The sequence below is a fragment of the Ruegeria sp. HKCCA5491 genome (assembly GCF_013034565.1).
Lineage (GTDB): Bacteria > Pseudomonadota > Alphaproteobacteria > Rhodobacterales > Rhodobacteraceae > Ruegeria.
This window is the reverse complement of the sequence record NZ_WQGG01000001.1, coordinates 1-57,671: the sequence shown is the minus strand read 5'-3', so window position 1 is coordinate 57,671 and position 57,671 is coordinate 1. Positions and strand designations below refer to the sequence as shown.

Annotated in this window: 55 protein-coding genes (1 of these 55 running past the window's edge); 38 read left to right on the top strand and 17 right to left on the bottom strand. The window is 54.8% G+C overall.

From position 1 onward, the window contains the following. The 4 genes in view from GOV88_RS00275 to GOV88_RS00260 are tightly spaced (at most 58 nt apart) and all read right to left on the bottom strand, a layout consistent with a single transcriptional unit that may run on beyond the window. On the bottom strand, nt 1-232 hold the 5' portion of the coding sequence (locus tag GOV88_RS00275; RefSeq protein ID WP_170383463.1) for an ABC transporter permease. It extends 641 nt beyond the left edge of the window; the window shows 232 of its 873 coding nt (coding positions 1-232); it begins with the start codon at nt 230-232; its stop codon lies beyond the left edge, outside the window. After that, entirely contained in the window at nt 229-1,038 is an 810-nt protein-coding gene (locus GOV88_RS00270) for an ABC transporter ATP-binding protein (RefSeq protein WP_171239185.1), read from the bottom strand. The genes GOV88_RS00275 and GOV88_RS00270 overlap by 4 nt, the downstream gene beginning before the upstream one ends. Beyond that, nucleotides 1,035-2,063: an ABC transporter substrate-binding protein gene (locus GOV88_RS00265; RefSeq protein ID WP_171239184.1), complete on the bottom strand. Its 1,029-nt coding sequence runs from the start codon at nt 2,061-2,063 to the stop codon at nt 1,035-1,037. The genes GOV88_RS00270 and GOV88_RS00265 overlap by 4 nt, the downstream gene beginning before the upstream one ends. 58 nt (nt 2,064-2,121) lie before the next feature. After that, nucleotides 2,122-3,036: a fumarylacetoacetate hydrolase family protein gene (locus GOV88_RS00260; protein ID WP_371808203.1), complete on the bottom strand. Its 915-nt coding sequence runs from the start codon at nt 3,034-3,036 to the stop codon at nt 2,122-2,124. A gap of 141 nt (nt 3,037-3,177) precedes the next feature. On the opposite strand from GOV88_RS00260, the gene GOV88_RS00255 reads away from it, so the two are divergent. From GOV88_RS00255 to GOV88_RS00240, 4 genes are all read left to right on the top strand, one after another. Continuing rightward, nucleotides 3,178-3,858, top strand: a complete 681-nt coding sequence (locus GOV88_RS00255; RefSeq protein WP_170611065.1) for a FadR/GntR family transcriptional regulator — start codon at nt 3,178-3,180, stop codon at nt 3,856-3,858. A gap of 194 nt (nt 3,859-4,052) precedes the next feature. Then, nucleotides 4,053-4,736, top strand: a complete 684-nt coding sequence (locus GOV88_RS00250) for a fumarylacetoacetate hydrolase family protein (RefSeq protein ID WP_171239183.1) — start codon at nt 4,053-4,055, stop codon at nt 4,734-4,736. Nucleotides 4,737-4,796: 60 nt separating this feature from the next. Then, nucleotides 4,797-6,332, top strand: a complete 1,536-nt coding sequence (locus tag GOV88_RS00245; protein ID WP_171239182.1) for an acyl--CoA ligase — start codon at nt 4,797-4,799, stop codon at nt 6,330-6,332. Between the two features lie 4 nt (nt 6,333-6,336). After that, nucleotides 6,337-7,314, top strand: coding sequence for a 2-dehydropantoate 2-reductase (locus GOV88_RS00240; RefSeq protein ID WP_171239181.1), 978 nt, complete (start codon nt 6,337-6,339; stop codon nt 7,312-7,314). A 499-nt stretch (nt 7,315-7,813) separates the two neighbouring features. On the opposite strand, the gene GOV88_RS00235 is transcribed toward GOV88_RS00240, so the two are convergent. Continuing rightward, nucleotides 7,814-8,488 (bottom strand): TetR family transcriptional regulator C-terminal domain-containing protein, encoded by a 675-nt coding sequence (locus GOV88_RS00235; protein ID WP_254449130.1) that lies wholly within the window; start codon nt 8,486-8,488, stop codon nt 7,814-7,816. Nucleotides 8,489-8,576: 88 nt separating this feature from the next. Between GOV88_RS00235 and GOV88_RS00230 the strand changes: the two genes are divergently transcribed. Genes GOV88_RS00230 through GOV88_RS00195 form a run of 8 tightly spaced genes read left to right on the top strand, consistent with a single transcriptional unit; the run spans nt 8,577 to nt 18,671 of the window. Beyond that, on the top strand, nt 8,577-9,446 hold the full coding sequence (locus GOV88_RS00230; RefSeq protein WP_170549885.1) for an ABC transporter permease: 870 nt from the start codon (nt 8,577-8,579) through the stop codon (nt 9,444-9,446). Beyond that, entirely contained in the window at nt 9,443-10,231 is a 789-nt protein-coding gene (locus GOV88_RS00225; RefSeq protein WP_170752062.1) for an ABC transporter permease, read from the top strand. The genes GOV88_RS00230 and GOV88_RS00225 overlap by 4 nt, the downstream gene beginning before the upstream one ends. After that, entirely contained in the window at nt 10,228-11,325 is a 1,098-nt protein-coding gene (locus tag GOV88_RS00220) for an ABC transporter ATP-binding protein (RefSeq protein WP_171239180.1), read from the top strand. Before GOV88_RS00225 ends, GOV88_RS00220 begins: the two co-directional genes overlap by 4 nt. 19 nt (nt 11,326-11,344) lie before the next feature. After that, entirely contained in the window at nt 11,345-12,406 is a 1,062-nt protein-coding gene (locus GOV88_RS00215; RefSeq protein WP_234899375.1) for an extracellular solute-binding protein, read from the top strand. 60 nt (nt 12,407-12,466) lie between these two features. Then, entirely contained in the window at nt 12,467-14,530 is a 2,064-nt protein-coding gene (locus GOV88_RS00210) for an FAD-dependent oxidoreductase (protein WP_171239179.1), read from the top strand. Beyond that, nucleotides 14,527-15,759 (top strand): aromatic ring-hydroxylating dioxygenase subunit alpha, encoded by a 1,233-nt coding sequence (locus GOV88_RS00205; RefSeq protein WP_171125941.1) that lies wholly within the window; start codon nt 14,527-14,529, stop codon nt 15,757-15,759. Before GOV88_RS00210 ends, GOV88_RS00205 begins: the two co-directional genes overlap by 4 nt. Then, nucleotides 15,752-17,314, top strand: a complete 1,563-nt coding sequence (locus tag GOV88_RS00200) for a trimethylamine methyltransferase family protein (protein WP_171239178.1) — start codon at nt 15,752-15,754, stop codon at nt 17,312-17,314. Before GOV88_RS00205 ends, GOV88_RS00200 begins: the two co-directional genes overlap by 8 nt. 52 nt (nt 17,315-17,366) lie before the next feature. Further along, on the top strand, nt 17,367-18,671 hold the full coding sequence (locus tag GOV88_RS00195; protein WP_234899391.1) for an aminotransferase class III-fold pyridoxal phosphate-dependent enzyme: 1,305 nt from the start codon (nt 17,367-17,369) through the stop codon (nt 18,669-18,671). 327 nt (nt 18,672-18,998) lie between these two features. On the opposite strand, the gene GOV88_RS00190 is transcribed toward GOV88_RS00195, so the two are convergent. The 4 genes from GOV88_RS00190 to GOV88_RS00175 form a co-directional block, all read right to left on the bottom strand. Further along, nucleotides 18,999-19,868 (bottom strand): ion transporter, encoded by an 870-nt coding sequence (locus GOV88_RS00190; protein ID WP_171239177.1) that lies wholly within the window; start codon nt 19,866-19,868, stop codon nt 18,999-19,001. Nucleotides 19,869-19,965: 97 nt separating this feature from the next. Next, nucleotides 19,966-21,156, bottom strand: a complete 1,191-nt coding sequence (locus GOV88_RS00185; RefSeq protein ID WP_171125976.1) for a low temperature requirement protein A — start codon at nt 21,154-21,156, stop codon at nt 19,966-19,968. 795 nt (nt 21,157-21,951) lie between these two features. Further along, complete coding sequence (locus GOV88_RS00180; protein ID WP_171124874.1) at nt 21,952-22,824, bottom strand: amidohydrolase; 873 nt, start codon at nt 22,822-22,824, stop codon at nt 21,952-21,954. Next, complete coding sequence (locus tag GOV88_RS00175) at nt 22,821-23,822, bottom strand: ester cyclase (RefSeq protein WP_371808186.1); 1,002 nt, start codon at nt 23,820-23,822, stop codon at nt 22,821-22,823. The genes GOV88_RS00180 and GOV88_RS00175 overlap by 4 nt, the downstream gene beginning before the upstream one ends. Before the next feature lie 163 nt (nt 23,823-23,985). Between GOV88_RS00175 and GOV88_RS00170 the strand changes: the two genes are divergently transcribed. The 15 genes from GOV88_RS00170 (at nt 23,986) to GOV88_RS00100 (ending at nt 38,456) form a co-directional block, all read left to right on the top strand. After that, on the top strand, nt 23,986-25,032 hold the full coding sequence (locus GOV88_RS00170; protein WP_171124870.1) for an ABC transporter ATP-binding protein: 1,047 nt from the start codon (nt 23,986-23,988) through the stop codon (nt 25,030-25,032). Between the two features lie 74 nt (nt 25,033-25,106). Beyond that, complete coding sequence (locus GOV88_RS00165) at nt 25,107-26,318, top strand: ABC transporter substrate-binding protein (protein WP_171124868.1); 1,212 nt, start codon at nt 25,107-25,109, stop codon at nt 26,316-26,318. A gap of 67 nt (nt 26,319-26,385) precedes the next feature. Beyond that, on the top strand, nt 26,386-27,408 hold the full coding sequence (locus GOV88_RS00160) for a carbohydrate ABC transporter permease (RefSeq protein WP_171239176.1): 1,023 nt from the start codon (nt 26,386-26,388) through the stop codon (nt 27,406-27,408). 1 nt (nt 27,409) lies between these two features. Then, on the top strand, nt 27,410-28,564 hold the full coding sequence (locus GOV88_RS00155; RefSeq protein WP_171239175.1) for a carbohydrate ABC transporter permease: 1,155 nt from the start codon (nt 27,410-27,412) through the stop codon (nt 28,562-28,564). A 127-nt stretch (nt 28,565-28,691) separates the two neighbouring features. Beyond that, nucleotides 28,692-29,222 carry an ester cyclase gene (locus GOV88_RS00150; protein ID WP_170566240.1) on the top strand — a complete coding sequence of 177 codons (531 nt, stop codon included), beginning with the start codon at nt 28,692-28,694 and terminating at the stop codon, nt 29,220-29,222. 10 nt (nt 29,223-29,232) lie between these two features. Then, nucleotides 29,233-30,564: a histidinol dehydrogenase gene (hisD, locus tag GOV88_RS00145; RefSeq protein WP_171124860.1), complete on the top strand. Its 1,332-nt coding sequence runs from the start codon at nt 29,233-29,235 to the stop codon at nt 30,562-30,564. Beyond that, the gene (locus tag GOV88_RS00140) at nt 30,561-31,616 is read left to right on the top strand and encodes an ester cyclase (RefSeq protein WP_171239174.1); all 1,056 of its coding nucleotides are present in this window, start codon (nt 30,561-30,563) and stop codon (nt 31,614-31,616) included. The genes hisD and GOV88_RS00140 overlap by 4 nt, the downstream gene beginning before the upstream one ends. Next, nucleotides 31,613-32,377 carry an SDR family NAD(P)-dependent oxidoreductase gene (locus tag GOV88_RS00135; RefSeq protein WP_171124856.1) on the top strand — a complete coding sequence of 255 codons (765 nt, stop codon included), beginning with the start codon at nt 31,613-31,615 and terminating at the stop codon, nt 32,375-32,377. Before GOV88_RS00140 ends, GOV88_RS00135 begins: the two co-directional genes overlap by 4 nt. Further along, the gene (locus GOV88_RS00130) at nt 32,377-33,420 is read left to right on the top strand and encodes a LacI family DNA-binding transcriptional regulator (protein WP_171239173.1); all 1,044 of its coding nucleotides are present in this window, start codon (nt 32,377-32,379) and stop codon (nt 33,418-33,420) included. The genes GOV88_RS00135 and GOV88_RS00130 overlap by 1 nt, the downstream gene beginning before the upstream one ends. Continuing rightward, nucleotides 33,417-34,406, top strand: a complete 990-nt coding sequence (locus GOV88_RS00125) for an ester cyclase (protein ID WP_171124854.1) — start codon at nt 33,417-33,419, stop codon at nt 34,404-34,406. Before GOV88_RS00130 ends, GOV88_RS00125 begins: the two co-directional genes overlap by 4 nt. Nucleotides 34,407-34,560: 154 nt before the next feature. After that, the gene (locus GOV88_RS00120; RefSeq protein ID WP_171124852.1) at nt 34,561-35,520 is read left to right on the top strand and encodes a cupin; all 960 of its coding nucleotides are present in this window, start codon (nt 34,561-34,563) and stop codon (nt 35,518-35,520) included. Then, complete coding sequence (locus tag GOV88_RS00115; protein WP_171239172.1) at nt 35,517-35,873, top strand: trans-aconitate 2-methyltransferase; 357 nt, start codon at nt 35,517-35,519, stop codon at nt 35,871-35,873. The genes GOV88_RS00120 and GOV88_RS00115 overlap by 4 nt, the downstream gene beginning before the upstream one ends. A 74-nt stretch (nt 35,874-35,947) precedes the next feature. Then, nucleotides 35,948-37,072, top strand: a complete 1,125-nt coding sequence (locus GOV88_RS00110; RefSeq protein ID WP_171124849.1) for a cobalamin-independent methionine synthase II family protein — start codon at nt 35,948-35,950, stop codon at nt 37,070-37,072. Further along, on the top strand, nt 37,069-37,764 hold the full coding sequence (locus tag GOV88_RS00105; RefSeq protein WP_171239171.1) for an alpha/beta fold hydrolase: 696 nt from the start codon (nt 37,069-37,071) through the stop codon (nt 37,762-37,764). Before GOV88_RS00110 ends, GOV88_RS00105 begins: the two co-directional genes overlap by 4 nt. Beyond that, nucleotides 37,761-38,456, top strand: coding sequence for an RraA family protein (locus tag GOV88_RS00100; protein WP_171124847.1), 696 nt, complete (start codon nt 37,761-37,763; stop codon nt 38,454-38,456). Before GOV88_RS00105 ends, GOV88_RS00100 begins: the two co-directional genes overlap by 4 nt. 248 nt (nt 38,457-38,704) lie before the next feature. Here GOV88_RS00100 and GOV88_RS20675 read toward each other — a convergent pair whose 3' ends face one another. From GOV88_RS20675 to GOV88_RS00085, 3 genes are all read right to left on the bottom strand, one after another. Beyond that, the gene (locus GOV88_RS20675) at nt 38,705-40,015 is read right to left on the bottom strand and encodes an adenylate/guanylate cyclase domain-containing protein (RefSeq protein WP_171239170.1); all 1,311 of its coding nucleotides are present in this window, start codon (nt 40,013-40,015) and stop codon (nt 38,705-38,707) included. A 138-nt stretch (nt 40,016-40,153) separates the two neighbouring features. Beyond that, nucleotides 40,154-41,230: a ribosome small subunit-dependent GTPase A gene (gene rsgA / locus GOV88_RS00090; RefSeq protein WP_171239169.1), complete on the bottom strand. Its 1,077-nt coding sequence runs from the start codon at nt 41,228-41,230 to the stop codon at nt 40,154-40,156. A 4-nt stretch (nt 41,231-41,234) separates the two neighbouring features. Then, nucleotides 41,235-41,705: a hypothetical protein gene (locus tag GOV88_RS00085; protein WP_171239168.1), complete on the bottom strand. Its 471-nt coding sequence runs from the start codon at nt 41,703-41,705 to the stop codon at nt 41,235-41,237. Nucleotides 41,706-41,809: 104 nt separating this feature from the next. Between GOV88_RS00085 and GOV88_RS00080 the strand changes: the two genes are divergently transcribed. The 3 genes from GOV88_RS00080 to GOV88_RS00070 all read left to right on the top strand — a co-directional run bounded on the left by GOV88_RS00080 (nt 41,810) and on the right by GOV88_RS00070 (nt 46,760). Continuing rightward, nucleotides 41,810-42,049 carry a hypothetical protein gene (locus GOV88_RS00080; protein WP_171124839.1) on the top strand — a complete coding sequence of 80 codons (240 nt, stop codon included), beginning with the start codon at nt 41,810-41,812 and terminating at the stop codon, nt 42,047-42,049. A gap of 506 nt (nt 42,050-42,555) precedes the next feature. Continuing rightward, nucleotides 42,556-45,162 carry a response regulator gene (locus GOV88_RS00075; RefSeq protein WP_171239167.1) on the top strand — a complete coding sequence of 869 codons (2,607 nt, stop codon included), beginning with the start codon at nt 42,556-42,558 and terminating at the stop codon, nt 45,160-45,162. Further along, complete coding sequence (locus tag GOV88_RS00070) at nt 45,159-46,760, top strand: adenylate/guanylate cyclase domain-containing protein (RefSeq protein WP_217354417.1); 1,602 nt, start codon at nt 45,159-45,161, stop codon at nt 46,758-46,760. The genes GOV88_RS00075 and GOV88_RS00070 overlap by 4 nt, the downstream gene beginning before the upstream one ends. A gap of 11 nt (nt 46,761-46,771) precedes the next feature. Here the strand turns inward: GOV88_RS00070 and GOV88_RS00065 are convergent, their stop codons facing one another. The 4 genes from GOV88_RS00065 to GOV88_RS00050 form a co-directional block, all read right to left on the bottom strand. Further along, nucleotides 46,772-47,140, bottom strand: coding sequence for a response regulator (locus tag GOV88_RS00065; protein WP_171239166.1), 369 nt, complete (start codon nt 47,138-47,140; stop codon nt 46,772-46,774). A 658-nt stretch (nt 47,141-47,798) separates the two neighbouring features. Further along, nucleotides 47,799-48,335: a hypothetical protein gene (locus GOV88_RS00060; protein ID WP_171239165.1), complete on the bottom strand. Its 537-nt coding sequence runs from the start codon at nt 48,333-48,335 to the stop codon at nt 47,799-47,801. Continuing rightward, nucleotides 48,319-49,089, bottom strand: a complete 771-nt coding sequence (locus tag GOV88_RS00055; RefSeq protein WP_171239164.1) for a hypothetical protein — start codon at nt 49,087-49,089, stop codon at nt 48,319-48,321. The genes GOV88_RS00060 and GOV88_RS00055 overlap by 17 nt, the downstream gene beginning before the upstream one ends. Nucleotides 49,090-49,162: 73 nt before the next feature. After that, on the bottom strand, nt 49,163-49,678 hold the full coding sequence (locus tag GOV88_RS00050; RefSeq protein WP_170357387.1) for a DUF805 domain-containing protein: 516 nt from the start codon (nt 49,676-49,678) through the stop codon (nt 49,163-49,165). A gap of 560 nt (nt 49,679-50,238) precedes the next feature. On the opposite strand from GOV88_RS00050, the gene GOV88_RS00045 reads away from it, so the two are divergent. From GOV88_RS00045 to GOV88_RS00015, 7 genes are all read left to right on the top strand, one after another. After that, nucleotides 50,239-50,538, top strand: coding sequence for a hypothetical protein (locus GOV88_RS00045; protein ID WP_113790467.1), 300 nt, complete (start codon nt 50,239-50,241; stop codon nt 50,536-50,538). A 243-nt stretch (nt 50,539-50,781) separates the two neighbouring features. Then, on the top strand, nt 50,782-51,201 hold the full coding sequence (locus GOV88_RS00040; RefSeq protein ID WP_171239163.1) for a hypothetical protein: 420 nt from the start codon (nt 50,782-50,784) through the stop codon (nt 51,199-51,201). Nucleotides 51,202-51,256: 55 nt separating this feature from the next. Beyond that, nucleotides 51,257-51,871, top strand: coding sequence for a hypothetical protein (locus GOV88_RS00035; protein WP_171239162.1), 615 nt, complete (start codon nt 51,257-51,259; stop codon nt 51,869-51,871). A 401-nt stretch (nt 51,872-52,272) separates the two neighbouring features. Beyond that, complete coding sequence (locus tag GOV88_RS00030) at nt 52,273-52,446, top strand: hypothetical protein (RefSeq protein WP_157054209.1); 174 nt, start codon at nt 52,273-52,275, stop codon at nt 52,444-52,446. A gap of 120 nt (nt 52,447-52,566) precedes the next feature. Next, a complete protein-coding gene (locus GOV88_RS00025; protein ID WP_171239161.1) occupies nt 52,567-53,211 on the top strand; it encodes a hypothetical protein in 645 nt (214 codons plus the stop codon). Between the two features lie 19 nt (nt 53,212-53,230). Beyond that, nucleotides 53,231-54,664, top strand: coding sequence for a hypothetical protein (locus GOV88_RS00020; protein ID WP_171239160.1), 1,434 nt, complete (start codon nt 53,231-53,233; stop codon nt 54,662-54,664). Beyond that, on the top strand, nt 54,654-55,595 hold the full coding sequence (locus GOV88_RS00015; RefSeq protein ID WP_171239159.1) for a metallophosphoesterase: 942 nt from the start codon (nt 54,654-54,656) through the stop codon (nt 55,593-55,595). Before GOV88_RS00020 ends, GOV88_RS00015 begins: the two co-directional genes overlap by 11 nt. Here the strand turns inward: GOV88_RS00015 and GOV88_RS00010 are convergent, their stop codons facing one another. Continuing rightward, entirely contained in the window at nt 55,596-56,354 is a 759-nt protein-coding gene (locus tag GOV88_RS00010; RefSeq protein WP_171239158.1) for a hypothetical protein, read from the bottom strand. Between the two features lie 182 nt (nt 56,355-56,536). Here GOV88_RS00010 and GOV88_RS00005 point away from each other — a divergent pair, with 182 nt between their 5' ends. Beyond that, a complete protein-coding gene (locus tag GOV88_RS00005) occupies nt 56,537-57,469 on the top strand; it encodes an SdiA-regulated domain-containing protein (RefSeq protein WP_171239157.1) in 933 nt (310 codons plus the stop codon). Nucleotides 57,470-57,671 lie beyond the last annotated feature (202 nt).

Here is a 57,671-nt window from a genome sequence, read left to right as displayed (position 1 = left end):
GCCCTACGAAGATCATATCTTTGAGGGTCTCCATCGGCGTCGGTAGAATGATCGGAGAGACCAGCCTAAGGCTGGTCACAATTTGCCAAGTTCCGACAAAAACCACGAAGACAAAGGTCATCGCCAGCCAGCGAGGAACCGAGTCGATAAAGTGAACCTTCTGCTCCCATACAGTGTCTTCTGAGGGGGCAGCGTCTTTTACGGAAGGTGAGTAATTCTGAACTTCGCTCACATTTCTTCTCCCTTATCAAGGAGGCTGCGAATGTAGTCTACGATAGCGCCGAATTTGGGTGTCGTCATCATGTCGAGTGTTCGTGGGCGTGGCAGGTCGACCTCAACGATTTCAGCAATCCTGCCTGGGCGCGGTTTCAAGACGACGATTTCGTCAGACAAAATAACAGCTTCCTGAATTGAGTGCGTCACAAGAAAAGCAGTCGCATCCTGTTCCTTGCAAATCCGCTGCAATTCCATGTTCATCATGTCGCGTGACAACTCGTCGAGCGCGCTGAACGGTTCGTCCATCAATAGCACGGCTGGTTCCGTGATCAGCATTCGGCAGATCGAAGCGCGTTGTGCCATACCGCCTGACAATTCGTTCGGATATACGTTTTCGAACCCTTGCAAACCTACGATGTCCAAAAGTTCGTGCGCCTTGGCCATAGCTTGCTTGGCCGCCGCTTTTCCATCGCGGATCTCAATTGGCAAGACGATGTTTTCCACCGCTGTTTTCCAGGGGAAAAGCGTCGCTTGCTGAAACATCATACCGATGTCCCGGCGGGTCCCAGTGACTGGTTGCCCCTGAAGGATTACACGCCCTTTGGTGGGCGGGATCAGACCCGCCATGATCTTTAGTAGAGTTGACTTGCCGCACCCGCTGGACCCGATGACAGATGTGAAGCTTCCTTTCCGAAGCGTCAGATTGATGTCCTCGAGAGCAACAACAAGATTGCGTGCATAGGTCTTGCTTACATGGGTCAACTCATAGACCGGCGTGCCCAAAGGCGCGCCGGAAAACTCATGTGTGACTACAGCGTTCATTTGCTGACAGCCGCGTTTCCGATGGCAGCAAACTCGTTGGTCCAAGCAGCGCTCAGGTCATCCAACGGCCCTGGGATTTCGCCCCCTGCAACAAGTGCGTCTTGCCATTCCTGCCAAACTTCGGCGGGGTACCATCCCAGGCCATTGCTCGGATCCGCCGCGATAGTTTTCGAGCGTACGGCATCGAACAGTGCTGACTGGAACTCCTTGTCCTCGCCTTCCTGCGGGTTGCCATCCGCCAAATGCTTCAAAACAGCTTCACGGTTGGCATCATCCAGTGCAAATGCATGACCACGTGTGAACGCGCGGCTCCAAGCTTCGACCAATTCACGGTCGTTGGCGATTGTGTCAGCCATTGTGGCGATGCCGTTACCGAAGAAACGCCCGAACTCCGCAGGCGTGATGTCACGCACCGCCATTCCGCGCTGGTTCAGAATTGCCGTGTCAGCCGTCGAAGCAGAGTAAGCGTCGATTTCGCCGTTTAGGAAAGCCGCGGTCGCCGGGCCACCGTCGCCGACGGTAAGGAAGGTAAAGTCTTCACCCTCTTTCATGCCTGCTCCGGTCATCACGTTACGTGCAAAGCCTACTTCTGCGCCATCGGCCGTACCTGTTCCGATAACTTTACCTCGAAGCTCTTCAACACTTTGGATGTCAGAGTCTTCTGGCACGGCTATGCCAAAGTTGCTGCGTGCCGCAACGTTGTAGATGTGTACGGCATCTACATCCCGCGACCGTGCGGCAATTAAGGGGCCAGGACCGGGGCGACCGAAGTGAGCCTGTCCGGCGGACAATGCTTGAAGCACGGCTCCTGAGCCGTTGATCGCCTCGACGGTCACATCCAACCCTTCATCAGCGAAATAACCTTCGCCGATGGCGACAAAAACCGGAAATGAATTGATTGCCGAAGGGCTTGGCTGCACGAAGGTAATTTTACGCAAGTCCTGCGCAAAGCCCTGTGTTCCTAGTGCTCCTGCTACCGGAACCGCCGAAAGCAAGGACGCTGTGAAAGTCCTTCTGTTCATCATTTTAGTCTTCCTCCCTTGCATGGTTGGCAACCCGCAGATTCAGCTATGCAGGAGCCACTTAAACGACGCGCACGGTATTCCTGAGCGTGCCGATTTCTGAAATTTCACAAACCACAGTGTCCCCGTCTTTCAGGAACTGTGGTGGGTCCATGGCGTATCCGACACCAGACGGTGTTCCGGTCGCGATTACGTCGCCAGGTTCCAGGGTCATACCTTCTGAAAGGGATGCGATCAGCGTTGGAATGTCGAAAATCATGTCCGACGTCGATCCGTTTTGGCGCTGTTCGCCGTTGACTGTTAATCCGATTGATAGAGCGTGCGGATCGCTGATTGTATCAGCGGTCACTATGCAGGGGCCCAATGGGCAAGACCCATCTAAACCTTTGCCTTTGAAATACTGCCCACCATGTCGGCGTTGAATGTCGCGTGCGGTGATGTCATTGAGGATCGTATAGCCGTATACATGGTCGTATGCGTCAGCCTTGGCTATGTTTCGCCCCGGTTTTCCAATCACAACTGCCAGTTCAACTTCATAGTCAATGGCTTGTGAGACCGAGGGGAATATCAGAATGTCTGCCTCTGGCGCCACAATCGATGTCGGCGGTTTTGTGAAGAAGACCGGATGTTCTGTTACGCCAATTTTTTGGTTTTGGGCACGTTCGCCCTCGGCGATGTGTTCAGCATAATTGCGCCCGACACAGAAAACGTTCTTACGCGGGGAAGGAATTGGTGCCAGAAACGGCACGTCATCCGGGACCAGTGCGTCGTTTAGATTACCCGTTTCGGCCGATGAAACGAGGGTTTTCAAAACGCCAAGCGTTTCTTTTCCGCCTGCGATCAGATGCTGCATTGAACCTGCGTCCAGCGCTTCGCCAAGCACTTGCGCTGCGCGCAAAACGTCCAACTTGCCGCCATCGTTTAGTATTGCCACGCAAACGGCGTGGCCCTCTACGGAAACAGTTGCTAACCGCACTCGGCACTCCTCCCTCGTGCTTGTGTCAAGACGTGGTCACGGATCCTGTCCGGCGACTCGTTTCTTGCTTTCCTCTTGCCCTTGAGTTTTTTCCGACTTGGCGTTTCAATCAATCAACCAATCGCTAAATTGGGTGGAGATATGAGTGCACCAACCGAACTCGCGCACCGCGTACGCGACCTGATTAACAATGCCGGATACAGGCATAACGACAGGCTCCCACCTGAACGTGAGCTGTGTTCAAAACTTGGGACCACTCGCAATCAGTTGCGAAGAGCGTTGGCAGAGCTTGAGGCCCAGGGGCTGATCTGGCGTCATGTGGGGCGGGGAACATTTGTTGGATCCAGGCCGGTTCTCAACCTCACCGATGTAACTTATTTGGGCAACCAAATTAAACCTGAGCAGGTTGTATCCGTTAGATTTACGATCGAGCCGCAGCTTAGCCGCCTCGCAGCGCTCCATTCCACACGTTCCGATCGAGAGCAAATGAGGCTATGCGCGGACAAATGTCGTACCGCAGAGGATTGGCGCACGTACGAAGCTTGGGACAATAATTTGCATTACGCTATAGCCCGCTCCACTCGTAACCAACTCTTTTTATACTTCTTTGAGACTTTAAATTCGGTTCGAAGATCGATTGTTTGGGGGCAGCCACGCGAAACTTTAAAGCCCGCAGAAGACTATTCCAGCTTTAGCGAACATGATGTGATCGTGTCTGCCATAGCAAAGGGCGACTGTGAGCTTGCGGCCAGTGCCATGGTGGATCACCTGAAATCGGTTTATTCGCGGGTGCTGCCTACGAGCATCCAGTCCGACAGCTGAAGTAGCGCTGGTGCCCAACCAATTCGGGAAATGGTCGGGGCAGATTGTAGCCGTTGGTCTTGCAAAACAGCCTGAATTTTGGCGATGACTTGGTAAGCCGCCGCGTCCGTTTGAATGTGGCGTGGCATCGATCGGAAGGTAACTGACCGTTCGGAAATCCGATCTTTGGCAGTCAAGCGTTCAGGAGGAAAGCGATGTCCGATCATGTAATTCCCGCGCCGCAGGTGCATGTCATACCCGTATCGGGGGGCGGCACGTTCCCTGTCCGGCGTGTCTACTGCATTGGGCGAAACTACGCGGCGCATGCAATTGAAATGGGCCATGACCCGAACCGGGAACCTCCATTTTTCTTTCAAAAGAACCCAAACAATTTGGACCCTTCAGGGGAATTCCCGTACCCTCCGCACAGTTCCGACGTGCACCACGAAGCAGAAATGCTTGTTGCGCTCAAGTCCGGCGGCACGAATATCTCGGTGGACGATGCATTGGATCATGTCTTTGGGTACGGCCTTTCGCTTGATATGACCCGTCGCGACCTGCAAGGGCAGATGAAAAAGATGGGCCGCCCGTGGGAAATTGGGAAAGCGTTTGAGCGCTCGGCGCCATGCGGACCAATTCACAAGGCATTAGAGGTCGGGCATCTCGACAGAGGTCCGATTACTCTGACGGTGAATGGTGAAGTTCGGCAAGAAGGCGACTTGAACCAGATGATTTGGAAAGTCCCCGAGATGATCTCATATCTGAGCGACTACTTCGAGCTTGCGGCCGGGGACGTTATCCTTTCAGGGACACCTTCTGGTGTTGGTCCCGTCAACCGAGGGGATGTTATGGTCTTGGCCGTCGACAAGCTGGGCAGCCTGAACGTACGCGTGACTTAGAACCTGCTGCGACGAGCTAACATTGCGAAAGAAACCGATGCTTGCGTAAACGGATAACAGATGCCCCATTTAGTCGTTGAATTGATTGCACACCATGCAGACACGGCAAATGCCATTGGCGCTCCTGGCCAGCCTTGGTTGAGCTACCTTGGTTTGCGCGAGCATTGCGCGAAGGTCAAAGAGGATCTGCATCAGATCGGAATAGGGCGCGGCGACAGGGTGGCAATTGTGTTGCCTAACGGACCAGAGATGGCGACGGCATTCATATCCGTCGCCCAAGTGGCGACGACGGCGCCTTTAAACCCTTCTTATACTATCGAAGAATATGTATTCTATCTCAAAGACTTGAAAGCCAAGGCTCTTGTAGTAAGCGAAAACGAAAGTGGCCCAGCCGTGCAAGCGGCGACTGAACTGGGTGTGGCCGTCTTGCGGATTTCTAGCGATAGTTCTAGTCCAGCTGGACAGTTTTCCGTTTTGGCCTGTGACCCAATTGGAGTGGCTGATACATCAGCGCCGGGTGAAGATGACGTCGCCCTGATACTCCATACATCAGGAACAACGTCGCGCCCCAAGATCGTTCCTTTGACGCAGGCCAATATCTACTCGTCGGCACGGAACGTGGCTTCGTCTTTGAAGCTGACAATCGATGATCGTTGTCTAAGCATCATGCCGCTGTTCCATATCCATGGGTTGATCGCAGCAGTCGCGGCTTCTTTAGGCGCCGGATCGCAAATTAGCTGCGCCCCTGGGTTCAACGCTCTTAGCTTTTTTTCACAGGTCGCTGAGGTTGATCCGACATGGTACACGGCGGTTCCGACAATGCACCAAGCTATTCTCGCCCGAGCCGCCCGAAACCAATCAGTCATTGAGCAATCGCGCTTGCGTTTCTTGCGGTCGTCTTCCGCGTCGTTGCCCGCGCCGGTCATGGAAGAGTTGGTGGCGACATTCAATGCGCCTGTCATCGAGGCCTACGGTATGACTGAGGCCACGCATCAAATGTGTTGCAACCCGCTTCCTCCACAAAAGCAAAAGCCCGGATACGTCGGAGTAGCAGCGGGCCCTGAAGTCAGAATTGCAGACGAAACGGAAAATGTATTGATCGCTTCGCGGGATGTCGGAGAAATCGTTATCAGCGGTCCGAACGTGACCCCTGGGTATGAGAGCAACCCGCAGGCAAATGCAGACAATTTCTTTGAAGCGGATGGAAAACTCTGGTTTCGCACCGGTGATCAAGGGTCGTTCGACGAAGAGGATTATCTGCGACTGACTGGACGCCTTAAGGAGCTTATCAATCGAGGTGGAGAAAAAATAAGTCCACTTGAAGTTGACGCCGTGCTTCTAAGCCATCCGGACGTTGCTCAGGCAGTTTGTTTTGCGGTTCCCCACGAGAAACTGGGCGAAGATATAGCGGCGGCGGTGGTGCTCTCAGAAGGAGCGACGATTGAAGGTCAGGACGTCCGGGATTTTGTTGGCGCACGGCTCGCAAAATTCAAGGTGCCGACTTCAGTGGTTATTCTCGAAGAGATACCAAAAGGTGCGACTGGTAAGATACAAAGGATTGGGCTGGCCGCTAAATTGGGACTGGCAAAGGCTTAGACACATGAAAGTTTGCATCTTTGGTGCCGGAGCTATCGGAGGTTACGTTGCCGCGAGGCTCGCGCAGACTGACGTCGACGTCAGTGTCGTTGCACGTGGCCCACATCTGGCTGCAATGCAAGAAAAAGGGCTGACTCTCCAAGAGGATGGGCAGGACCCAATCAACGTGCCAATACGCGCCTCGGACAATGCCGCCGATCTCGGCCCCCAAGACTATGTCTTTATCACACTGAAAGCGCATTCCGTTCCAGCAGTTGTGGACTCGATCCAGCCACTGATTGGGGATGAAACGACAATAGTGAGCGGAGTGAACGGGGTACCCTGGTGGTATTTCCACAAGCTGGGCGGTCCATTCGAGGGGACGAGATTGTCATCTGTAGACCCGGGAGACGCGCAATGGAACGGTTTCGGACCGGATCGTGTGCTTGGGTGTGTTGTTTATCCGGCCGCGGAAGTCATTGCTCCGGGATCGATCAAGCATGTCGAAGGCAATCGTTTTTCTTTGGGTGAGCCCGATGGCACTAAATCAGACCGTGCCTCCAACCTTTCGGCTGCATTGTCCACCGCCGGGTTGCGCGCGCCCGTAAGACCAAGAATACGGGACGAAATTTGGCTGAAGCTATGGGGCAACTTGTCGTTCAACCCGATTTCCGCACTTACCCACTCTACACTTGATGTCTTGTGTACTGATGAAGGTTCACGCTCCGTGGCACGTGGAATGATGCTAGAGGCTCAGGAAATCGGTGAAGAACTGGGGGTTAGGTTCCCGATTGATGTCGAAAAGCGCATTGACGGAGGAGCGGCTGTCGGAGCACACAAGACCTCGATGTGGCAGGATTTGGAGCTGAACCGACCTATGGAAATTGATGCCTTGGTCACTTCAGTACAGGAATTGGGGCAACTGACCGGGATCGCAACACCCACAATCGACACTGTTGCATCACTGATAAAACTGAGGGCAAAGGTCGCGGGTCTTTACTAAGATTCTGCTGGCGATCATCTGAAGAGATCAGTTCTGAGCGGGCGGGGAGCTGAATAGCGATCCGGCGCTACAAAACGCAGATCTTTCAAGCGTAGTGTCAGAAGAACTTTGCTTGGGCGGGGCAGGAGTTTTGCTTGCTTTTGCCAATGCCTAGACCTGCCTCTTTCAAATTCTTAAAACCAATCTCGAGATCATCCACCTTTCGGTGATGCTGTACATCCGCTTTGTCCGCAGAGCAGTCGTTGATGCAATACGCAGCGAACGTCTGCTCTGAGCCCAAAGGCGACTTAGGCTACGGGCGCAGCATTTGTCGTTTTGGGCGGAAAGCGGTCTTTCGCTGCACGTGCAATGGAAACCTTTCTTCGGGGGAAAGCGGGCGTTGGATTTCGTCCAATGCACGGGGGTGTTGCATTTAGACGCCAGGGAATTCGCCAATACCAGCAGTCGGCTTTCCAAGAACATGCTGTTTTTCTGTCTCAAATCTGAGCGTCCCGAAATCTCACAATTTAAATTTTTCGGGGAAAAGTCCGCACAAGAAACGTCTGATAAGATCAACAGAGCGTCGTCGTGAAAAACCCTGCATATCTGTTAGGTAATTGACCCACATACCTTCCAGCAAAGCCAGCGTTCCGGCAGTGGCATCGTCCACCAAGTTTGGGTCACGCTCTTTTTTTTGAGCTATCTCCTTAAACGCAAGCCGCAATGTCTCGACAAGTTTTTGATCCTGAGTGCTGCTGTAGCGGGCAATGCCTGGGTGTGAGCTCGCGATGCCGCGAAATGCATGCCAGATTTTTGTACTTCTTGGATTGAGCAGTGCTTCGGACAGATCCGCCTCGATCACAGCCATCACTCGGTCTTCGGGCGATGCATCCGAGCCCAGATCGGTCATTTTGTCCATCTCGGAATAATATTGGGCACTGAAATGCTGGGCTGCTGCCGTCAGCAAATTGTCCTTCCCGCCGAAATGCAAATGGATCATTCCGCGTGACAAACCAGAACGCTCGCAGATGCAGCTGACCGTCGTCTCGGTGACTCCAATATCCGCGATAGAGTCCAGAGTCGCCTTGATCAGAAGTTGCTTACTGGCATCTGGATCACGTTTCGAGCCACGTTTTCTTCCTCTAACGTTTTCCACTTTATTCAATAATTCCATTTCCTTGATGGCATCACTCAAGTCTTTCTCACAGGAAGATTGACACGAAAGACCGTTCTGGCGCAACATTTAATGGACGATCGTCCATTAGTGACTCGTGAAAATCCGGATGGGAGTTTGGGTAATCTTTCGTAGCGAAGCATCCCGGGGCTATACCCTCAGCGCACCAGCCACGGCTTATGTGGGCTTTCTGGTGGCGGCTCCGTTGTTGATCTTGATCGCCTATTCGTTCTGGACGCAAACCTACGTAACGCTCGACAAGACGCCGACACTAAAAAACTATAGCGACGCGTTTGCTGATCCTCTGGTTAGACACTTAATGCTAAGGTCGATCTGGATTGCCGGAGCAGTTACAGCAGTTACTGTCGCACTGGCATATCCCATCGCTTATTTCATCGCGATGAAGGCCCGTAAAAAGACCATCTGGCTTCTGCTCATCACCATTCCATTCTGGTCTAGCTACCTCCTGCGTGTATTTGCGTGGAAACTCATCCTGGGGTTCAACGGCGTAATGAATTCTGCACTGCTGATGCTTGGTCTGATCGACGAACCGCTCGACTTCCTTCTCTACAATGAATTTGCAGTCGTGCTGACGCTTGCCCATGCTTGGGCGCCATTTGCGATCCTGCCGATCTATGTCTCATTGCAGAAGATCGATCCGAGCTTACTGGAAGCCGCCACCGACCTCGGTAACAGCCCTTTTCAACGCTTCATGCGGGTGACGCTGCCACTAACCATCCCGGGGATCATTGCTGCTTGTCTGATCATATTTATTCCCACGGTAGGTGACTATGTGACCCCGGCACTGGTTGGCGGGTCGGATGGAAAGATGATCGCCAACCTTATTCAGGTGCAGTTCGGGGCCGCCAACAACTGGCCACTCGGCGCCACCCTTTCACTGATCGCGATGCTATCGGTTGGCTTTGTCGCTATAGTGTTTGTAATTACCGCCACCCGGCTAGGGAGGCGGATAAGATGAGACGCCCTTCGACCCTGACAGCCTACGCCTTTCTGTATTTGGTTTTTCTTTACCTGCCGGTCCTTTTTCTGCCCTTGTTTTCATTCAACAGCGGCACAATCGTTGCCTTTCCCATCAAGGGCTGGACGCTGGACTGGTATCGGAAGCTGGGCGAACAGGATACCTTGATCCAGGCCCTTTGGAATTCGCTTGGCGTCGGCACCGTCGTGGCACTTCTTTCTACCGCTATGGGATTGTTCGCCGCCCGCGCCTTTGTTCGGTACCGTTTTCGGGGTCAGCGTGCTGCCGAAGGTCTGGTGATGCTGCCTTTGGTTATACCGGGCATTATCGTCGCTTCTTCAATGCTGGTTCTGTTTTTGTTTATCGGTCTTAAGCCGTCTTTGCTGACCGTCGTTCTGGGTCATACATTTCTTGCGCTGCCGTTTTCCGTCTCGATCCTGAAGTCTGCGTTTGATGACTTCGATGCGTCGCTGGAGGAAGCATCATACGATCTAGGTGTCGGCGTGTTCGACACCTTCCGCCGCGTGACGCTTCCGGTCGTTTCCCCGGGTATCGTCGCAAGTTTGCTGGTCACTTTCACAGTCAGCTTCGACGAGTTCGTGCTCGCCTTTTTCCTGTCCGGCAACCAACCAACCTTGCCAGTCTACATCTGGAGTCAGATTCGTTTCCCCGCCAAGCTTCCAAACGTTTTGGCCTTAGGCTCTATCCTGCTGCTTTCATCGGTTCTACTTTTGGTGCTGGCCGAGTATTTCCGGCGCCGCTCATCCGCATCAGGGGTCCAATGACAGAAAAAAACATCATCGAACTCAGGGGCGTCGAGAAACGCTATGGCACTTTTCTTGCGGCTAGCGGGATCGACCTCGATCTCAAGGAAGGCGAGTTTTTCTCACTCCTCGGCCCATCGGGATGCGGCAAAACCACGGTATTGCGGATGATCGCTGGTTTCCAAGAGCCGACCAAAGGCACCGTACTGATCGACGGTCAGGATATGGATGGTGTGCCTGCCAACAACCGCCCGACGAACATGGTTTTTCAGAGCTACGCCATCTTCCCGCACCTGAATGTTGGAAACAACGTGGCTTATGGATTACGTGGCAAGGCCCCCAAGGCCGAAATCGACCAGCGTGTGGCCGAAGCCTTGGAAATTGTCGAGCTGGGCGGTCTTGAGGATCGCGGCGCAAGTGAGCTGTCAGGTGGGCAGCGGCAAAGGGTGGCGCTCGCCCGTGCGCTGATCATGCGACCCAAAGTACTGTTGCTGGATGAGCCCTTGTCGGCCTTGGACAAGAAGCTGCGCGAGCAGATGCAATTTGAAATGCGTAATCTGCAGCAATCGCTGGGTATCACCTTTGTGATGGTCACACACGACCAATACGAGGCGATGACAATGTCTGACCGCATTGGCGTGATGTTCAATGGGCGGCTAAAGCAGGTGGATACGCCAACAACGCTTTACGCCCGGCCCTGCGATCAGCAGGTTGCCAGTTTCATCGGTGAGATGAACATTTTGCCTGCCCAGTTGCTTGAGGAAAATGGCGATACGCTTTCAATCGACGCGAAGGCCTTTGGCCAAATGGAGATTGAAAAAAACCCCAACGTCGCAACCAGCGCCCGAGATATGAACATCGGTATTCGACCCGAACAATTGGAAATCACCTCTGAAAAACCCGAAGACTATCCATCAACTGTTCAGGGCAAAGTCAGCAACGTCGCCTTCTATGGCGAGAACATTCACTACCACATTCAGGTTGCGGAAACCGACAAGCCGATCTCGGTCTCGGTTCCGAACTACTTTCACACGGTTGATTTCAATCGCGGCGACGCAGTTTGGCTGGGAGTCCAAAGCGCCAGCGTGATCGATCTTGGCACTGACACAGAATAAGACAATGGGAGGAAAAAAATTGAAACTTCAGGGAATTGCGGCCTTCGCATGTGCGACGGCAATAAGTACAGGAAGCGCCAGCGCCGGTGGAGCTGATCTGACGGTATTTGACTGGTCGGGATATGAAGACCCGGGATTCTTTGCCAGCTACATGGAAAAATACGGGAATGAAGCACCGAGCTATTCCTATTTCGGTAGCCAGGAAGAAGCCTTTACCAAGCTAAGCTCCGGATTTACAGCTGATTTAGCGCATCCTTGTTCCGACGCGGTCAGAAAATGGGTCGCAGCCGATCTGATTCAGCCGCTGGACGAAAGCAAGCTGACCAATTGGGCGGATGTGCTGCCCGAGATCAAGGAGGTCGACGCCATCGTTCTGGACGGCCAGCTTTACATGTTGCCGTTCGAATGGGGGAACACGGGCCTTATCTATCGCACCGACAAGATCTCGGGGGACGATATCTCACTGCAATTGCTGGCCGACCCGGCTTATGCCGGTAAGATCGCTATCCCGGATGCCGCATCATCTGCTTATGCGTTAGCGGCGCTGGCTACTGGAAATGCTGACGACTACACCAACTTGAGCGATGAGCAGTTCAAGGAAGCGTCTGACTTCCTGCGCTCGATCCACCCGAACATGCGCTTTTACTGGTCCGACGCAGGTCAGTTTGACCAGGCCATGACCAGCGGCGAGATCGAATTCGGTTGGGCCTGGAACCAGTCAGAACTAAACCTGATCTGGAATGAGGTGCCTGCCGCGATGATGCGAGACGTCGACAAGGGTATCGCGACCTGGGCGTGCGGCTACGTGCATCTGAAATCATCCACGACACCGGTCGATCAGGTCTATGATCTGTTGAACGCGCTTACCGACCCGGCCAGCGGTCAGTACATCATCGACAACTGGGGCTACCCGCATTCGAACGCAAAAGCGTTCGAAGTTGCCGATCAGGCCAACATCGAAGCCTATGGTTTCTCCGATCCAAAAAGCTTCTTCGAGGGCAGTTTGTTCTTTGATGCGGTGAACCCCGAGCTTGAGGCAAAAATGCTGGCGGAGTTTGAACGGATCAAAGCCGGCTTCTGATTCAACAGTATCTCCGGGGCCAACCAGCCCTGGAACACAAACACAGGAAAACGCGTGAACATGTCAGACGCGAACCCATATGGTATGCTCTTGGAACCGGTTCAGATCGGGCCAGTCACTGCCAGGAACCGCTTCTATCAGGTGCCTCATTGCACCGGGCTGGGGCACCTCCGACCAAGGGCGGATGCTGCCGTTCGTGGAATGAAGGCCGAAGGCGGGTGGGCGGTGGTTTCCAATCAGGAGACCGAGATTCACCCGACTTCTGACCTTTCTCCTTACGCCGAAGGGCGGCTATGGGACGCGCGCGATGTGCCCGCGTTGCGGCTGATGACAGACGCAGTGCATGCACATGGTGCGCTGGCGGCTATCCAGCTGGTTCATAACGGCAATCATGCGCAAAACCTGCTTACCCGCGCCCCGGTTCTTGCACCTTCCGAAATGTCTGTCGACACTACACACCCCAAGCAGGCGCGGGCTATGGATAAAGCCGACATTCGGGAATTTCGCCGTTGGCACCGCGAGGCCGCCTTGCGCGCGAAAGATGCCGGATTTGACATCATTTATGTGTATGCCGGGCACAACATGACATTGGCGCAACATTTCATGCTGCCGCATATGAACCAGCGTAGCGATGAATATGGTGGGTCGCTCGAAAATCGCGTGCGTCTGACACGTGAACTGCTGGAAGACACTCACGAAGCCGTGGGCGACAGCTGCGCTGTGGCGTTCCGTTTTGCTATTGATGAGATGATGGGTGCCGGGGGCATGCAGGTAGCAGAAGAAGGCCGCGCCGTTGTCGAGCTTTTGGCCGATCTTCCTGACCTATGGGATGTGAATGTGGCTGACTGGTCCTATGACAGTGCTACGACTCGTTTTCAGCCAGAGGACGGATATCAGAACGCGTTTCTGTCCCACGTTAAACAGATCACCCAAAAACCTGTGGTTGGTGTCGGTCGCCTGACATCCCCCGACATGATGCTGTCGATGGTCAAAAAAGGAATTGTCGACCTTATCGGTGCCGCGCGGCCATCCATTGCGGACCCTTTCATACCAAAAAAGATCGGGGAAGGCAGGATCGACGAAATCCGCGAATGCATCGGCTGCAATATCTGCGTGTCGTCGGACAATCTGGGTATCCCGATCCGATGCACTCAAAACCCTACGATGGGTGAGGAATGGCGACGCGGTTGGCACCCCGAGATCATCGCGCCGAAAAAGAGCAACGCGGATACTTTGGTTGTTGGCGGTGGCCCTGCCGGTCTTGAATGCGCCATGCAGTTGGCAAGGCGAGGATATCAGGTGACCTTGGCCGAAGCGTCAGCCGAATTGGGCGGGCGGGTTACGAAGGAAAGCAAACTTCCCGGCCTCGCAGCTTGGTCCCGCGTCGTCGACTATCGTCTGCATGATTTAAAGCAACGCGGCAACGTTCAGCTTTTCACTGACAGCAGGCTTGATGGCGATCAAGTGGCAGAGCTGGGCGTCGAACACGTCTTTGTGGCCACCGGCAGCCTTTGGCGAACCGACGGCATGGGCCGTAACACCCAGCGCCATGTGCCCCAGATCGAGCAAAGCGCCAATGTGCTGACGCCTGATGACATAATGAATGGTGTTCTACCGCCTGATGGCCCGGTCATGATCTATGATGACGATCATATCTATCTGGCAGGAGTGATCGCCGAAAAACTGGCGACGGCAGGATACCAGTTGGTCTTTGTCACGCCGGAGAATTTGGTTTCAGCTTACTCCATCAATACTTTGGAGCAGCCTCGCATTCAGGCCCGTCTGATGGAGCTTGGTATCGACATTCGTTGCAATCAGGTGCTGACGGCGGTTCAAGGTGACATGGCCCGCATCGGTTGTGCCTTTACTGGTCGCGAAATGGATATTCCATGTGCCTCGACAATTCTGGTCACTGAACGTCAGCGTGAGACGACGCTATATGACAGCTTGCGCGGGCTCAGGTTGAAAACCGTCGAACTTATTGGCGATGCCGCTTCTCCAGGGCTGATCGTCGACGCAGTCTTCGCGGGCCACCGCGCGGCCCGTGATTTTGAACGCCCCAAGGCAGAAGCAGACCAGGATTGGTTTCGCCGCGAGATAATCGATTTGGAGGAAACGAGATGAACAGCCGACCGTTTGAGTTGGATGCGCTGATAGCCTCGCACCAGTACGGCCACGCCCTGCCGCGCGAATTCTATACCTCCCAAGACATCTATAACTATGACATCGCCCGGGTCTGGAACCGCAACTGGCTTTGGGCAGGTCACGTCAGTCAAATCCCAAGCCCCGGTGACTACTTCCTGTTAGACTATGGCCCGGAGAGCATTATCGTTGTTCGCGACCGCGATGGCGACATTCGTGCTCATTTGAATGTCTGCCGCCATCGCGGATCTCGCGTCTGCACTGAACAATCCGGCAACGCCCGCGTTCTTGTTTGCCCCTACCACGCATGGACATATGAGCTATCAGGAAAACTTCGTGCAAGTCACAATATGGGGGAACAATTCGACCCGTCAAAGTTTGGGCTTCTTCCCGTTCAGGTGAGTGTCTTCAAGGGCCTGATCTTTGTCTGTGCCGATGCAAACACCCCATCACTTGATCCTGTCCTCAGCAAACTTGAGCCACTCGTCGAACCCTATGGCCTGAACGATTTGAAAGTAGCGCATACCGCGTCATTTCCTGTTCCCGCGAATTGGAAACTAGCGGTTGAGAACTACCTTGAATGCTACCACTGCGGGCCAGCTCACAAAGAGTATTCTCGCTCCCATAGCTTGAAATCACCGCAAGACATGGCTGGTTTGGTCGAACCGCTAAAGGCTAGGGCTGTAGAAGCCGGGCTGTCACCCAATGAATTGACTCTTGTCGGCGACGCTGCGCTGACCCCATTTACCAGCGGGTACTATCGTCGCTATCCGCTTTACCAAGGCTACAAAACCGGCAGCCAATCGGGCGAGGCACTTGCACCATTGCTTGGAACGCTCAAAGGCTTCGACGGTGGCGCAACTGACTTTGATATTGGTCCGTTGAATTGGTTCCTGATTTATTCGGATCACATGGTCGGCTACCGCTTCATTCCACGAGGCTTACAGGAAACCGACATTCAGGTGGTCTGGCTGGTTCGCGCTGACGCCGAAGAAGGCGAAGACTACGACAAAGAAGACCTGACCTGGCTTTGGCATGTCACATCTTTGGATGACGAACGCATCATTCGCCACAACCAGTCCGGCGTAAATTCTCAATACTTCCAACCGGGCCCCTTGGGCGAGATGGAAACCTCGATCCAGGACTTCTACGATTTCTATTTCAACATGATCAGCCCGGACCCAGAACAAAGGATGTCCGGTCATGGCTGAGGCAAAATCACGCCGTCGCGGCGGCGGCGGACGCGCCGCGCGCATCAAGGTTCAACAGGCTACCACGGGCAATGAGGCCGTACGTGGAGGCCTAAGTGGCGGCCGCTATAAACCGCTGACCCAAGCAGATATGGAGAACATCCATCAAGCGGCCTTAACCGTTGTGGAAAACACGGGCGTTACCGACCATTTCCCGGAATTGCTTGATCTGGTGCTTCCCAAAGGCGCAGTTTTGAATGACCTCAATAGGCTGTGCTTCCCCCGCGCCCTTATGGAAGACATCCTGGCGGCTGCCGCCAGGGAGTTTTATGTCTATGCCCGCGGTGAGCGTGCAGGCAAAGACGACATGCATTGCTCGGCCGAGAGTGTCTATTTCGCCAACTCTGGCACCGCCGTCACAACCTTCGATTCCGAGACCAAGTCCTATCGTCCATCGGTTCTGCGCGACGTTTATGATTTCACCCGACTAGTGGACCGCTTGGACAACATCCATATGCTGGGCGACACAGTTTTGGCCACCGACGTGACCGATGATTTCGCTCACGACATGAACACCATATATGCGATGCTCGCAGGCAGCCAAAAGCCTGCCTGTCTGACCTTTCGCGACCGCAGCCATATCCCGCATGCCATCCGCATGTTTGATTTGGCTCACGGTGGTGAAGGGGCTTTCATGAAGAAGCCAAGCGTCATATTTGGCGGCTGCCCAATGGTTTCCCCCTTGCGGATCGGCAAGGAGAACATGGAAATCCTGATTGATACTGCCAAACTTGGTCTAACTGTCGATCTGGCCGTGCCTCCTCAGGCCGGGGCCACAGCCCCCGCGACGCTTGCGGGAACACTGGTGCAAACCGTGGCCGAAACGCTGGCCTGTGTTGCCATTGTAAACCTCATCACACCGGGCTGTCCGGTCTGCTTTGCCGCCTGGCCCTTCATCACAGACCTGCGTAGCGGATCGTTCACCGGCGGCAGCGGTGAACAGGCTCTCATCGGGGCGGCAGCCATTCAGATGGGCAATTTCTACGGCCTTCCCACATCCGTTGGCGCAGGCATGACCGATGCAAAAATACCCGACGCGCAATACGGGTTGGAAAAAGCACTGACCTTCACGCTTGCCGCCCATGCCGGTGCCAATCGTTTGTGCGAGTTCGGCGGTATGATGGGTAGCCTGATGGGATGCAGCTTTGAAAGTATGGTCATCGATGACGAAGCGGGTGGTATGATCCTGCGATCGTTGCGCGGGATAGAGGTCACGGATGAAACCATGGCGGTAGATGTGATCCACCAGTGTGCCATCGACCCAGGTCATTTCCTCGGTAACCCTCACACGCTGAACTATATGAACACCGAATTTGTCTACCCGCGGCTCATGGATCGTGAGCGTACAGATACATGGGAAAACGAAGGCAAAACTGATCTATTGGACCGCGCCCGTGACAAGGCCAATTCCATTCTCGACAGTCATTTCCCCAACTACTTCGGCGCCTCAGACGCTCAGGTGCGCGAAGAGTTCCCAATTGTGATGAGCGCAGAAAGCATGGCCCGCCGTGGATAACTCTAACGCCAAGCACTGGGACAACGACCATTTCCTGCACCCGTGGGAAGGAATGGCAACTTTGGGCAAAAGCGACCGCACTTTTATCGAAGGTGCCAGCGGCATCCATGTGGTTAACGAAATAGGCGAACGCTTGATCGACGGACCAGGCGGGATGTGGTGCACTCAGATCGGTTATGGGCGAGAGGAGATGGCCGAGGCCATGGCTGAGCAGGCTCGAAACCTCGCCTATTTCTCTCCCTTCAACAACGCCAACTCAACTGCCGCGCTGTTCGCACGCGAAATCGCCAAACGTGCGCCGGGCGACTTGAACAATGTCTTTTTTACCACCGGCGGTTCGACTGCGGTGGATACGGCCATCCGCTTTGTCCACTTTCGAAACAACCTTTTGGGTCGGCCCGAGAAAAAGAAGATCATTTCAAGGCAAAAAGCCTATCACGGAAGCACTTATCTGGCGGCCAGCGTCAGTGGAAAAGAGCGTGACAGGCTTTGGCTTGACAAGGCGGATGACCTCGCACATTTCCTGCCCGACGTGAATCCGCTCTACCGTTCACCTGGTCAAAGCGACGAGAGTTTTCTAAAGGAGAAAATTTCCGATCTTGAAAACGCCATTGTAGCTCTTGGCCCCGAAAACGTTGCCGCTTTTATCGCCGAACCGGTTCTGGCATCTGGCGGCGTGATCGTGCCGCCGAATGGATACCACAAAGGCTGCCTAAACATCTGCAAGAAGTATGATGTTCTATATATCTCCGACGAAGTGGTGACGGCATTTGGGCGATTGGGCCATTGGTTTTCGTCAGATGCTGTTTTCGGCATTCAGCCTGACATAATCACTTGTGCCAAAGGAATGACATCTGGGTATGCGCCGATGGGTGCCGCGGTTATCTCTGACCGATTGATCGCAGACGTTGGAGGAAAAGATGCGACCTTCTCAAATGGCTACACCTATTCTGGTCATCCGGTTAGCGCGGCTGCGGGTTTGAAGAGCATTGAGATCATAGAGCGGGAAAAACTTCTCGAACACGTTCAAAAGGTCGCTCCGGTTTTTCAGGATCAGCTGCAGCATTTGCGACAGATTGATATCGTTGCCGATGTGCGCGGGATGGGGTTGATGGGATGCGTACAATGCTCAGTCGATGGTGATCCCCGGAGTGATCTGGGATGCGACTACGAGATTGGCGGCCAGATCGATATAGAATGCCAAAAACGTGGGTTATTAGTTCGACCTATTATCAACATGTGTGTTCTTTCACCGCCCCTTATCATCAGCGAAAGTGAAATCGAGCAGATGTTTTCTATCTTGCGCAAGGGGCTTGAAGCGACACGAACGTGGCTTGGCGGAATCAGTGAACAATGAAGAGCTTGCGCCACTGTTGCGGATGTCCGCAGACCGGTATGCCACCGCAGCATTTGAATTCCGTCCTAAATGTCCGCAACGGGCCGTTGTCACACATCCCGACAAAATGACTTATCGGCAGCTTTGTCCGCAAGCCGGTCGTAGCCAAGATTTGGGAGAGCGACCGCTTTTGGTGCGAGCGGTCGTTCCTGTTCGAACTCCGAGTTTTCAGGGGTGAACGTCTGCTCAAAGCCGCTAATCGGTCATCTGAGTAAATCCGTCAGGTGACTGCGTTGAGCCCGAAGTGGACGCCCGACCCAAGTCAATTGAGGGTGTTTCTTAGAAAAGTCATTCTTCGTAAACAGGCTTGGTATTTTGGGTCGTCGGTTGGCCACAGGTGGGGCAGCGATCGACCTGCGACACCGTTTCGGCATGCACGCGATTTCGTATGTGGTCAGCAGCGCGGCGCGACAGGCCCAATTGCTTGCGAACGGCGTCAATAACGGCCTCGTCCGCCTCACAGATATCCCCGTCTTCTAGGGCTTTTCGAAATTCACGCTCTAGGCTTGCGCGTCGGCGATGCAACTGGTCATTTAGACCGCTTGCGATGATCCCTGCAGGCAATGCGGCCATACCTATGCCGATCACCGTGATCGCTGCTCCGAAGACCTTCCCCGCGACCGTGACCGGGGTCACGTCGCCATAGCCAACGGTCGTAAGTGTCGCCATAGCCCACCACATTGCCGCCGGGATTGAGCCGAATGCATCTGGTTGCACCTCATGCTCTGCCAGCCAAGCACCGCTTGCGGCAAATATCAGCATCACCATCAAGATAAAGAAACCGGCGAAAAAAGCGCCAGCCTCTTCTTCAAATACAGCGAGAAGCATGCCGAGCGCAGGCGAGTACCGAGTGAGTTTGAGTAGCCGCAACATACGGAAAGTTCGAAGCAGTCGCAGGTCAACCGGAAAGATCAGGTAAAGCAGCGCAGGCAGCACAGCCAGTAAGTCGATGATCGCGATCGGAGACACAGCCCAGGAGGCGCGCGTTTTATAGCTTGGGTTCTCGGTCGAGACCCAAAGTCTGGCAACGTATTCGACCACGAACACGAACAAGGAAAGGCCTTCGAACAGGTTAAGCGCGAAACCCCAACGAGCATAGATGGAAGCGACCGTCTCAAGGATAACTGCAGCTACGTTCAGCGTGATCAGGGCGATCAAAGCTATTTCCAACAACCAAGGGCCTGTGGCTGCCCGGTCTGGGCGCTCCAGCCACCAATAGACCCTCTGCCTCAAATAGCTTGAATCTGTCACAGCCTCACCCATCTCGGAACTTCATCCAGGCGCGCGTCAAAGGTATGGCGATCTGTGATAGCAAAGCTGTCCCCCAGATCAGGTTACCAACCAATGAAGGAACATGTGGGACGATATAGAAACAGGCAATTGCCAGAACGATCCCAAACACTCGGATGTCCCAGCGCCCGAAGTCTGAGGCCAGGCGGTGCTCAATGACGTTCTGAAGCACCCAAAGCATGGCTATGTATCCGGCAAGACCAAAACAGCCAATGGCTGCATATTCGGTTGGGTAAGGCTCCCAAAACCCGACCTTGACCTCCGCTGCAAGTGCCACGCCAACCATGACGCCGCACAACATCAGGACCAGGTGCGCAAGCCACCAGATGACTAAGGTCGACACTTTTTTGTCTTTTGGTTTGGCGTTACCGACAAAGTCGAAATAAATCCAACACATCACAAACATCGAAACGCCGCCGATAACGAAGTTGACCAGCACATCAGGTGAAACTTTATAGATGCCCTTCTCTGAGAGAGTGACGACCAGTTTGAAGAAGCCTTCACCCAAAACGATTAGCGTCAGCAGAGCAAACCGCTCTGCCATGTGACCAAGGCGCGGAACGAACCGCTCGAAGCGTAGGACAGTGACGCCTGGGATCATGTACATTGCCTGAGTAGCGACCATCGCGACAGCAAAAACCCAATAGGCAAGCGGTGCCGGCAGAAACGCTGTGATGGCGAAGATCACCGCAAAAACCGAAAAGTTCCGAATCTGCGCTGCCGACATCGACTCGCCGAAAGAATTGACCCGCCTGGCGCGATAATAAAGCGCCGCGATCATGGCTCTGTTCGCAGAAAATCCTAAAGCAAAGAAAACCCAGCCCTTGCCGTCTATAGCCGGAATCGCTGCAGCCATAAACATCACCGTACAAATCATCACCGACATAATCAGGCGGTGCCAGAAATCGGTGCTGACATAGATCGAATTGAAGATGCTGAGTTCACCCCAAGCGTACCAGAGCGTGATGAAGACTCCTGCGAACACAAGAAACCCATGAAAATCAAGGTGGTGCGACAGGTAGTTGCCCAATAAGAAGATCGTCACAACATGGATCAGGTCATAGAATAACTCGGCCCAATGGACGTGGTCATGCGCGTGGTCAAGATCTTGATGATGTTGGGGCTTTCGCCACATAGGGTGATCATGCAGGGCCATAAATAGGGAACTCTAGAAGTTGATTGATTGAAGTGGTCGACAGATGGCCACTCCGCTTCGGTAAATTCAAGACTAAGGTTGTCCCGGAGACTAACGCTGTGCAACCCCTGCAATGACATGGCTGAGGTGACCGACCATTGTGTCCGCAAAGCGGTCACTCGCCTTCTGTCTCACAAACGAAGTCTGCTGTTACGCTGACACGGCTAGTATCAAGCAGAGCCCAATAACCGCTTTCGACTAAGATTCCGTTTGGAAGCATCACGAAAGTTATCACACTAGCGCCACGCTCGCCGAAGCTCTCTGACCTTTGGCATGCAGACAAACCGTTTCGTTGGTCATTGCACTTGAGCAACCATGTGCGCTTGATGTCGTGGTCACCCCAGGTAAATACACCCTGATCACCGGTAATGCTGTAAGTGTGATTTGGGCTGTCAGGGTGAGTGCAGGACATCTCCAAAGAAACTGCCGCCGTACCAGCAAGCGTCAAAGTGGTTGCGGTTAGAATGATCCGTTGCAAGGTTGACATGCGTCCATTGTGCATCGCTTCTGTTGCGCATCGCAAGCTCTCCGAAACCGATGGGCCGTTGGTGGCATCGGCCTTTGCTTTGAATGTCTGCTCCGTCCACGTAGCAGTCGTTCACGCCGGGTGCAGCGAACGTCCGCTGCGAGCCCAACTGGACCTTGCTTCTTGGCGCAGCATCCTCCTCAATGGGCGGAAAGCGGCCATTCGCTGCGGCTGCAAAGCTGACACTCTTGAAACTACGCGGAAGCCTTTTAGTTCGCGTGCGTCCTACCCTAATCGATGTAGTAAAAGTGCCTTGATGAGTTGCAGAAAACGTCGGTGTGGTTCTCCCTCGGGATAAGGAGTTGATATCGATGAGCAAGCTCTTCGTAAGTAGACGAAAGGCTATCAACCGGAAAATTTGATCCGAACATGCAACGATCTGCGCCGAATTTTGACAAGCAGGTCGAAACGATGTGGGAGACGCTTTCTGCGCTCCAGTTGTGGTCAAACATCCCGAGGCCAGAAAGCTTACAATAGACCTGTGGCAGGTTCGACAGTGCCGTCAGCGCGTCCGCCCATTTCTGTATCCCCGTTGCGGACCGGTCATGGGGCGAGCCAGCATGGCAGAGCGCGATCTGCGTATCCGGGGCCTTCGCAAGCACACTTGCGGTTTGTTTCATCAGCTCGGGCAACAGTTGAAGATCAAAGGACAAACCGCGCTCGCCCAGTTGCCTCAGGCCAGACAGGAACCTTGGGTCCTGAAGCAGCGCATTCGTGCCCGTTTTTGCATCCTCTCCCGGGGCGCGGCCAATGATTTGACGCACGCCGCGCACAGACGGCAACGTTTGGAGGCGGTCAAGCTGTTCGCTCAAATCACCAGCAGTCAGGTCGCAGAAAGCAATCTGAACCAACGGCCAATCCGGGGACTGATCGGCCACTGACTGCACCCATTGCGCCTCGGCCCAAGGATCGGCTGCGCCGACCTGAACGTGAACCGATGCGGTGAAGCCTTGAGCCTGGGCATCTGCGCGAAACTCCGGCAACAGATAGTCCCGTTGAATCGAGGCTGGGTCGCCGAAAAAGCGGACGGCACCTTTTTCCATGAGCCAGGGATAGGTTACGGCCGTAAGGTCCCACAGATGGTGGTGCGCATCTATTCTCATGGTGTTTCGATTCCTGTGGTGCGGCCCAGAATGTCTACCCCTTGCCCTTTCCAGAAATGCAGCAAGTCGATGAAAATCCAATTCTCGGCCAGCTTGTCGCCTGCGCGGCGATAGATATCAATCACCCTGAACTCACCGGGTTTTCTGGTGGCTGGCATCCCCATAAACCCACCCGAAGGAATTGCAGTGAAATTGGGCCAACCAAAAAAGCCGCCATAGTGCCCCTCGGCCAAACGGCAGATATGGCTGGTTTTTGTCCGGTCTGTGAAAGTGGCCCGGAAGGGGCCCGAATGTTGCCTTGCGTATCGGTCGATTGAGTAGGTCGCGCCAATCCCCTCTGGGCCCCACCAGATCATGTCATCATGCCAGGCTCGGGCCAGTTCATCCTCAATAGATAACCCGCTGTCCCATTGGCCGAGATCCGATATCATTGCGTTGATGACTGCTAAGGTCTTTTCGCCCTCGTCGACAGGTTGTTTGTTCCATAGCAGACCGTCATGGGTCATTGGTCCGGGCTGAACCAGATGCGCCGCCGTTTGTGGTGGAAAGGGGTTCTGTCCGGCCTGAACCATCAGATGCGGTATATCAAAATACATTGCCGTTTCGACAATCCTGTCACCGACAATTTTGTAAAATGCGCAATAGCGCAGGAAAGCCAACTTGCCAGTGGGGCGGATGCCCAGCCACGGCTGGTCGAACAACCCCATCAGATGCCCCATGGATACAACCCAGACATCCGCATCGTCCCGCAGCGAGTTTTGCCCTGCAAATAGGATATCTATGCGGTTTTGCAGCCGTGTCAGGCTGCTTTTCAACGGTTGCCAGAAATACCGGGCAACTTGGTTGGCACCGATGATCTGGTTGAAGGGATGAAAGCCGCGCCACAGCAAATCAGGGGCGCAGAATTGGCTCAGGACATTTGAGGTTTCTTCCTGTGTCGCGGTTTCCAGCGCGTTGTGAAATGCAGAGACAAGGCTTTTTTCTGTCTGAAAGGTCACGGTATTTACCATTGCGATCAAGTTTTACGGTTGGTTTACAGCCGTTGTGAGTCGGGTGTTCCGCGCATTCTTGCATACGTATGCAAAAATGTCTTGCCAGAATTGATAAGTGCATATTACAGTTTTGCAAACGTATGCAAAACGAATCCTTGCAGGGGGCATCATGGCGGAAATTCAATTGCGCAACGTCGGCAAGCGCTGGGGCTCGTTCGTTGGGGTTCATAATTTCGACCTGACAATTGCGGATCGTGAGTTTCTGGTTCTGCTGGGGCCGTCGGGCTGTGGCAAAACCACGACGATGAGGATGATTGCCGGGCTTGAAGACGTGACCGAGGGTGAAATTCTGGTTGATGGCAGAGTCGTCAACGATCTTGAGCCCAAGGATCGGGACGTGGCGATGGTGTTCCAAAGCTACGCTCTGTATCCGAACATGAACGTCTATGAAAACATCCGCTTTCCTCTGAAAGTGCGCGGGATTGATCCCTCGACCCATGACGAAAAAGTTCGCCAGGCCAGCGCGATGGTGGAATTGGATGACTTCCTGCATCGCAAACCTGCCGAACTGTCTGGTGGACAGCGTCAGCGCGTGGCGTTGGCCCGCGCCATCGTGCGCGAGCCGAACGTGTTCCTGATGGATGAACCGCTGTCCAATCTGGACGCCAAGCTGCGGGTTTCGACGCGGGCGCAGATCAAGAACCTCAGCCATGAACTGGCGGTGACGACGATCTATGTGACCCACGACCAGATCGAGGCGATGACGCTGGCTGACCGCGTTGTCGTCATGAAACAGGGCGTAGTTCAGCAGGTCGGCAGCCCGACCGAGATTTACGACCGGCCTGCCAATACATTTGTCGCCAGCTTTATCGGCTCGCCTGCGATGAACCTCATGGACGGAGAGGTGTCGGGCGGTGTGTTCCGCGCCGAGAACGTCCAGATTCCGGTCGATGCCCCCGATGGCCCCCTGACCTTGGGTTTCCGGGCCGAAGACGCGGGCCTTGCCGAAGGACAGGGCGAAATTACGGCTCCGATCTACACGCTCGAACTGCTGGGTGACGCGACCATGATCTCGGTCCGCGTCGGTGGTGCGCTGGTGTCCGTGAAAGCCGACAAAGCATTCCGCGCCGAGATCGGCGAAAGCGTCTCGTTCTCGGTGCCGAAAGACATCTGTCACCTCTTTGAAGCTGAAAGCGGTGCGCGGATCGGGGCATAGCCCCACAACAGCCCAACCGGGCACACAACCGGTCCGGACGTCGACGACGGACCGATCCTGACAGGGAGAAACGCATGAAACTCAAAACAATCCTCTTGGCCGGTGCCATGTCCTTTGCCGCCGCAGGCGCGTGGTCGGACTGTGCCTTTGAAAACGATGTCCCGCTAAAGTCGCTCTCGGCCGGGTTTGAAGCCTGGAAAGCCGTGACCGACGCGATGGCCGAGTGCGGCAATTTCAGCGCCTCGCTCGATCAGGAATTCCGCGAAAAACAGCCCGAAGCGTTTGCGGCTGATCCCGCGCTCTACCAGATTGGCGGCGTCTCGAACGCCACGCTGGTGCCGCTGCTGAACGCGGGCACTATCCGGCCGCTGGATGATCTGGTTGAGAAATACGGACAGGACCTTCTGCCGAACCAGTTGATCAAGGTGGACGGCAAAACCATGGCGATTGCTATGATGGTGAACGCGCAGCACCTGATGTATCGCGACGACGTTCTGGCCGAGCTGGGCATCGAAGAACCCAAGACCTATGCCGACGTTCTGGCCGCAGCCGCCAAGATCAAGGAAGCGGGCGCCATGGACTATCCGATTGGCGGTACGTTCAAGACCGGTTGGAATCTGGGTCAGGAATTCGTCAACATGTACCTTGGCGAAGGCGGCCAGTTCTTTGGCGACGGCAACATGCCCGCGATCAACAACGAACAGGGCGTAGCCGCGCTTGAGACGATGAAGGCCATGACCGAGTTCATGGACCCGGAATATCTGGTGTCGGACTCGACCTATGTTCAGCAGCAGTTCCAGCAAGGCAAGATTGCGATGGCGAACCTTTGGGCCAGCCGCGCGGCTGCCATGAACGACGAAGCCGAAAGCCAGGTGGTTGGTAAGGTTACGATGGCCGCAGCCCCGATGGGATCGGCTGTTCCTGCGACCACGATTTGGTGGGACGGTATCGTGCTGGCCTCGAACATGAGCGATGAAGAGGCCGACGCCGCCTTCCGTGTCGCACTGGAAGGTATGGATGGTGACATGGTCAGCGCCAACAACGACACGGCGGTCTGGCTCAGCACTGCGTATACCCCGGGCGATCTGGCCGCCGGTGCCGCGGCCTCGGCCGAAGGTGGCGCCAAAGCCTATCCTGCGTCCGGTCCGATGGGCATCATGCACACCTCTCTGGGCAATGGTCTGGCGGACTATCTGACCGGTGCCAAGGATGCGCAAACCACACTGGCCGACATTGAGGCGGATTACATCACCGCTGCGAAAGAGGCTGGTCTGATCAGCAACTGATCCTCTCTGGGGAGGGCCCTGCGCCCTCCCGCTTTTTCCACCCGAGAACCATGAGAAAGGCAGAGCCATGAATATCCGGACATTTGCCGCCTTTGTCGGCCCCTCTGTCTTTATGATGCTTCTCTTTATCGCGTTCCCGCTGGTCAGCGTGTTCAAGCAGAGCTTTTACGTCACCCAGCCGATCTATGAGACGGTTGAGAAGGAAACCTGCACGCCGGGCTTTCTCACGCAGACCTGCGTGACCGAGCTGGTGTCGCAGCCGAAACTGGATGAACACGGCGAGATTATCACCCAGACCCAGTATGTCGGATTGCAAAGCTACCGTAACGTGCTAGAGCCCGAGCGAGCTTGGCGCGCGATCAGCGACGGGAATTGGCAGGTTCTATCCACGATCAACTTCTGGAAAGCGCTGCGCTTCACGCTGACCTTCACGCTGATCACGCTGCCTTTGGTGGTCGGATGCGGTCTGGGTATCGCGGTTTTGATCAACAATGCGGCCCGGTCGATACGAGGCCCCGTGATCTTTATCTCGCTGCTGCCCTTCATCATCACGCCTGTGATCGGCGTCTTGTCGATCAACTGGCTGTTTCGCGGCGACGGGATCATGACAGCGTTGATCGAATGGTGGTTGAACCGCGACATCGCGTTGTTTGCCCAGGCGTGGACGATCGAAATCCTGATGATGCTTTACCGCGTCTGGCACGTCGCGCCGTTTGCCGCCATCGTCTTCTATGCGGGTCTTCAGACCGTCAATCAGGACAGTCTGGAAAGCGCCGTCATCGACGGGGCAACGCGCTGGCAGCGGATGAAGTACATCGTGATCCCGCATCTGATGCCGCTGATCATCTTCGTGTCGATGATCCACCTGATGGACAGCTACCGGGTGTTTGAAGAGATCGTCGGCTTCTCGAGCCAAGGCTACGTCATCTCGCTGCAATGGCTGACCTTCGATTATCTGACGCCGGATCAGGCGGGTAACCGGTCGATCAGTCGGGCCTCGGCCAACTCGATGTTGACCATGATCGGTGTTGTCATCCTGCTTATCCTGCCGCTGCGCCGTACATGGCGCGATCACAAAGGAGGCCACTGATATGTCCTCACGCGCGCTTCGCCAGCCTTTCAGCCTGCGGCTGACCTCGAACATCTTTCTGGCGCTTTGGTGCCTGATTGCGGCCTTCCCGATCTTCTGGATCGTGGTGATGAGCTTCAAGTCACCCGTCGATGCCTTTGACAGCAACGCGCTGAACGTGATTTTTGGCCCCGCGACCTTGGGCGTCGGAAAGGGATTGTCCCTGCTGGATATCATTCTGGGTATCGCGATGATCTGGGGAACGATCACTCTGGCAACCAAAAAGCTGCCGTCGATGATCAAATCCTACACCAAGCCCAGGCAGGAGTGGTTTGGCTGGCTGATCGGCGTGCTGGCTTTGCTGGTTGGCTTCCTATTGCTGTTTTTTGTTGTACTTCCCGCCATTCTGAATGTGCTGAATCCAGTATTCGGTCCTTTGGGGCGGGACGTGCTGGGCCTGACCACCGAACATTACAAAACGGTCTGGATTGACCGGGGGTTCTCGAACAACTTCAAGAATTCTCTGATCGTTACGACCGGGGTGGTTACCGTGTCCCTGACCGTCGGAACGCTGGCCGGGTACGGTCTGGCACGGTCCGGGTCCACGCTGGCATTCTGGATTCTGATTGTGGCTTTGGTGTTCCGCGCACTGCCGCATTCGGTTCTGGTTGCGGGCTACCTGCCAGTTTTCATCAATTCGGCCGAATGGCTCAGCCCCATTCTGGGGGAAAACGCGCCGACCCTGTATGGCAAACCCTTCGCGGTCATCGCGGTTCTGGTTGCGATCAACCAACCCTTTACAATCTGGATGCTGCGGTCCTTCTTCCAGAATATCCCTGCCGAACTGGACGAGGCCGCCCGCGTCGATGGGTGCAGCCATTTTCAGGCGTTCCGCCGTGTGATCATGCCGGTGATGTGGCCGGGGGTCATCACAACCGGACTGTTCAGTTTCCTTCTGGCCTATAACGACTTTCTCGTCACCGCGCTGCTGCTGGATGCACAAAACCAGACGATGGTTCCCGCTATCGTCGGCATGTTCAACCGTGAGACCACGACCACCGATCAGGTTGTCGCCGTGGCCGCCGCCGTGTCGATCACCGCGCCGCTGATCTTCCTTGTCCTGATCTTCCAGCGTCAGATCGTCAGCGGTCTGACAGCAGGGGCGGTGAAAGGCTGATGAGCAACCACGCCCGCCATAACGCCATGTCGCGCCACCCGGCGCTGAACAGGATGCCCAGAGATTTTCTGAGTGTCGGGGGTCACGCCCCCAACACCACTCTCTGGCAACCTGAAAGGATATGGAAATGAAAGGTTCGCGCCCCGAACAAGCGGTTTTGACCCGTGACACTGACCTGAGCAAAACAGACGACACGCGCCGGGTTATCGAAACCATGGTGGATGGTCTGAATGACCATCGCATTGACGACATTGGCGAGTTTTTCGCGCAGGGCTTTCGCTGGATGGGCAATCAGGGCTGCGGCACGAAGACCGGCCTGCAGGAATTCCAGAACAACTGGCAGCGCCCGTTTCAGGCGGCGTTTTCCGACAAGGTCTGCATTGATGAGGCCCGCCTTTACATGGGGGAATGGGCTGCCGCCTTCGGCCGTCAGGAAGCAACCCATTCCGGCGAGTTTCTGGGCATCGCCGCGACAGGAAAGCGGGTCGAGATCCGGTACATGGATTTCTGGAAAGTCGTCGACGGCAAGATTGTCGACAACTGGGTGAACGTGGATTTTGCCCATGTCGCAGCCCAACTGGGCGTTGACCTGTTCAACGGTCAGGGCTGGGAAGCATTTGACCGAGGGGAAAAACTTCCACCTCGGCCCGAAAACTGAGGATTGAAAAATGGCAATCGAGTATCTCAAACGCGGTAAATCTGACGCTGACCGGGCCGAAGATGACGCCAAAACCCGTGCCGTGGTCGAAGCGACGCTGAAAGACATTGAAACCCGCGGCGATGTCGCCGTGCGCGAGCTGAGCGAGAAATTCGACAATTATTCACCGGCCTCGTTCCGGCTGTCGCAGGACCAAATCGAAGACCTGATCAGCCAGCTTTCCGACCGTGAGCTGGCGGATATCAAGTTCGCCCAAGAGCAAGTGCGTAACTTTGCGCAGGCGCAACGGGATTCGATGCTGGATATCGAGGTCGAAACCCTGCCGGGCGTTATACTGGGCCACAAGAATATCCCTGTGCAGTCCGTTGGTTGTTACGTTCCCGGCGGTAAGTTCCCGATGGTGGCTTCGGCGCATATGTCGGTGGCGACGGCGTCCGTTGCGGGGGTTCCACGCATTATCGCCTGCACGCCTCCGTTTCAGGGCAAGCCAAACCCTGCGGTCATCGCGGCCATGCATCTGGGCGGAGCACACGAAATCTATGTCATGGGCGGCATTCAGGCCATTGGCGCAATGGCGCTTGGCACTCAGACAATCAACCCCGTTCATATGCTGGTCGGCCCCGGCAACGCCTTTGTCGCCGAAGCCAAACGCCAGTTGTTTGGCCGTGTCGGCATCGACCTGTTCGCAGGCCCGACCGAAACCATGGTGATTGCAGATGAAACCGCGGCCGATGCGGAACTGTGCGCGACCGACCTGCTGGGTCAGGCTGAACATGGATATAACAGCCCCTGCGTGCTTTTGACCAACTCGCGCAAACTGGCCGAGGAGACTTTGGCCGAAGTTGATCGGCTGCTGGACATTCTGCCGACGGCGGACACCGCCAAAGTGTCGTGGGCGGAATATGGCGAGGTCATCGTTTGCGAAACCTATGACGAGATGCTGAAGGTGGCCGACGACATTGCCTCGGAACATGTGCAGGTGATGACGGATCGTGACGATTGGTTCCTTGAGAACATGACCTGCTACGGGGCGCTGTTCCTTGGGGCTCGCACCAATGTGTCGAACGGGGACAAGGTGATTGGGACGAACCACACCTTGCCCACAAAGAAAGCAGGGCGATACACGGGCGGTCTTTGGGTCGGCAAATACCTGAAAACGCACTCGTACCAGAAGGTTCTGACCGACGAAGCGGCAACTCTGATCGGTGAATATGGCTCGCGCCTGTGCATGCTGGAAGGGTTTGTGGGGCACGCGGAACAATGCAACGTGCGCGTTCGCCGGTATGGGGGCATCAACGTGCCATACGGAAAGGCCGCGCCGTATAGGGATGCGGCGGAATGAGTGACCAGCACAGTCTGCACAAAGACCTGATCGCCCCGCTGAGGGCAGCGATGTACGACTTTTCCGAAGCCGGGGTGCGTCGCGTCCTGGTTGATCTTTGTGCGCCCGATGCCTTGTTCCGCCTGTGTCATCCGTTCGGAGACATGACCGGCAGCGAAACCTACTACGATGGCGTTTACAAGGGCTTGCTGACGGCGTGGCCCGATCTGGAACGGCGCGACTATATCGTCATGGCCGGACCGGATGAGTTTGGCGCTGATTGGGTCGGTTGCGGCGGGTACTACACCGGCACCTTCACCGGACCATGGCTGGATATCCCGCCAACAGGTCATCAGGTCACGATGCGGTTCCACGAATTCTATCGGTTCGTGGACGGTAAAGTGGTCGAGATGCAGGCGCTTTGGGACATCCCCGAGGTGATGATGCAGGCAAATGCGTGGCCCATGGCCCCCAGCCTTGGCCGCGAATGGCACGTGCCCGGTCCTGCGACCCAAGATGGGTTCGTGCCCGGCCCCTATGATGCGGCCAAGGGCAAGGAAACCTGTCAGCACATCATCGACATGCTGGAATACCTCAAGAAACACCCATCAGTGGGCGGTCCCGAAGTGATGGAGATGGAGCGGTTCTGGCATCCCCGCATGAACTGGTACGGCCCGTCCGGGATCGGCACAGGGCGGGGTATTTCCGGGTTCCGCAACTGGCATCAGATCCCCTTCCTGAATGGCATGCCAGATCGCGGGCAATATGTGGATGACATCACCTATCACTTCTTCGGAGATGGAGAGTATGCGGCCGTCACTGGTTGGCCCAACATGATCCAGACTGTGACCCATGACGGCTGGATGGGCATTGCGCCTTCAGGCAAAAAGATCACCATGCGCAGCCTCGATTTCTGGCGTCTCGAAGACGGCAAAATTCGCGAAAACTGGGTGCTGGTCGATCTTCTGGATGCTTTTCGGCAGCTTGGCGTTGACGTCTTTGCCCGTCTGCGGGAATTCAATAAGGCCCGCAATCTGGGCCGTATCGAAATACCTGACGGAATGAGCCAATGACAGACCTGCCCCGAACGCCATCCTTTTCCCTGAACGGCAAAACCGCCCTGGTGACCGGAGCGTCATCGGGCATCGGGCAGGGATGTGCCGTTGCTCTGGCCGAGGCCGGGGCACATGTGGTGTGTGCGGCGCGCGGGGCAGATCGGTTGCAAGACACGGTGGCCGCGTTGCAATCGAACAGCTGGTCCGCAGAAGCATTGGTCGTGGATCAAACGGATCTGGAGGCGCTGAAAACCCTGTTTGCGTCCCGTGTGTTTGACGTCGTCGTCAATTCCGCGGGATTGGCGCGGCACAGCCGGGCGACCGAGACAACGCCCGAGGATTTCGACGCGGTCGCAAATCTGAACCTGCGATCCGCGTATTTCCTGTCGGCCTATGCAGGCAAGGCTTTGATCAACGCCGGCAAACGCGGCTCGATCGTCCATATCTCAAGCCAGATGGGTCATGTCGGCGGGATTGACCGGGCGGTCTATTGCGCGACCAAGCACGGGCTGGAGGGTATGGTTAAGTCGATGGCCATCGAATGGGGCAAACAGGGCGTACGGATCAACACCGTGTGCCCGACCTTCATCCGCACGCCGCTGACGCAATCGACCTTCGACAATCCCGAACGCGCCGCGTGGATCATGGACATGATCAAGCTGGACCGCGTGGGCGAGGTCGAGGACATCATGGGTGCCGTGCGCTACTTGGCGTCGGACGCGTCGGCGCTTGTGACCGGCACCTCCATGTTGATTGACGGCGGGTGGACGGCAGACTGATGGCTGAGAAAATTACATCCCTTCAGGTCGCGCAGCGCGCAGGCGTCAGCCAGTCCGCCGTCAGCCGCGTCTTCACGCCCGGAGCATCCGTCAGCAAGAAGACCGAGGAAAAAGTGCGCAAAGCCGCTGAGGAGTTGGGATATCGCCCAAACGTGCTGGCCCGCGCCATGGTCTCTGGCAAAAGCCGCATCATCGGTTTGGTGGTCGGTTATCTGGACAACTACTTTTATCCCGAAGCGTTGGAGAAACTGTCGAACGGTTTGCAGGAGCATGGCTATCACGTTCTGATATTCATGGCCTCTCGGTCGGCTGGCAACATAGACGACGTGATGGAGGAGATTCTGGATTATCAGGTCGACGGCGTTGTTCTGGCCTCGGTCCCGATGTCTTCCGATATCGCGACGCGGTGCCAGCAGGCAGGTGTCCCGGTTGTCCTGTTCAACCGTAGTCAGGATATCGAGGGGATCACTACCGTCACGTCGGATAACTACGCAGGCGGCCGAAAGGTGGCCGAGTTCCTTCTGGCGGGTGGGCACGAACGGATCGGCTATATCTCGGGGTGGCAGGGCGCCTCGACTCAGCGTGACCGCGAGGCGGGTTTTCGGGCGGTGTTGTCCGAAGCGGGTCGATCCGTGTTTGCGGTGCAGGACGGGATGTTTCACACCGAAAACGCCCAAGCCGCTGCGCGTCAGATGTTTGATGTAGACCCCGACGAACGCCCCGACGCGGTATTTGTGGCCAACGACCACATGGCATTGGCCGTGATGGACGTAATCCGGTTTGAACTGGGGTTGCGCATCCCCGAAGATGTCTCGGTCGTTGGTTATGACGACGTTCCTCCGGCTGGATGGCCAGCGTATAACCTGACAACGATCCGACAACGGGCCAATCTGATGGTCGCGGAAACCGTCGCGGCCCTGCTGGACCACATTCAAAATCCCGATGCAGTCGAGCCACGCAAGGTCGCGATTGACGGCCCGCTGGTCGTGCGAACCTCGGCGCGGCTGCCGCGGGGCTGGACTCCACAAAGGACAGAAACATGAAGGGCTTTGATCCGAAATTCCGGGATTTCCCGGACTATATCGTCGGTATCACCAAGGAAATCTGGGAAGATCGCGGTATCGCGACCTTGCACGACTACTACGGTGAGGACATCGTGGTCCGGTCGCCCGGTTCCGTCGTTTTGGGGAACCAGAACGTGATCGGCGCGACCATGGCGACCTTGGCAGAGTTCCCGGATCGCCAGCTTCTGGGCGAGGACGTGATCTGGTCCGGCACCCCGGAACAAGGCATGCTCAGCTCTCATCGCATTCTGTCCACGGCCACACATTTGAGCGAAGGCGTCTATGGCAAGCCCAAGGGAAGCAGACTGCAATACCGGATCCTCGCGGATTGTCATGCGAAAGATAACAAGATCGATGACGAATGGCTGATCCGGGATCAGGGGGCGATCGTCCGTCAGTTGGGCTGGGATCCCAAGGGCTATGCGGCCGATCTGATCGCGCGGGAAAGCGGCCCTGAAAAATGCGTCCGGCCCCTGACCCCATCCAACGATGTCGAAGGTCCCTATAAGGGAAAGGGAAACGACAACGCGTGGGGCCAGCGCCATGCCGATCTGCTGACCCGGATGATGAACGCGGATATGGGCGCGGTCGAGCGTGACTATGACAGGGCCGTGCAATCCGAATACCCAGGTGGTGTGACAGGGCATGGGTGGGATCCGGTTGACCGGTTCTGGATGTCATTGCGTGCCGCGATGCCCAACGCCACGTTCACCATCCATCACCAGATCGGGCGCGACGATCCCAACATGCCGCCGCGCTCGGCCCTGCGGTGGAGCCTGCACGGAACCCATGACGGTTGGGGCACATTTGGCGCGCCGACAGGGGCCGAGCTTTATGTTCTTGGCATCAGCCATGTCGAGTGGGGAGAGCTGATTGGCGGCGACATCAGGGTTCGGCGCGAGTGGACCCTGTTCGATGAAACCGCTGTTTGGAAACAGGTGCTGCTGGCCACAGGGGACGTGTAATGCCGCAAAGCCTTGCCTTGCTCGACACCAGCGAAGGAACCCGGCGACTGCATTGTCACCGGGCGTCTTTGCGGGCACGGCGGCTGAACAATCGTCCTCCGGGCGCAATGGGTTCGATCGACCTGCCGCACTGCTATTCGTTTCGGAGACTATCATGAGCACAATACAACACCGCATCGTTCGCTATGGCGAACTTCGGCCCTGCAAAACCGCCTTTATCGACGCCCACACACCGGGATCGGACCAAAAGGAAAACTTCACGATCATCGGCGGCGGGGTGTCCGAGTCGCCTGATCAGCACGTCCACATCACCGATAAGATCGGGTTCAACATTGGCGCGGCGGGACAGCCGCCCAAGTGCCGCAACTCGCTGCACAGCCATACAACTGCCGAGGTGTTCTTTGTTGCCAAGGGCTGTTGGCGCTTTTTCTGGGGTCGCTATGGGACAGCGGGCGAGTTCATCGCCGAAGAGGGTGATATCTTCAACATTCCCACGGGTATCTTCCGTGGTTTTGAAAATGTCGGCCAGGACTACGGCATGATCATGTCGATCCTTGGCGGGGATGATGCAGGCGGCGGGGTGACATGGGCTCCGCAGGTGATCGAGGACGCGCAGGCGCATGGGCTGATGCTGGGTGACAACGGGGTTCTTTATGACTCCAAGAAAGGGCAGGAACTGCCTCACAACGTGCATCCTATGCCGGTGCTGACCGACGAACAGTTGAAAGACTACCCTGAGGTTCCGGTCGAAGATGTGGTTGGCAAATACGTTGCTCGTTACTGGGACCTGATGGCGCTGTCAGCCAATAAACCGGCCCAAGTGATCGGTGAAAACGGTCTGATTAAGGATAAGCCCGGGTTCGAGGTCGACTTCCTTGGGCGTGGATCTAGTGTGACCGATCCGGTTGTCGCTGAGAAACCGGTTGTTCTGATGCCCGCAAGCGGACACTGGCGGGTTTCGGTCGAGGGGTTTGAAACCACAATATCAAATGGGGATACTGCCTTGGTTCTGCCGGGGGAACGCTATAGCGTTGAACCGTCGATGACCGGGCAGGCGGGTCTGTACCGGATCAAGGCGACTGACGACCCGGCAGGAGCAACCTGGACTGGATGATCGCGGATCCCGAAGATACCCACGCCGTCTACGAGCGTCAGGCCAAGGCTTATGACGATCAACGGTCGCGTGAGCGCTGGCCAAATGCTGATTGGCGCCAGGCGGACGGGCGTACTTTTGAGTTGGATCAACTTTTCGATGGGATCATTGCCTGGAACAATTTCTCCCACCTGACTGCAGACCAACAAAAAGAAGGTATCGCCCGCATGGCGCGCCATGGTGGAATGTTGTTGCAGACCGTTGGCCCCAATGCGGGGGTAGAGCACGGCACGGTTGGAACAGAAAGCGTTTATCACGCCTCGTTGTCTCCGACCGGCTATCCCGTGTGCCTTGATAAAGTGGTCTGCGTATGACTGGGCTCCTTGCAAAGAAAAAGGAAACCGAAAGCCACAGCGTGCTGATGGCGCGAAAGAATTAGGAGGGCTCAATGTCGGTCCAGACTACTCATGTCGGGTCTTTGCCGCGTTCGCAGGACGTGGTGGATTTCATCTTTGCCAGGGAACGGGGCGAACCCTATGACGTAGCCGCGTTTGATGCCTGCATGTCCGACGCCGTAACTGAAACGGTGAGCAAGCAAGTTGAAGCCGGGGTGGACATTGTTAGTGACGGCGAGACCTCAAAGATTTCATACGCGACTTACGTAAAGGACCGTTATACAGGCTTTTCCGGTGACAGCCCGCGTAACGCCCCCGCCGACCTGAAAATGTTCCCCGGCTTCCTGCAACGGTTGGCTGATGACGGTGGCACACCACAATACGCGCGCCCCATGTGTACCGGAGAGGTGCGCTCGAAGGGGCAGGGCGAACTGGAAAAAGATATAGCCAATCTCAAGGCCGCGATGACGCAGCATGGGGTGAAGCGCGGGTTTATGAACGCTGCGTCGCCGGGCGTGATCTCGCTTTTCTTGCAGAACGATTTCTATTCGACGCGAGAGGCCTATCTGGCCGCCCTGGCAGATGCGATGAAAGAGGAATACGAAACTATCGTTGCTGCCGGTTTGGACTTGCAACTGGATTGCCCCGATCTGGCCCTGTCTCGCCATATGCTGTTCACTGATTTGTCTGATGAGGAGTTTGTCAGGATCGCCAACATGCATGTTGAGGCCCTGAACCATGCGCTGCAGAACGTGCCGCAGGATCGCGTCCGGGTGCATATCTGCTGGGGTAACTACGAGGGTCCGCATTGCTGTGATATTGCGATGGACAAGGTTTTCAGCACGCTGATGGCCACCAAGTCGCGTTATGTCCTGTTCGAAACGTCCAACCCGCGCCACGCGCATGAATGGACCGTATTCCGCGACCGTAAAGCCGAAATCCCCGGTGACAAGGTTTTGGTGCCGGGCGTGGTCGATACCACCACCAATTTTGTCGAACATCCAGAGCTTGTCGCCCAACGGATCGACCGATTCACCAGCATCGTCGGTACGGATCGTGTGATCGCAGGCAGCGATTGCGGCTTTGGTACTTTCGCCGGGTTCGGCGCGGTGGACCCGCAGATTGCCTACGCCAAGCTCATCGCACTGTCCGACGGCGCAAAGCTGACCAGTGCATGACGCCGCTTATCTTCTTACCGGGCATGATGTGCGATGCCCGCCTCTTCGGTCCTCAGATCCAGGCTTTGTCGGGCAGGGTGCCCGTGATGACCTTCCCATTGAGCCAGCATGACGATGTAGAGGCGATGGCGGCCGATACCCTGAATCATGCGCCACCAAACTTCGCCCTCGCTGGCCTGTCCATGGGCGGTATCGTGGCGATGGAGGTGGTGCGTCAAGCACAAGACCGGGTCACGCAATTGGCTCTGCTCGACACCAACCCGCTGGCCGAAAAGCCCGAGGTCAAAGCCCGCCGCGCGCCGCAGATGGCGGCTGTAAGTGAGGGTCGACTATGGGATGTGATGCGGGATGAGATGAAGCCCAACTACCTTGCTGACGGTCCCCCGCAAGGGGCTATTCTTGACCTGTGCATGGCAATGGCAACCGATCTGGGCCCGGATGTGTTTCTGCGCCAGTCGCAAGCGCTGATGGGCCGTCCAGACCAATGCGCGACCCTTTCATCCTACGCGGGCAAAACACTGGTCCTGTGCGGGCGTGACGACGGACTTTGCCCGGTTGAACGTCACCAGATGATGCATGACCTACTGCCGCAAAGCACGTTGGAGATCGTCGACGGGGCAGGTCACTTGCCCACACTGGAAAAACCCAAGGAAACCACAGCGGCCTTGATCCGCTGGCTGGAGGACACATGACACCATCCCTATTGTCTCTGCTTCGCAAGGTCGACACGCCCACCGTCTGCAACGCCATTGAGGTGGCGCAGGGCAAACGCGGGTTTGACCGGTTCACGCGTGGCACCATGCTCAGTTCGGCACCGAACGAACCGGCAATCGTCGGCTATGCGCGCACCGCCAAAATTGCAGCGGTCCATCCGCCGACCGAGCCGCAGGAGGTCATCAAATGCCGACGCATGGCCTATTATAAATATATGGCCGAAGGCCCAAACCCATCAGTCGCGGTGATTGAGGACGTGGATTATCCGGACTGCATCGGAGCTTATTGGGGTGAGGTCAACACTACGGTTCACAAAGGCTTTGGCATGTCTGGCGTGGTGACCAATGGTGTCATGCGCGACCTCGGAGACCTGCCCGAAGGTTTCCCAGTTGTCGCCGGTTCGATCGGGCCGAGCCATGGTTTCGTCCATGTCCGCGAGATCGACACGCAGGTCTCGGTATTCGGTCTGACGGTCAATTCGGGAGAACTGATGCACGCCGACCGACACGGTGCTCTGGTGGTTCCCGAGGATGTCGTCGATCAATTGGAAGCCGCAATCCAAAAGCTATTGACAACAGAGCACATTATCCTCGACGCGGCGAGCCAGCCGGGATTTGATTTTGAAGTATTCGAAACCGCTTGGTCAGCCTTCGAGAAAGCGAGGGTATGAATTTAGGTCACTTCGTCTTTGCGTCAGCAATGGTTTGCCAAAAGTGAGCCTAAGTGAGGGTTAGTACTGAGGCTATCAAAAACCACTTTAGAATTAGAGCATGCCGCGCTGCGGCAAAAGCTGAAACCCGAAGGTCGGCTTTGGGCCGTTTTCATACATCCCAACAAGCTGACTTATCGGCAGCTTTGTCCGCAGAGCGGACATTAATGTCTTAGTGTTCGTGCTCCGTATGGTGGGGAACTCGTACTTCAGTCCAAGTGTTTGAAAGCAAAAATCTCTACGGCTTCTTCAAACCCACGCATGGTTTGCGACCCAAGTGCAAGAGGCGTTTCGGATACAAGCTTTTCAAAATCACTCGTTGCCAGCAAAGGCGCATCAAGCGACCGAGTTAAGTTTTCCAATCTGCTGACCAAAGCAACTGACGTACCTGTCACCGTGAAGTCCAATCGTTTTTCGGTTCCCACGTTGCCATAGATCGCTGAACCCATGTGTAGGCCAATTCCAAAATCGGTTTGGTAATCAGGCGCAATTTCTGCGCGCCTTTGAAACGCTTCTCGAGCAGCTGACAGGGCTGCCTCGCACATGTCTTCCGGCAAACGTCGGTGATCGTCAAACGGGAAAATCGCCAGCAAGCCATCACCTACAAATTTCAACACTTCTCCGCCGTGGTCGTGAACCGCTCCGGCAACGCATTCAAAGTAACGGTTAACGACAGCAACATAGTCTTCCGGCGACAGGCGTTGGCTCAGAGCCGTTGACCCGTGCATGTCGCTGAATAGAAGGACACAATCGATTTCCTGAACATCGCCACGTGATATCTGACCGTTCAAGACTGATTGACCGGAAATCCTGCCCAGATAAGCTTCCATTAATTCTGCTGCCAAAAACTGCTCTGTATAAACACGAACCGTGCCAAAAAGCGGTATGGACAGACGCGCAAGACCATCGATTTCTCGTTGCGTAAATCCAGAGCGCCTCTTTGTTGCAAAGGATACAGAAGCACCAAGCACCCACTCCGATCCATTATCGAACGATACGGTGCGTGTGCCAAACGGAACGGACAATACGAGGTAGTCGGTGAAACCTGATGAAGCCAGTTTTTGGTATATCGGGTATTTATCCCGGATTGATTGGTTCGTCAGGTTGGCACGCAAAAGCGGCACCATTTCCAATTCGCCTACAAGGCCATCGGCAAGGTCCCAGATTTCTCGGTGAAAAAACCTGCTGGCCACTTGATCTGACAGTTTAGTGTTTTCGCCAAAGGGTGCACTGTCAAAAAGCTCATCCGTGATGGAACTGCGAGGCATGACAGTCCATTCAATACGATCCGTTGATATATCCCAAGTGGCATCGACCAAGCCAATGACGGGATGCATCATGAGGCGACCCAGAGAGACCCGGGCAACTGGCACGCCGCCGTCGATCAGCCTGTGGCTCAGATGCTCGACCAGACCACCTACCTCGCCTTCGAAGAAGGCTAATTTCTGCAACCAATCTGAAATTCGGTCGAAAACATCCGGCATAATGCTCTCCTCAAAAAGCACTTTGGAGCAGCCCACCGCCTATGTCATTTTTTTTGAAGCAAAACGTACGCTTTAGAGGGGCGAAACAATTGTCCACTTTGTCCGCTTGGCTAACACTTGTCGCGATTGAGCGAATGACGGCTCATAAGCGGCGCAGACTGGAAGGGCTGCGTCCTATCGCTCTCGATCCGATTTCGCCTTCATTGCACTGCGGACGAGCCTACCGAAAGCTCGATCTTTTTCCCGGCGTTCGGCCAGGCTGGCGGAGTTGAAGGCGTCCTCGGCCTGTAGCTTGCGCCAACGAGCGAGGCGCGCAGGGTCGAGGCTGCCGTCCTCCATGGCAGACAAGACGGCGCAGCCGGGCTCTGTTTCGTGCTGGCAGTCAGTGAAGCGGCAGCGCGCTGCCAGCGCTTCGATATCCTCAAAGACGTCGGCGATGCCTGTGGCCGCATCGGTCAGCTGTAGTTCACGCATGCCCGGCGTGTCGAGGACGAGGCAACCACTTGGGGTCACATGTAATTCCCGCGTGGTCGTGGTGTGCCGGCCTTTGGCATCATCTTCTCGGATACCTTGGGTAGCGATGGCCCGAGTGCCAAGGAGTGCATTCGTCAGAGTGGACTTGCCGACGCCTGAAGAGCCAAGGAACGCGACTGTGCGGCCCGGTTTGCACCAGTCGGCCAGCGCCTTTTCCGGCTCTTTACCACGAGCGTCAAGCGCCACCACAGGTACTCGGTTCGACACTTTTTGTGCCTCTTCGATATAGTGCGTGGTGTAATCGGTAAGATCCGCCTTGGTCAGCACGATCACAGGCTCGATCCCAGCCTCGAAGGCGACCGCCACAAAGCGTTCCAGTCGCGCCACATTCAAATCCAGATTGCAAGAAGTGACGACGAAAACCGTGTCAATGTTTGCCGCGATCAGCTGTACCTCACGACTGGTTCCTGGCGCCCGGCGCTTAATAAGGCTCTTGCGCTCCAGCACACGGCTCGACCGGGGACGCGCGCGATCGAGTAGCAGCCAGTCGCCGACAGTAGCCTCCGGTCCTGGTGGACTCGTCTCGTTGATGCCGTCGCCCGCCACCTGCAACCCGCTGCGGTGCACGGCGACAACGCGCACCGGAGGCGTCTCGGTCAATTCTCCGGCGTCGATCTGGCTGGCGAAGGCCGGGCCCCAGCCCAGGCGTTCCAACACCGTGGGCTCGCGGCGTGCGGGCACTGCACCCGGCAAGAAGGCGGAGTAATCACGTACCATCGATCTAACAGGGCGTGTCGTGGCCGCAGGCGACCAGTCGCTGCCCGATTCCCTCGCCCTGGCGTTCTGAAGCGACGGCCAAGGGGGCAATCATGAAAAATGCGCGCGGGTCGCGTGCGTTGTTGCGGCAGGTAAAGAAGATGCCGCCGAGGAGCGCGTCGCCGTGGCGCGGGAGTGCGCGCCAGTCTGCAAACGCCTTCTCCACCGCGAGGATATAGGCGCTACTCTCAGACCAGACCATGTCCCATAAGTGCTCGTTGGCCGAATTATAGACCATATCGACGTTCTGTGCCTCTTTTCGGTCGGCGAACCCAAATACGAAGATCCGCGACCTGAGCTGCTCCAAAGCGACTTCGGCTGTGTCTGTGTCGGTTATCCGTGTCTGCGTCACTTCGACCAACGTCATCGTCGCCATGCTAGGGTCACGTACGATTTCGAGGATTGTCTCAGGCTCACTCAGCGCCAAAGTAAGCACCGGCGTCTCGCCTCGGCCGTTCCCGGGCCCCACCAGTTGGGGCCCGCGAGAATCTCCAGGAAGCCAGCCATATTCGTGTTGGGCGCGACGCGTTCGACCTCTTAGTGCCAGTCTTTGAGGTTCGACTGTCCGAGCAGAGCTTCCAGAAGGTCGCGCGATTTGTGCTTCTCGGCAATTTCCGCGTCCATCACTGTGAATCACTGACGTGGCATATCGCGGTCGAGCTTGCCATCGAGACAAGCCCGACACTCCTGCTAGGTCAGCCTGCGTGGATGAAACTGCTGCATAGGCCGCAACCGCTGGTGGTCGACGTCCGAATAAACGCGACAACCGTTCGCCCTTAAGTAGCCCGGGCTTCTCGTAATTCGGTAGCGTGGTGCGCGACAGGCCCACGCTCTCCGCCGGTTCCGAAATCCGCACTGCCAATCACCTTTTCCGCTCAAACCGTTTCTCGATCGTAATGATTATCCTAAAGTGAGAAGCTACAGACAGGTCAAGCTCCTAATACGATTTAAGTCAGCTTTGTCCACAGAGCTGTCATTCCGCGCAACTCTCTCTCATGTCTGCTTCGCGGACAAAACTGCCGATAAGTCAGTTTGTTGGGATGTGTGATGAAGGCCCAGAGCCGACTTTGAGCAGATTGATTGATATCTGCTATCGTACCCGCATTCCGGACATTGGCCACAGCTGCACCATTGGCCTCACGGGGTCCGGCAGAACAGCGGCTCTGTCAACATCAATCCCGAGGCACTCACACGGGCCGAAACAGCCTTGTTTTGAAACCGCATTTCAATTCAACTGAAAACAGTAGCTTACCGACGTGTCGGTCTCACCAGATGGAGAGCGCGAAATGAACCAATCCGACGATCACCATGTGTCGAAACCGGTTGGAACGAGGCAGGCGCTGGACCGGATCGTCGATGCAATAAACACAATACCGGAAGGCTTTGCCCTCTACGATTCCGATGATCGTTTGGTTCTGGCGAACGAGACGTATCGCAAGATGCTGTATCCAGGGCACGAAGATCTGGTGAAACCGGGGATGACATTCGAACAGGTCGTTCGCAAAGCACTGTCGCTCAACGTGATCGCAGATGCAGTCGGACGTGAAGAAGAATGGTTGGCGCAGCGACTAATACGCCACGACAATCCGGAAGGCACCCAGATGCAAAGCCGGACAGCCGGGGGCTGGATCAAGATCAGTGAGCGGAAGACCAGTGATAACGGAACCGTTGCGATCTACAGCGATGTGACCGAATTGAAGAAGGTCGAAGCTCGCAATGCCGAGCTTGCTCAGATCCCCCAGGAAAACCCCAATCCGGTTATGTGCATCAGTAGCGACGGAAAGCTGCTCTTTGCGAATAAAGCCAGCGACCCGATGTTGAAAGCGTTGAACATGAAAGTCGGTGCAGCCGTTACAGAAGAATGGCTAGCGCGCGTCGTAAGAGGGCTTGAAGAGAACGAAAGGCAGGATTTTGAATGTCATGCTGGCGGTATGGTCTATTCGTTACTGCTCTGGCCGGTGCCGGATGCCAAACATGTCAACTTGTACGGGCGAGACGTTACGCAGCTGAAGCAAGCAGAAAAGCGGATGCGAGAACTGGCGCGCATTCCTGAAGAGAACCCTAACCCGGTCTTGCGCATCACTGATCAGGGCAAATTGATATACGCCAACAAGGCAAGCACTCCGCTGATTGAAGCGCTACAATTGAAGGTTGGCGACCGCGTGGGAACGGGTTGGCGCAAAAGGGTCACCAAAGGTTTGCACGAGGATCAACGGCAAGACTTCGAATACGAGGCAGGTGGTCTGATCTATGCCCTTTTACTATGGCCGGTACCGGAGGGCGGCTATGCGAATATCTACGGTCGGGACATTACCACTCAGAAGCAAGTTGAAAGCGAACTGCGCGTGGCAAAAGACAATGCTGAAGCTGCGAATAAGACCAAGAGCACATTCCTTGCCAATATGAGCCACGAACTCCGCACGCCATTAAACGCGATCATCGGGTACAGTGAGTTGATGCTTGAGGAAGCTATCGATCAGAATGAAGAGACGAATCTGAGCGATCTTCTAAAAATTCAATCTGCCGGGAAACACCTACTTGCGCTGATTAACGACATTCTGGACCTATCCAAGATCGAAGCCGGCAAGATGGAATTCAATCTGGAATCTTTCGACGTTTTTCAAATGATTAAGGACGTTGCCACAACGGTGAGGCCACTGGCCGAAAAAAACAACAATGCTCTGAAGATTGAGTGCGCCAAAAACGTCGGGGATATGGTCTGCGATCTGACCAAAGTGAGGCAAGCATTGCTCAACTTGTTGTCCAATGCCTGCAAGTTCACCGAAAACGGAACAATCACGCTGTCCGTTCTACGATCGAAGGAACAGGATCAGCTGGAATTTTCAGTCTCCGATCAGGGCATCGGCATGTCGCCTGAGCAAGTCGACAAAGTGTTCGATGCTTTTACTCAAGCGGATTCCTCCACCACCCGCAACTATGGCGGTACCGGTCTGGGTTTATCGATCACCAAGGTCTTCTGCACACAATTGAGTGGCGACATTCATTGCGCCAGCACTCTCGGTGAGGGGTCAACTTTCACAATTCGCATTCCGCGTATCTGCCGAGATCCGTCCACAGATTTGCTACGGGAAACCGGGTTTTTTGAGGACAATCCAAACAGCGATCCAAACGCGCCATTGGTTCTGTTGATCGATGATGACCCTACGGTGCACGACCTCTTGGGACGAAGACTGCGCAGGGAAGGATACCGCGTTCTTGCCTCGATCAAGGGTGACGAAGCTCTGGAACTGGCGCGCAAATCCCAGCCTGACGCCATCACACTGGATGTGTTCATGCCCGAGATCGATGGTTGGGCGGTTTTGTCCAAACTGAAAGACGATCCGGACCTGGCAAACATCCCGGTGATCATGCTGACATTCGCAGAGGACCGCACGCGAGGACTGTCTCTGGGTGCCAGCGAATATCTGGGCAAACCCATCGACACGGTCGAACTCCTGAGCGCGCTGAAAGAGCATTGTCCGACCCTGCCAGCGCCCCGGATGCTTGTCGTTGAAGACGAGGCTGCAACGCGTGAATTGATCTGTCGCGTTCTAGGCAAGGAAGGCTGGCAGATCGAACAAGCAGTCAACGGACTGGACGCCCTTCAACATCTTTCTGCATCCTTACCGGACGTCATTTTGCTAGATCTCATGATGCCTAAGATGGATGGGTTTGAATTTCTGGCGCGGATGAGGAAAAACTCGGACTGGAAAGACATACCAGTCATCGTTGTCACCGCGAAGACCCTGTCAAACGATGACCGCGCGCGACTGAGCGGCTTGGTCGAGACACTGATCAGCAAGAACGGGGATGAAATTGAAACCATTCTCAACCAGTTGAACGACATTCTGGTCAAACACCGGCCTGCCTCTGCAGGGGAAACTAAGTCGTGAATGACGGCGCTGAAAACGAAGCACAAAACACACAAGCGGTGTGGCTGGCCAATTTGCGTCAAAACCTCATTTCTCCGGTAAGTGCCATCGTCGGTTTTTGTGAGTTGCTTCAGGGCGAGTTCAGGCGACTGAATTTGGATGAAGTCAACTCGGATCTGGATCGGATTTCCCAGGCAACGGTGGAACTGAGTGCCGTGGTGGATCAGCTTCTGCACCCTGAGATGGCGAAAAAGCTGACGGTCAGCGGCGATGAAGGCGTGAAACGGCTTCGTCACGACCTTCGCACTCCGATGAACGCGATCAAAGGCTACAGCGAGATGATGCTTGAGGATCTAGAGGACCTGAACGCAGAACATCTGAGGCCGGATTTGCTTGGGCTTTTGGATCACACCGACGCCTTGCTACAACGTATCGACACGCTCTCGGGTTTGCCGGGTGATGCTCTCAAAATCTCTGAACCGCCACGCGAAACGGTCGCGATGTTTGCCAATCTGGTACAGAGCATGCAGCCCCTGCCTTCAATCGCCGATACATCCAGATCAACCGGAAACATCCTTGTCGTCGATGATGCCGAAGCCAACCGGGACTTGCTCGCCCGCCGGTTAAAGCGGGACGGGCATCGCGTCTGGACTGCCGACGGCGGCTATTCTGCTCTGGAGGAGTTGTCCCGCCAGCCGTTCGATCTGGTTCTGCTCGATCTGATGATGCCGGACATCAACGGTTTTGACGTTCTGGCACGGTTGAAAAAGGATAACGCTCTTCATGATATCCCCGTCATTATGATTTCTGCTCTTGATGAGATAGAAAGCGTCGCGCGCTGCATCGAGGCCGGTGCCGAGGATTACATGCCCAAACCCTTCAATCCGATCCTGTTGCAAGCCCGGATCAGCGCCGCGCTGGAGAAAAACCGCTGGCGAAAGCGCGAACGCCAGTATCTTGAGATGATGGAAGCGGAAAAGCAAAAGTACAAAGACCTTCTGCTCAGTATTCTGCCGCAACAAATCGTGGCGCGTCTTAATGACGGCGAGGCTACAATCGCCGACCGCCACAACGACGTCACCGTGCTCTTTTCCGATATCGTCGGCTTCACTGAGATGTCAGCCAGGCTCGCCCCGGCACAGGTGGTTTCCTATCTGAACCGGGTTTTCTCGGGGTTCGACAAAACGGCGACGGAACTTGGCGTTGAAAAGATAAAGACGATTGGCGACGCGTATATGTCTGCCGCCGGGGTGCCGGATGGTCGCGCAGATCATGCCGAAGTGATCGTCGAGATGGCGCTTCGGATGCTCGATCAGGTCGAGGCGCTGAACCTTGAAACGGACCACCCGATGCATATCAGGGTCGGCGTGCATACCGGGCCGGTGGTTGCTGGTATCATCGGATCGCACCGTTTCCTTTACGATGTCTGGGGAGACACTGTTAATTTTGCCAGCCGCCTTGAATCAACGGGTGCGCCGGGCCGGGTGCAGGTTTCTGAGGCCACCGCCAGACGGGTCGAGCATCGCTTTGACATCTCTGAACCTGTCGAAACAAGGGTGAAAGGCAAGGGTCAGATTAGAACCTACTATGTCACCCAACGCAAAACGGTGGCGGATTGAGCGGTTCTTCCTTAGGTCGTAGGCAGAAGATTCCCCATCTTGTCTAGCAAACGGCTCAACTCAACCGGTTTGGTGTCGAAGTCGTCGCAACCTGCTTCCAGCGCCTTTTCCCGATCGCTGGCCATCGCGTGCGCGGTCAGGGCCACCACTGGGATCGAGGCCGTCTCGGGCGCTGCCTTGATACGCCGTGTAGCCTCCCATCCATCAATCTCAGGCAGGCTCATATCCATCAAAATGATGTCGGGACGTTCTTCTCCGGCCATGGACACGCCTTCCAGCCCGTCCCTCGCAACGACAACATGAAACCCGTTGCGTTCCAACCGGCGCGACAGCATATCGCTGTTCATTTCATTGTCTTCCACCAACAGGACTTTAGTCAAAACTTCCCCCTTGCGCCTCCGCATACTATGAACACCAAATGGCTCAAGAAGCATCGAAACTGGTATTCGAAGGCCGTGCTCTGCTTCCGGATCGTGCAATCTTTACTGGTCGGTGCATGTTTTCATCAATTCTATACCACGCAATGAGTGTTTAGCCGACTCAGGTCGACCCGCCCCCATTTGCCAATGATGGGCACGATCCGTAGCAATTTGTTAAGTGGCGGTTCACTTTATGAACCACCGGGAAGTCAAATGACTGCTCCGCGAAAAAAGACCCTCCAATTTGCACTCACAGAGAATGTCAGCTTCCCGCCCTGAGTGACGAACGCTGCGCTCATCATCTATGTCTGCTTTGGGCTCGAAGCGGTCATTCGGCAAAACTCAATGAATGCCTGCTCTGCGGACTTTGCAGCCATCCACATTTTTATTCCAAAGGACCGCAGTCAGCCCAAAGCGGACATTCGAAACAGGACTTTGTAACTTCCGGGACCGGATATAGGTGCGCTGAAAACGCTGCATTCCCATCATTGACTTCATTGAAGAAAATCTTGAAATCCTGCCCATAACTCTGCGCGGTGTTTGTGCATAACTTTGCATGCTACAGAGAACCCATCGAACAAACAGGCTCTCAAGCTTTGATACGGTGCCCAATTCCAGTTTACTCCCAATATCCAGTAGACGAGCGCCACGTTTTAGCTACCGCGTCCCAAACACTGGCCGTGACGCAAGGCGTTGGGTTTATTCCGTCGCAATTGGATCCATGAATATCCGCAACAACAACGCGTTGACGCCCAAAATCAACAACCGTCCAGCCCTGGTTGAGCAAGGATTGAACCTCCTCTTCAATCAAGAAGTGCGACATGCATCCGCCAGTTCCGCAGTAAAGAGATGCGGCGCTCGAACACGCAAAACCCGACTCATTCAGCACCCAGTCGCGTTGTAGATCTCCGTCGAGATCGACCCTTTCAACCGCACCCCAATCTAAGTCAAACTGACCGTCGTTGAACTTCGCACATGCCTGCGCCGCCAGATCAACCTTTGCTTGCAAACCGGTTGGAAGTTGCGAAACGTCAGCCGCGACAACTGGTGAGGTCCAAACCAGGCCCGAACTAAGCAGGATCGCAGATACCAAACTTTTCAAGTAGCTTGCCAATTGGTCAGCCGGTTGGAAGGTGGCTTCAGTTGCATTGTTCATACCTGTAGTCCCCGTATTCCAGCCAGTTTGCCGAGCCTTCGTTAAAAATCAGAAATTCAGACCTGTCTTCACCAAGAAGGGCGACGACAAATCCGGCCGGTGGCTCAGAGTTTCCGAAGTAGCTGTAGGCTGTCATGGCTCTGATCGACTCGCCGTTAACCGCTACTCGCGCGTCCCACTCCCCCTCTGGATTGTCCAAAATTACGGGTTCGATCACGCGCTCTATCGCCCCGCCACCACAATAGACGATGCCTTCGGGCGCTTCGTAGGACGTCTCTTGGCTAACTTCTGAATCGCACGCAGAACGAAGGGACCGAATTGCTGCGCTGGAACCTTTCAAGTCAAAAATTCCGTAGCTAACATCTTGATCAATCATCGACAAATTAACCGACGCATTGGCCGCAAGCTGGTCCAGCACAAAACCATAGTCTTGCTGACTATTGAAACTGACCTCGACAGGAAAATTGTCGACGATCTGCAAAGCCGCGTTTTCTGCGCCAACTTGAAATGCCCCAACTTCGGTGGTGCCGTTCTTCAAAAATCGAATGGAAAGCCCCTGCTTCTCCACAATGTCCTGGCTGTCCTCATATCCTGCCGGTGCAAAGCGGATACGGTTACACTGAAGTTCCAGCGTCATGTTTCCAGATTGAATAAATGCATTGGGATTGAGCCCGGAACTAAACGACCACTCCGCTGATGCTGTAGTCGCCATAACCACCATCAGCGTCCCAGTGGAAATCGTTTTGAAGCTCATTTTTTCTCTCCATGGAGTTACGGTTCGCGCTGTCGTTCAGCAGAGATTCCAGCCAATTGCCTGGACAACCAGGTCAGGAAACAGGTTCGCCGTATTCGTTTGCGCCTTCTTCCGAAGGGCGCGTCAACCACCAGATCATCAGAATGGACAGAACCAACTGAAGAATTGAGACAACAACAATACCGGTTACGCCCAGGACGGCCGCAGGTCCTCGCAATGCGTCAGGGTTCTCGGTCCCTTGCTCCAATACAGAGAAGAACGCCACCCCACCCAGCATAACAAATAGCGTTGTAATGCTGAGCGCCATCGGCAGCAGCAAATACCAGCCAGGTCGTCCTGTATCATGTAGCCTTCGCCAACCGGCGGCCAGCATAGGTATGAGAACAGCCAGCTGGAAAACAGAGGACAGGACCCGAGATCCCTGGCCTGTTTCGGGGTTGGTCCCGAATATGATCGTATCCAGCACAGCTAAAGCGGCACTCACGAGAACCACAAACAAGAAGAACCACCAGTATTCTGAGCGTATAGCCCGACCGGAGAACTGGAAGTATTTCGAGAAACACGTCTTAACGGCTTCACCAAATCCCATCTTTCAATCCCTTCATTGTTTTTGTGCGGCCTCAAATCGCTTCGCCGCTCAGGCGAACACACTCGTAGCTCCCACTTACTTTTTTGTTTGAACGCAGAGGCCTATCGTACGAGAGCGTAGGGAAATTTACGCGCGGAAAAAATATTGATTTTCTAAAAATTAGATTCAAACATGCGAATTCGACACAACTTTATTTTACCTCCGTTGTCGTCGTTGCTGCTCGCTGTGCCGAGCCCTTTCGACTGCTGGAGTGAGTGCTAGCGGTCGGAAGGCACTTTACAATGATTGAGCGCTGGGAGGACGCGATGCTCAGACTAAACGTACTCGCTCTCTTTCCAGAGTTTGCTCTAGCATTTGCTAGCGACTTCATTCGGCCTTCACACGTTAATATCGGCCCCGATAGTCAACGAAATATCGTCCCGCCGACCAAGCCCACCGCGGCAAGTTTTGGGAAAGGTAGTCACAGGATCAAGGTATGTTCAATTGGCTGCACAGACGCGAGAGCTTCAAACAAGCGCATCCAATTTCACTAATTTCAAGGGAACCAGAGGGAGAAGAAGATGACCAACAAGATGGTGATGATTGCGGGCGCGACATGTTTCGCACTGCTTGCGGCCTGCGACGATACGAGTACATCAAGTGCGTCCGCCGAACTCACGCCGGCTCAGCAGGCGTGTTTGCGAGATGTAGCCAACACGACGAACAATTCGCAAGTCGTGGTGCTCTCATCCGCGTTTAGCGAGGCGGGAACACAGGTCACAGTCGGCGTAGGCGAGGATCGTGCTCCTTGGAATTGCATTGCTTACAGTGATGGCGCAACAGCTGGAATCGAGTTCCTGGGCGACGAAGGCGCATTGTGACCTGTCTGCTGCGTAGCTGAAATCGGCTGCGCAGCACTGGCTTGGTCTTCTGAGGCTCGACTTGGTTTGTAGAACCACCATCATCGTATTCTCGGTCCTGTACCTATTGGCGTTGGTTGCATTCTTGACGGGCACATTTGGCTGGTTGGGACAGGAACGAGACCCTTTGTCCGGAGCGTTCCTACTGCCGTTGGGACTACCTTGGATACTTGTAGCGGACTTAGTTTCGGAGTCCGCCAAGCCATGGTTCGCGGCGATTGCACCGGTGCTCAACATTTTGGCGCTGGTTTTCATTTGCAGGTGGGCTCGCAGTTTACACTAGAAATGAAAGCGGACCTCTGTCTCACCAAAAGGGAGGAAAACATGGGAAAAGTGATCTTGGGAATTGTGATCGGGCTCATCCTTGGCGTGGTTGGGGCTATGACCTTGGGTGGTGGGGCCGCGGTGGGTGTCGGTATTGCGACAGGCTTGTCCGCCGGTGTCTGCACCACATTGAAAGGAGCACAAGCCGAGAACCTTATCACCGCCGAGCAAGCGGATCAGATCCTCAATCGCGTAAATTCCGAGATGGCATCTCTGCAAGGAATTGAAACGACAGGCGAGATCGTCGGCAGCGCACAGGCATGCGATGAGTTTCTGTCAAAGTTACGAGAAGCTAAATGAGGTTCCGCTTTGTACGGAACAAAACAGTAAGGACAAGCCAGCAGGGAACCATCTGATGAAACTCGTTTTACTCAAGCTCCTCACACCCATGTTCGCAATCGCGAGCACAGCTGCTTTTGCAATGTCAGAAGCCGACGACGCTTGTATCGACCATTTGCGGCAGGTTGGTGGACCAGACGGTCAATCCGGAACGATTGAAAGCTCTCAGTTCTCGGAAGCTGGTACGCTCGTCATGCTGCGTGATGCAGGTGGAACACTTTGGCGATGCATTGCGTACAAGGATGGAAGCATTGGAGAGATGTCGGTTGTCGAGGCGATGGACGATGGCGGTGGAGCCATGGCAGGTGCCGCAGGTTCTACTGGTAGCCAGCGTGTCAAATTTGATCCTGGTTCCACTGGCGCAGAACTCGTTGGTGAACTCGCGCCCGGAGCGTCGCAGCAATATGTTCTTGGTGCGAAAAACGAACAGTTTCTTTACGTCCGCGTTGCTCCGCGAAATGGCTCCTTGGACTACGTTATTCGCAACCCCGATGGTTCTGAACTGTTGGGATTGATGTCGGCGGACAAGGAGTATCGAGGGCAGCTTTGGCAATCTGGTGATCATGTTGTGGAGGTTATCAATCGCAGCAACTCTTCCGTCGACTACAACGTAATTTTCGGAATTGAATAGGTGATCGACCAGAAGCCCTTGAACACGTTCCCAAAACAGCCAGGAAAAAACACATGAGAACCAATGTCCTAATGGTGATTGGCGCGGTATGTATTTCTGCACTGGCAGCATGCGATGAGAGTGGCGGATCAGTGGATGCAAGTGCACCAACTGTGGGCAGCTCTAGCGATCTTTCGTCATTTGAAGGGGCAAGAGCGGGCCAAGCTGAAATGGGCATCCAGAGTCTCGGATTTGAACTCATCCGAAGCGAAGGTTTGACCTCGTACTGGTTTAACAAGGATACTGGTGCATGTGCTCGGATCTCGACATCTGATGGAAGGTACTCAGATGTAGCTATGCTGCCATCAGGTAACTGCTGACACATTTTCATCAATCCCAAATCCAAGAGAAGGAGCCCAAACTTGCAATTCGACCTGGCACACGCGGCGGTCATCGTTGTCGCCTTAATCATCACTAACCTGGCATTGAAATCGGCTGGCGTGATCAACGAAGAAAACAAACACCAATGGAACTGGAAAGTTGTTCTAGCCTACTTCGTAGTCGTCGTTATCATCAATCTCGTGTGGCCAATCTAAAGTTTCACAGCGGAAAGCTATTTACCCACTTGATATGGTTGTCATGAACTAGCCTTTCCGAGAGACTATTAGGTCGCAAGAGTTTGAGCATTAAAGGTTCAAGAATAGAAAGGATTTGGCATGCGGTTCTTGGCGTCCCTCATATTCATTGGTGTTCTCGCAACCGCTGCGAATTCTGACGTGACCAGTCGAAATGGCGGTCCAAGCAACAGTCAAATGCTTTCAAAGGGTGGTGACGGAGGCATTGATGGTGTCACTTTCTTTCGCCCAGTCTTAAGCGGAGTGTTGTATCGATCCGGTTTCAAGGGCGGCGACAAGGATCGAACTGGCCTAAGTGAAGGTCAACGCGAAACTCTGTGCAGTGAAGGGTTTTCAACAGGGTTTTATGTCGACTTCGGCAAAAACACTGAATACGGTCGCACCAGCTGCGGAAACGGATCCTTTGACTATCAGAGCGCCAGATCCTCCCGACCCGATGCTGTCATGGCGTCCATACACGAGGTGATTCAAAACCCTGGAAAGGGCCCTGTTCTGGTGCACTGCATGTGGGGCGTTCATTCCTCAGGTGCTTTGTCGGCGATGGCGCTCGTTCAGTTTTGCGGTTGGACAGAAGAAAGGGCCAAGGAATATTGGAATGATGCCCGAAACGGAGCCCCTTGTTCAGGCGGGTGCGACCAGTGGATTGACTCAAAATTTTCCAACTTCAGTGTCGACCCAAAATTGAAGATCTCCAACGAGCAACAGGCAGCGATTTGCCCCAAATGATATTGGGAGGACTATCCAAATGAAGTTCAATCTTCTGGGGTCACTTGCTTTAATTGCACCCACTGTCTTGTGGGCGAACGACGATGTTCTCGGTGAAGCCACGACATTTGATAGTCCCAACGGCGTTACTGAACGCTGTATTCGGATCGAAAAAGTTCCAGCGGGCGAGTATAAGAAAAGCGATCTTGAGGAAGAAACGGCCTATTGCGAGATCGATTTCTATGCCTCCGAAATTGCTATTTGCCCAAAAACCTGGAGCACCAGCCCAGGAATGGCAGTCTACGATATTTCGGCAGGACCTTACGTAGGAAACCGTTCTGAATTCGAGAGAAACGCTTGCAAAGAGGGGAAGGCAGCAAATGATCTAGCCAAGGACAGGGTGGCAAAATTCAAGTCCACCATGAACCAAAAGGGCACCAGTGGAACATTTTCTACCTCGTCGCTGCTTTATTATCATTTTTCCAGATATTTTGATGCGACCGTCAAAGTTCCAGTCGCCGTTTGGCGTAGCATGGACGCTCAGGCGCATTTTTCCGAGGTCGCCGAGCCTGGCCTTGCGATTTCTGGTGGCTCTCATGGCGGGCGCATGAACCACGAAGGCTGGCGGGTCTTCGCAGCTGCGGATGCTGACCCGAACTCATACCAGCCAACCGACGATCTGTTCACCGCAGATCGAACGCAAATATACGGTGTGCTGCTTGATAGCCCTGGGCATCGATACGGCTCGGAAATCAACGGCACCCGTAAATCTGGTTGGGGGAAAGGTCAGAACCGCGATTTTCAGGAAACTCCTGCTTTCTTGGCTTTGCGTTCTTCGAAACCCTTGTCAGAGGCCATTGCAGAGGGCGTTAAAGAAGGTCGAAGAGACCGGATGATCAACAAGGATCTCGGTCCCGATGTCAGCGACCAACAGATGGCATTTTGGATGCAAGAACTTACCGAGATTGTTCTCCTCGATTTCATCTTTAGCCAGCAGGACCGCGTAGGAAACATAGACTTCACACCCTATTGGTATTGGGTCGAAGACGGAGACCTGAAGCATAGGAAGGCCAAGCACCATCAGCCCAACAATGGAGATGTTCCCGCCGACGCATTATTGATCCGTCGCAGCAATCTAAACGACAACGACGCTGGTGGGCGGGTAGAATATGCCAACTTCGCGAAATCTACTCAAATGCTGGAAAAAATGCGGCACTTCTCTCCAAGCACCTACCGGCGCTTGGTTGCATTGAATAATGACCTTCAATCGCAAGGCCCGGTTTATGAATGGTTGTCGCAGAGCTTTGGGTTGTCAGATAGGCAGGTTGCCCAAGTTGTGAATAACACCGCGTTGGCAACGTCCATCCTCCAGAACAATTGTTCTAGTGGTGATTTGATGTTCGACTTAGACCCTGTCGCATTCTTTTCGAGAGACGACACCGAGGTAGAGACAGTGGATTGTAATGACCCGTAGGCTTACTACGCTTTTTGCGGCGTTCATTTGGACCGCTCTGATCGCCTGCAAAGCGGCGGCATTGGAAGTTATCGTCATATCGGATCTGAATGGAAGCTACGGTTCGGTAAGGTACGATGCCCGTGTCGACAAAGCGATTGAGCGCATAATCGAGATTGATCCAGATCTGGTTATTTCGACCGGAGATATGGTTGCGGGACAGCGCATTCCCAACTTGTCCGATAAACAGGTCAGGGATATGTGGAAGGCGTTTCACGAGGCCGTATCAGATCCTTTAGAGGTTGCCGGCATTCCATTTGCGGTCACGCCAGGAAACCATGATGCCTCTGCGTACCGTGGGTTTGAGCGTGAAAGAAAAATATACGCCGAGGAATGGACTCCGAGAAAACCAGACGTCGATTTCCTAGTTTCAAATGACTACCCGTTCTTCTACGCATTTGAGATGCAGGGCATTACGTTTGCGTCTCTGGATGCAACAACCCTAGGAGCCCTGTCCGGTGACCAGCAGGACCGCCTACAGGAACTGGGTGCAGACGGAGACCCGATTGTCACTTTCAGTCACCTCCCACTTTGGCCGTTCGCGATCCAGCGCGAACGCGAAATCATCGGTGACCCAACACTTGAAAAAATCTATTTGGAAAGCGGTGTCGTTCTGCATCTGTCAGGCCACCATCATGCCTTCTATCCCGGTTGGAAAGACGGGGTAGTTTACGTCTCTCAAGCTTGTTTGGGGGGTGGCCCGCGGCGGCTTATTGGCTCAAAAGCCAGATCACCTCACAGCTTCACTCATGTTACGTTCCAGCCAAACGGAGAGTTTGGGATAGCAGTATATCGAGGGCCTGATTTCGAAAGTTCGGTAAACTTCAAGTCGCTCCCGAAAGAGATCAGATCCCCGAACGCGGTGTTGAAACGTTTAGACCTTGTTAAATGACTAGAGGTTGAGTTTCAGTTCAACTTTTTCAGGAACCAGATCGTTTATCATCTCTTCTATCCGAGCTTCTGAAAGTCCACCCGAGGTGATGAACAGCAATGAAACGCGAGATTTTCCGGGGACGTGGTGTTTTCTGACCAGCTTCCATCCAGCGTTTGCGGCCATAGTTTCAATGGCGCCGCTGACATTCAACGAGTGCTCTTCGTCTGAGGCCTTGAGGGAAATCTCTACACCCTTGTTTCTTCCACCAAGCCAAATGAAACACCAACATACAACCGCCACCAGTGTGGCCATCAGCGGCAAGCCCAGACCGACCGCAAGACCAAGAACGGTCACGATTATCATTTCGACAGTGTCCACCGGATCATCGAGATTGGAGCGGAACCTGAGCAACGCGCCGATGCCAAAGATAACGAAACCGATCATTGAACCGTGCTGAACTACCAGAAACCCAACCGCCATGCCGACAAGCGCATAAAGGAAGAACAGTCGCGGCATGACGATATCGCTGACACTTCTACGGGCTTTACGTCTCACCGGATGATAGACGATCAAGCCAGCCAGAACGATCGTAACGATCACATCGAGAGTAAAGAAATACAGTTCCTGTTTGCCACGAAACTGCGTCCACCGGCGTTCGATAACGATTTCCGACCCCGAAGCCCCGGCCAGCATCGTCGCAGGGTCGACTTGTGACACCGCAGCACCTGGCAACAGCAGCATCAACAACACGGTCACAAATGTGAGGGTCGTATTCAACTTGTCTTCCTTCCTGCTCACGCCAAAGGCTTACGCTTCACAAAAGGCACATCGTGCCCTATTCAATTCAATCGCAACAGGCGGGATCAGGTAAAGAGATTTCAGTGCATTCCTCGGACATCGTATCCGGATTGTGATACGAACGCTGATACAGGGATATGGTCCAAGCGCGAGAGAATCCAATGACAGAAAACAGAGTGTTTTCGTCAAAAGCTGAAATTTCACGGTGTTTCTGCAAACTTAGACGACTCGCTTTTGCGGCCAGCTTGGTTGCGGCAGCCTTCTTGCCTTGGACCGATTTTGCCTACGCCGAAAGTGCTGGTTTGGTTCTGGTCGATAAATTCAAGGTGGCAGACAATTCAGAGGGATTTTCAGAGCCTTCCGGTTTGGCAATGTCTAACGCTGAAGGTTTCTTGTGGTCTGTAAGTGACGCCGAACCTAAACTGCACCTACTCGGAGCCGACGGAGTATTAGGAAACTCTTTCAGGTTGCCAGCATTGGCAGGATCAGATTTGGAGGGTGTTGCACCTCGAAAGGATGGGTCTGTTTTGGTGCTTCAAGAAACTGACCGATCAATCCTAGTCGTTCACCCAACTGACCCCATTCAACTGACGACAATACCTCTCGCATCTCTTAAAGGTTACCCGACCGCCGCTGAATTACTCGTCGGCAATCCTTTGAACAAGGGACCTGAGGGCATCACCGTCGATCCGGACACCGGGCGAGTTTTCGTGGTTATCGAAGGACAGCCCCGGCTGTTGTTGGTATTGTCCTCAGAGCTAACTGAGATTGATGAAATCATCCCTTTGGATCGCGAATCTGGTTTTATGTCTGATCGCGTAAAGGACGATGAACTGGATGTAAGCGGTTTGGCTTGGTCAGCGACCTCAGGTCTACTTTGGATTCTGAGTGATAAAGGGCGTCAAATCTTCGTCTACAATCCAGAGTCCAAGTCCGCAAAGACTATCAGCTTGACGTTCATAGAAGATGGTAAACAAAAGGAAGTTAAACATCCCGAAGGGATCGCTCTCGATGAGACTAGGGGGCTTCTCTATATCCTGACAGACGATACCAAAAAATCGCGGCTCTATGTTTTTGAGCAACCGGAGTTGTGAGAACGGTCCCACTAGTTCTCTACTCTACGTGGTTGAAAAGCGGGGTTGTGTAAATGAGTGCCGCCTTATGTGCAACGCAGCACCTGGTAACTTTGGGCTCAAGGCGGTCATACGCTGCACTGCTAACGAACGTCGAGTACTCTGATGAAACCTGTCTTTAGCTCCCTGATAGATTCAGTTGGTCGACACGGTGTCGGTGCCT

Bases quoted from the DNA above. Each gene is read 5' to 3' on its own strand.
- GOV88_RS00270 (WP_171239185.1), bottom strand. From the start codon at position 1,038: ATGAACGCTGTAGTCACACATGAGTTTTCCGGCGCGCCTTTGGGCACG.
- GOV88_RS00265 (WP_171239184.1), bottom strand. From the start codon at position 2,063: ATGATGAACAGAAGGACTTTCACAGCGTCCTTGCTTTCGGCGGTTCCG.
- GOV88_RS00255 (WP_170611065.1), top strand. From the start codon at position 3,178: ATGAGTGCACCAACCGAACTCGCGCACCGCGTACGCGACCTGATTAAC.
- GOV88_RS00250 (WP_171239183.1), top strand. From the start codon at position 4,053: ATGTCCGATCATGTAATTCCCGCGCCGCAGGTGCATGTCATACCCGTA.
- GOV88_RS00245 (WP_171239182.1), top strand. From the start codon at position 4,797: ATGCCCCATTTAGTCGTTGAATTGATTGCACACCATGCAGACACGGCA.
- GOV88_RS00240 (WP_171239181.1), top strand. From the start codon at position 6,337: ATGAAAGTTTGCATCTTTGGTGCCGGAGCTATCGGAGGTTACGTTGCC.
- GOV88_RS00230 (WP_170549885.1), top strand. From the start codon at position 8,577: ATGGGAGTTTGGGTAATCTTTCGTAGCGAAGCATCCCGGGGCTATACC.
- GOV88_RS00225 (WP_170752062.1), top strand. From the start codon at position 9,443: ATGAGACGCCCTTCGACCCTGACAGCCTACGCCTTTCTGTATTTGGTT.
- GOV88_RS00220 (WP_171239180.1), top strand. From the start codon at position 10,228: ATGACAGAAAAAAACATCATCGAACTCAGGGGCGTCGAGAAACGCTAT.
- GOV88_RS00210 (WP_171239179.1), top strand. From the start codon at position 12,467: ATGTCAGACGCGAACCCATATGGTATGCTCTTGGAACCGGTTCAGATC.
- GOV88_RS00205 (WP_171125941.1), top strand. From the start codon at position 14,527: ATGAACAGCCGACCGTTTGAGTTGGATGCGCTGATAGCCTCGCACCAG.
- GOV88_RS00200 (WP_171239178.1), top strand. From the start codon at position 15,752: ATGGCTGAGGCAAAATCACGCCGTCGCGGCGGCGGCGGACGCGCCGCG.
- GOV88_RS00195 (WP_234899391.1), top strand. From the start codon at position 17,367: ATGGCAACTTTGGGCAAAAGCGACCGCACTTTTATCGAAGGTGCCAGC.
- GOV88_RS00185 (WP_171125976.1), bottom strand. From the start codon at position 21,156: ATGGCCCTGCATGATCACCCTATGTGGCGAAAGCCCCAACATCATCAA.
- GOV88_RS00180 (WP_171124874.1), bottom strand. From the start codon at position 22,824: ATGAGAATAGATGCGCACCACCATCTGTGGGACCTTACGGCCGTAACC.
- GOV88_RS00170 (WP_171124870.1), top strand. From the start codon at position 23,986: ATGGCGGAAATTCAATTGCGCAACGTCGGCAAGCGCTGGGGCTCGTTC.
- GOV88_RS00165 (WP_171124868.1), top strand. From the start codon at position 25,107: ATGAAACTCAAAACAATCCTCTTGGCCGGTGCCATGTCCTTTGCCGCC.
- GOV88_RS00160 (WP_171239176.1), top strand. From the start codon at position 26,386: ATGAATATCCGGACATTTGCCGCCTTTGTCGGCCCCTCTGTCTTTATG.
- GOV88_RS00155 (WP_171239175.1), top strand. From the start codon at position 27,410: ATGTCCTCACGCGCGCTTCGCCAGCCTTTCAGCCTGCGGCTGACCTCG.
- GOV88_RS00150 (WP_170566240.1), top strand. From the start codon at position 28,692: ATGAAAGGTTCGCGCCCCGAACAAGCGGTTTTGACCCGTGACACTGAC.
- hisD (WP_171124860.1), top strand. From the start codon at position 29,233: ATGGCAATCGAGTATCTCAAACGCGGTAAATCTGACGCTGACCGGGCC.
- GOV88_RS00140 (WP_171239174.1), top strand. From the start codon at position 30,561: ATGAGTGACCAGCACAGTCTGCACAAAGACCTGATCGCCCCGCTGAGG.
- GOV88_RS00135 (WP_171124856.1), top strand. From the start codon at position 31,613: ATGACAGACCTGCCCCGAACGCCATCCTTTTCCCTGAACGGCAAAACC.
- GOV88_RS00130 (WP_171239173.1), top strand. From the start codon at position 32,377: ATGGCTGAGAAAATTACATCCCTTCAGGTCGCGCAGCGCGCAGGCGTC.
- GOV88_RS00125 (WP_171124854.1), top strand. From the start codon at position 33,417: ATGAAGGGCTTTGATCCGAAATTCCGGGATTTCCCGGACTATATCGTC.
- GOV88_RS00120 (WP_171124852.1), top strand. From the start codon at position 34,561: ATGAGCACAATACAACACCGCATCGTTCGCTATGGCGAACTTCGGCCC.
- GOV88_RS00115 (WP_171239172.1), top strand. From the start codon at position 35,517: ATGATCGCGGATCCCGAAGATACCCACGCCGTCTACGAGCGTCAGGCC.
- GOV88_RS00110 (WP_171124849.1), top strand. From the start codon at position 35,948: ATGTCGGTCCAGACTACTCATGTCGGGTCTTTGCCGCGTTCGCAGGAC.
- GOV88_RS00105 (WP_171239171.1), top strand. From the start codon at position 37,069: ATGACGCCGCTTATCTTCTTACCGGGCATGATGTGCGATGCCCGCCTC.
- GOV88_RS00100 (WP_171124847.1), top strand. From the start codon at position 37,761: ATGACACCATCCCTATTGTCTCTGCTTCGCAAGGTCGACACGCCCACC.
- rsgA (WP_171239169.1), bottom strand. From the start codon at position 41,230: ATGGTACGTGATTACTCCGCCTTCTTGCCGGGTGCAGTGCCCGCACGC.
- GOV88_RS00075 (WP_171239167.1), top strand. From the start codon at position 42,556: ATGAACCAATCCGACGATCACCATGTGTCGAAACCGGTTGGAACGAGG.
- GOV88_RS00060 (WP_171239165.1), bottom strand. From the start codon at position 48,335: ATGAACAATGCAACTGAAGCCACCTTCCAACCGGCTGACCAATTGGCA.
- GOV88_RS00055 (WP_171239164.1), bottom strand. From the start codon at position 49,089: ATGAGCTTCAAAACGATTTCCACTGGGACGCTGATGGTGGTTATGGCG.
- GOV88_RS00050 (WP_170357387.1), bottom strand. From the start codon at position 49,678: ATGGGATTTGGTGAAGCCGTTAAGACGTGTTTCTCGAAATACTTCCAG.
- GOV88_RS00045 (WP_113790467.1), top strand. From the start codon at position 50,239: ATGACCAACAAGATGGTGATGATTGCGGGCGCGACATGTTTCGCACTG.
- GOV88_RS00040 (WP_171239163.1), top strand. From the start codon at position 50,782: ATGGTTCGCGGCGATTGCACCGGTGCTCAACATTTTGGCGCTGGTTTT.
- GOV88_RS00035 (WP_171239162.1), top strand. From the start codon at position 51,257: ATGAAACTCGTTTTACTCAAGCTCCTCACACCCATGTTCGCAATCGCG.
- GOV88_RS00025 (WP_171239161.1), top strand. From the start codon at position 52,567: ATGCGGTTCTTGGCGTCCCTCATATTCATTGGTGTTCTCGCAACCGCT.
- GOV88_RS00020 (WP_171239160.1), top strand. From the start codon at position 53,231: ATGAAGTTCAATCTTCTGGGGTCACTTGCTTTAATTGCACCCACTGTC.
- GOV88_RS00015 (WP_171239159.1), top strand. From the start codon at position 54,654: ATGACCCGTAGGCTTACTACGCTTTTTGCGGCGTTCATTTGGACCGCT.
- GOV88_RS00005 (WP_171239157.1), top strand. From the start codon at position 56,537: ATGACAGAAAACAGAGTGTTTTCGTCAAAAGCTGAAATTTCACGGTGT.